This window comes from Erythrobacter sp., assembly GCF_036351135.1.
Lineage (GTDB): Bacteria > Pseudomonadota > Alphaproteobacteria > Sphingomonadales > Sphingomonadaceae > Erythrobacter.
This window is the reverse complement of sequence record NZ_JAZBON010000027.1, coordinates 168789-225741: the sequence shown is the minus strand read 5'-3', so window position 1 is coordinate 225741 and position 56953 is coordinate 168789. Positions and strand designations below refer to the sequence as shown.

The 56953-nt window shown below is 64.7% G+C and carries 54 protein-coding genes and 2 tRNA genes (2 of these 56 only partly in view); 27 read left to right on the top strand and 29 right to left on the bottom strand.

Translation table 11 applies throughout. The features are described 5' to 3' along the window. From V2I30_RS10695 to V2I30_RS10680, 4 genes are all read right to left on the bottom strand, one after another. Nucleotides 1-543: the 5' portion of an NAD-dependent epimerase/dehydratase family protein gene (locus tag V2I30_RS10695; protein ID WP_330662147.1), read on the bottom strand. Its footprint begins 471 nt before the window's first position; 543 of the gene's 1014 nt are visible here — the first part of the coding sequence; its start codon is at nt 541-543; the stop codon falls past the left edge of the window. Between the two features lie 87 nt (nt 544-630). Beyond that, nucleotides 631-1467: an enoyl-ACP reductase FabI gene (gene fabI, locus V2I30_RS10690; protein WP_330662146.1), complete on the bottom strand. Its 837-nt coding sequence runs from the start codon at nt 1465-1467 to the stop codon at nt 631-633. Continuing rightward, nucleotides 1464-2591 carry a YihY/virulence factor BrkB family protein gene (locus V2I30_RS10685; RefSeq protein WP_330662145.1) on the bottom strand — a complete coding sequence of 376 codons (1128 nt, stop codon included), beginning with the start codon at nt 2589-2591 and terminating at the stop codon, nt 1464-1466. Before V2I30_RS10685 ends, fabI begins: the two co-directional genes overlap by 4 nt. 25 nt (nt 2592-2616) lie before the next feature. Then, on the bottom strand, nt 2617-3675 hold the full coding sequence (locus tag V2I30_RS10680) for a DnaJ C-terminal domain-containing protein (protein ID WP_330662144.1): 1059 nt from the start codon (nt 3673-3675) through the stop codon (nt 2617-2619). A 378-nt stretch (nt 3676-4053) separates the two neighbouring features. On the opposite strand from V2I30_RS10680, the gene pdxH reads away from it, so the two are divergent. Both pdxH and V2I30_RS10670 read left to right on the top strand, forming a co-directional pair. Beyond that, a complete protein-coding gene (gene pdxH / locus V2I30_RS10675; protein WP_330662143.1) occupies nt 4054-4728 on the top strand; it encodes a pyridoxamine 5'-phosphate oxidase in 675 nt (224 codons plus the stop codon). A 10-nt stretch (nt 4729-4738) separates the two neighbouring features. Further along, nucleotides 4739-5557: a PhzF family phenazine biosynthesis protein gene (locus tag V2I30_RS10670; RefSeq protein ID WP_330662142.1), complete on the top strand. Its 819-nt coding sequence runs from the start codon at nt 4739-4741 to the stop codon at nt 5555-5557. 84 nt (nt 5558-5641) lie between these two features. Here the strand turns inward: V2I30_RS10670 and V2I30_RS10665 are convergent, their stop codons facing one another. Further along, the gene (locus V2I30_RS10665; protein WP_330662141.1) at nt 5642-6778 is read right to left on the bottom strand and encodes a serine hydrolase domain-containing protein; all 1137 of its coding nucleotides are present in this window, start codon (nt 6776-6778) and stop codon (nt 5642-5644) included. Between the two features lie 109 nt (nt 6779-6887). Between V2I30_RS10665 and V2I30_RS10660 the strand changes: the two genes are divergently transcribed. Further along, on the top strand, nt 6888-7193 hold the full coding sequence (locus tag V2I30_RS10660) for a hypothetical protein (protein ID WP_330662140.1): 306 nt from the start codon (nt 6888-6890) through the stop codon (nt 7191-7193). Here V2I30_RS10660 and mnmA read toward each other — a convergent pair. After that, a complete protein-coding gene (gene mnmA, locus V2I30_RS10655; protein WP_442896929.1) occupies nt 7190-8356 on the bottom strand; it encodes a tRNA 2-thiouridine(34) synthase MnmA in 1167 nt (388 codons plus the stop codon). The two genes, V2I30_RS10660 and mnmA, sit on opposite strands and share 4 nt — an antisense overlap. A gap of 534 nt (nt 8357-8890) precedes the next feature. On the opposite strand from mnmA, the gene sciP reads away from it, so the two are divergent. From sciP to V2I30_RS10625, 6 genes are all read left to right on the top strand, one after another. Continuing rightward, on the top strand, nt 8891-9190 hold the full coding sequence (gene sciP, locus V2I30_RS10650) for a CtrA inhibitor SciP (protein WP_330662138.1): 300 nt from the start codon (nt 8891-8893) through the stop codon (nt 9188-9190). A gap of 129 nt (nt 9191-9319) precedes the next feature. After that, nucleotides 9320-9589 (top strand): GlsB/YeaQ/YmgE family stress response membrane protein, encoded by a 270-nt coding sequence (locus tag V2I30_RS10645; RefSeq protein WP_330662137.1) that lies wholly within the window; start codon nt 9320-9322, stop codon nt 9587-9589. A 348-nt stretch (nt 9590-9937) separates the two neighbouring features. Continuing rightward, a complete protein-coding gene (locus tag V2I30_RS10640) occupies nt 9938-11131 on the top strand; it encodes an efflux RND transporter periplasmic adaptor subunit (RefSeq protein ID WP_330662136.1) in 1194 nt (397 codons plus the stop codon). Between the two features lie 109 nt (nt 11132-11240). Further along, nucleotides 11241-14774, top strand: coding sequence for an efflux RND transporter permease subunit (locus V2I30_RS10635; protein ID WP_330662135.1), 3534 nt, complete (start codon nt 11241-11243; stop codon nt 14772-14774). Nucleotides 14775-14840: 66 nt separating this feature from the next. Then, a complete protein-coding gene (locus V2I30_RS10630; RefSeq protein ID WP_330662134.1) occupies nt 14841-16136 on the top strand; it encodes a DUF445 domain-containing protein in 1296 nt (431 codons plus the stop codon). A gap of 111 nt (nt 16137-16247) precedes the next feature. After that, nucleotides 16248-16745, top strand: coding sequence for a hypothetical protein (locus V2I30_RS10625; RefSeq protein WP_330662133.1), 498 nt, complete (start codon nt 16248-16250; stop codon nt 16743-16745). A gap of 21 nt (nt 16746-16766) precedes the next feature. Here the strand turns inward: V2I30_RS10625 and V2I30_RS10620 are convergent, their stop codons facing one another. The 4 genes from V2I30_RS10620 to sucC form a co-directional block, all read right to left on the bottom strand. Further along, nucleotides 16767-17675, bottom strand: a complete 909-nt coding sequence (locus V2I30_RS10620) for an energy transducer TonB (RefSeq protein WP_330662132.1) — start codon at nt 17673-17675, stop codon at nt 16767-16769. Between the two features lie 74 nt (nt 17676-17749). Then, nucleotides 17750-18682 (bottom strand): electron transfer flavoprotein subunit alpha/FixB family protein, encoded by a 933-nt coding sequence (locus V2I30_RS10615; protein WP_330662131.1) that lies wholly within the window; start codon nt 18680-18682, stop codon nt 17750-17752. Nucleotides 18683-18714: 32 nt separating this feature from the next. Then, a complete protein-coding gene (locus tag V2I30_RS10610) occupies nt 18715-19461 on the bottom strand; it encodes an electron transfer flavoprotein subunit beta/FixA family protein (protein WP_330662130.1) in 747 nt (248 codons plus the stop codon). A gap of 324 nt (nt 19462-19785) precedes the next feature. Further along, nucleotides 19786-20985 carry an ADP-forming succinate--CoA ligase subunit beta gene (sucC, locus tag V2I30_RS10605; protein WP_330662129.1) on the bottom strand — a complete coding sequence of 400 codons (1200 nt, stop codon included), beginning with the start codon at nt 20983-20985 and terminating at the stop codon, nt 19786-19788. Nucleotides 20986-21133: 148 nt separating this feature from the next. Here sucC and V2I30_RS10600 point away from each other — a divergent pair, with 148 nt between their 5' ends. Further along, the gene (locus tag V2I30_RS10600) at nt 21134-21919 is read left to right on the top strand and encodes a 3'(2'),5'-bisphosphate nucleotidase CysQ (RefSeq protein WP_330662128.1); all 786 of its coding nucleotides are present in this window, start codon (nt 21134-21136) and stop codon (nt 21917-21919) included. 53 nt (nt 21920-21972) lie between these two features. Here V2I30_RS10600 and V2I30_RS10595 read toward each other — a convergent pair whose 3' ends face one another. Continuing rightward, complete coding sequence (locus V2I30_RS10595; protein ID WP_330662127.1) at nt 21973-22671, bottom strand: OmpA family protein; 699 nt, start codon at nt 22669-22671, stop codon at nt 21973-21975. A gap of 251 nt (nt 22672-22922) precedes the next feature. Here V2I30_RS10595 and V2I30_RS10590 point away from each other — a divergent pair, with 251 nt between their 5' ends. Together V2I30_RS10590 and V2I30_RS10585 are read left to right on the top strand one after the other, a co-directional pair. Then, nucleotides 22923-24227, top strand: a complete 1305-nt coding sequence (locus V2I30_RS10590) for a hemolysin family protein (RefSeq protein ID WP_330662126.1) — start codon at nt 22923-22925, stop codon at nt 24225-24227. A 72-nt stretch (nt 24228-24299) separates the two neighbouring features. After that, complete coding sequence (locus V2I30_RS10585; protein WP_330662125.1) at nt 24300-24770, top strand: SET domain-containing protein; 471 nt, start codon at nt 24300-24302, stop codon at nt 24768-24770. 4 nt (nt 24771-24774) lie between these two features. On the opposite strand, the gene V2I30_RS10580 is transcribed toward V2I30_RS10585, so the two are convergent. The 10 genes from V2I30_RS10580 to V2I30_RS10535 form a co-directional block, all read right to left on the bottom strand. After that, a complete protein-coding gene (locus V2I30_RS10580; protein WP_330662124.1) occupies nt 24775-25185 on the bottom strand; it encodes a DUF3035 domain-containing protein in 411 nt (136 codons plus the stop codon). After that, a complete protein-coding gene (gene lspA, locus V2I30_RS10575) occupies nt 25178-25714 on the bottom strand; it encodes a signal peptidase II (RefSeq protein WP_330662123.1) in 537 nt (178 codons plus the stop codon). Before lspA ends, V2I30_RS10580 begins: the two co-directional genes overlap by 8 nt. Continuing rightward, nucleotides 25711-28569 carry an isoleucine--tRNA ligase gene (gene ileS, locus V2I30_RS10570; RefSeq protein ID WP_330662122.1) on the bottom strand — a complete coding sequence of 953 codons (2859 nt, stop codon included), beginning with the start codon at nt 28567-28569 and terminating at the stop codon, nt 25711-25713. The genes lspA and ileS overlap by 4 nt, the downstream gene beginning before the upstream one ends. A 68-nt stretch (nt 28570-28637) precedes the next feature. After that, complete coding sequence (locus V2I30_RS10565) at nt 28638-29372, bottom strand: EcsC family protein (protein WP_330662121.1); 735 nt, start codon at nt 29370-29372, stop codon at nt 28638-28640. 74 nt (nt 29373-29446) lie between these two features. Continuing rightward, nucleotides 29447-30379, bottom strand: coding sequence for a bifunctional riboflavin kinase/FAD synthetase (locus tag V2I30_RS10560; RefSeq protein ID WP_330662120.1), 933 nt, complete (start codon nt 30377-30379; stop codon nt 29447-29449). Further along, nucleotides 30379-30903 carry a dihydrofolate reductase gene (locus V2I30_RS10555; RefSeq protein WP_330662119.1) on the bottom strand — a complete coding sequence of 175 codons (525 nt, stop codon included), beginning with the start codon at nt 30901-30903 and terminating at the stop codon, nt 30379-30381. The genes V2I30_RS10560 and V2I30_RS10555 overlap by 1 nt, the downstream gene beginning before the upstream one ends. Nucleotides 30904-30910: 7 nt before the next feature. Next, a complete protein-coding gene (locus V2I30_RS10550) occupies nt 30911-31993 on the bottom strand; it encodes a 5-(carboxyamino)imidazole ribonucleotide synthase (protein ID WP_330662118.1) in 1083 nt (360 codons plus the stop codon). Continuing rightward, a complete protein-coding gene (purE, locus tag V2I30_RS10545; RefSeq protein ID WP_330662117.1) occupies nt 31993-32475 on the bottom strand; it encodes a 5-(carboxyamino)imidazole ribonucleotide mutase in 483 nt (160 codons plus the stop codon). Before purE ends, V2I30_RS10550 begins: the two co-directional genes overlap by 1 nt. 10 nt (nt 32476-32485) lie before the next feature. Next, nucleotides 32486-33184, bottom strand: a complete 699-nt coding sequence (gpmA, locus tag V2I30_RS10540; RefSeq protein ID WP_330662116.1) for a 2,3-diphosphoglycerate-dependent phosphoglycerate mutase — start codon at nt 33182-33184, stop codon at nt 32486-32488. A 125-nt stretch (nt 33185-33309) separates the two neighbouring features. Continuing rightward, nucleotides 33310-33459, bottom strand: a complete 150-nt coding sequence (locus V2I30_RS10535; RefSeq protein ID WP_330662115.1) for a hypothetical protein — start codon at nt 33457-33459, stop codon at nt 33310-33312. Between the two features lie 88 nt (nt 33460-33547). Here V2I30_RS10535 and V2I30_RS10530 point away from each other — a divergent pair. From V2I30_RS10530 to V2I30_RS10515, 4 genes are all read left to right on the top strand, one after another. Further along, nucleotides 33548-33622 (top strand) — tRNA-Thr (locus tag V2I30_RS10530). A gap of 156 nt (nt 33623-33778) precedes the next feature. Further along, nucleotides 33779-34972 (top strand): acyl-CoA dehydrogenase family protein, encoded by a 1194-nt coding sequence (locus tag V2I30_RS10525; RefSeq protein ID WP_330662114.1) that lies wholly within the window; start codon nt 33779-33781, stop codon nt 34970-34972. A 41-nt stretch (nt 34973-35013) separates the two neighbouring features. Then, nucleotides 35014-35811 (top strand): PH domain-containing protein, encoded by a 798-nt coding sequence (locus tag V2I30_RS10520; protein WP_330662113.1) that lies wholly within the window; start codon nt 35014-35016, stop codon nt 35809-35811. Next, nucleotides 35808-37400 carry a PH domain-containing protein gene (locus V2I30_RS10515; protein WP_330662112.1) on the top strand — a complete coding sequence of 531 codons (1593 nt, stop codon included), beginning with the start codon at nt 35808-35810 and terminating at the stop codon, nt 37398-37400. Before V2I30_RS10520 ends, V2I30_RS10515 begins: the two co-directional genes overlap by 4 nt. Here the strand turns inward: V2I30_RS10515 and V2I30_RS10510 are convergent. Further along, entirely contained in the window at nt 37390-37722 is a 333-nt protein-coding gene (locus V2I30_RS10510) for a GNAT family N-acetyltransferase (RefSeq protein WP_330662110.1), read from the bottom strand. The two genes, V2I30_RS10515 and V2I30_RS10510, sit on opposite strands and share 11 nt — an antisense overlap. A gap of 49 nt (nt 37723-37771) precedes the next feature. Here V2I30_RS10510 and V2I30_RS10505 point away from each other — a divergent pair, with 49 nt between their 5' ends. Further along, nucleotides 37772-38791: a threonine aldolase family protein gene (locus V2I30_RS10505; RefSeq protein ID WP_330662109.1), complete on the top strand. Its 1020-nt coding sequence runs from the start codon at nt 37772-37774 to the stop codon at nt 38789-38791. Continuing rightward, nucleotides 38788-39720 carry a DMT family transporter gene (locus V2I30_RS10500; protein ID WP_330662108.1) on the top strand — a complete coding sequence of 311 codons (933 nt, stop codon included), beginning with the start codon at nt 38788-38790 and terminating at the stop codon, nt 39718-39720. Before V2I30_RS10505 ends, V2I30_RS10500 begins: the two co-directional genes overlap by 4 nt. On the opposite strand, the gene V2I30_RS10495 is transcribed toward V2I30_RS10500, so the two are convergent. Beyond that, nucleotides 39703-40485, bottom strand: coding sequence for an SDR family NAD(P)-dependent oxidoreductase (locus tag V2I30_RS10495; protein ID WP_330662107.1), 783 nt, complete (start codon nt 40483-40485; stop codon nt 39703-39705). The genes V2I30_RS10500 and V2I30_RS10495 overlap by 18 nt on opposite strands. Nucleotides 40486-40538: 53 nt before the next feature. On the opposite strand from V2I30_RS10495, the gene pepN reads away from it, so the two are divergent. The 8 genes from pepN (at nt 40539) to V2I30_RS10455 (ending at nt 50402) form a co-directional block, all read left to right on the top strand. Beyond that, entirely contained in the window at nt 40539-43193 is a 2655-nt protein-coding gene (gene pepN / locus V2I30_RS10490) for an aminopeptidase N (RefSeq protein ID WP_330662106.1), read from the top strand. Continuing rightward, nucleotides 43186-43971: a polyphenol oxidase family protein gene (locus tag V2I30_RS10485; RefSeq protein WP_330662105.1), complete on the top strand. Its 786-nt coding sequence runs from the start codon at nt 43186-43188 to the stop codon at nt 43969-43971. Before pepN ends, V2I30_RS10485 begins: the two co-directional genes overlap by 8 nt. Nucleotides 43972-44201: 230 nt before the next feature. Beyond that, complete coding sequence (petA, locus tag V2I30_RS10480; RefSeq protein ID WP_330662104.1) at nt 44202-44795, top strand: ubiquinol-cytochrome c reductase iron-sulfur subunit; 594 nt, start codon at nt 44202-44204, stop codon at nt 44793-44795. A 58-nt stretch (nt 44796-44853) separates the two neighbouring features. After that, nucleotides 44854-46239: a cytochrome b gene (locus V2I30_RS10475; RefSeq protein ID WP_330662103.1), complete on the top strand. Its 1386-nt coding sequence runs from the start codon at nt 44854-44856 to the stop codon at nt 46237-46239. An 83-nt stretch (nt 46240-46322) separates the two neighbouring features. Further along, nucleotides 46323-47171 carry a cytochrome c1 gene (locus V2I30_RS10470; protein ID WP_330662102.1) on the top strand — a complete coding sequence of 283 codons (849 nt, stop codon included), beginning with the start codon at nt 46323-46325 and terminating at the stop codon, nt 47169-47171. Nucleotides 47172-47261: 90 nt separating this feature from the next. Beyond that, the gene (locus V2I30_RS10465; protein ID WP_330662101.1) at nt 47262-47813 is read left to right on the top strand and encodes an adenine phosphoribosyltransferase; all 552 of its coding nucleotides are present in this window, start codon (nt 47262-47264) and stop codon (nt 47811-47813) included. A gap of 70 nt (nt 47814-47883) precedes the next feature. After that, entirely contained in the window at nt 47884-49737 is a 1854-nt protein-coding gene (locus V2I30_RS10460) for a cation:proton antiporter (protein WP_330662100.1), read from the top strand. A gap of 53 nt (nt 49738-49790) precedes the next feature. Continuing rightward, complete coding sequence (locus V2I30_RS10455; protein ID WP_330662099.1) at nt 49791-50402, top strand: OmpA family protein; 612 nt, start codon at nt 49791-49793, stop codon at nt 50400-50402. Between the two features lie 11 nt (nt 50403-50413). On the opposite strand, the gene V2I30_RS10450 is transcribed toward V2I30_RS10455, so the two are convergent. From V2I30_RS10450 to panC, 6 genes are all read right to left on the bottom strand, one after another. Next, a complete protein-coding gene (locus tag V2I30_RS10450; RefSeq protein WP_330662098.1) occupies nt 50414-51151 on the bottom strand; it encodes a 3'(2'),5'-bisphosphate nucleotidase CysQ in 738 nt (245 codons plus the stop codon). Between the two features lie 11 nt (nt 51152-51162). After that, entirely contained in the window at nt 51163-53079 is a 1917-nt protein-coding gene (gene cysN, locus V2I30_RS10445; protein WP_330662097.1) for a sulfate adenylyltransferase subunit CysN, read from the bottom strand. Nucleotides 53080-53190: 111 nt separating this feature from the next. Continuing rightward, entirely contained in the window at nt 53191-54123 is a 933-nt protein-coding gene (gene cysD / locus V2I30_RS10440) for a sulfate adenylyltransferase subunit CysD (protein ID WP_330662096.1), read from the bottom strand. A 132-nt stretch (nt 54124-54255) separates the two neighbouring features. Next, nucleotides 54256-54329 (bottom strand) — tRNA-Gly (locus V2I30_RS10435). Nucleotides 54330-54405: 76 nt separating this feature from the next. Further along, entirely contained in the window at nt 54406-55470 is a 1065-nt protein-coding gene (locus tag V2I30_RS10430; protein WP_330662095.1) for a DUF475 domain-containing protein, read from the bottom strand. Nucleotides 55471-55488: 18 nt separating this feature from the next. Beyond that, on the bottom strand, nt 55489-56358 hold the full coding sequence (gene panC / locus V2I30_RS10425; protein WP_330662094.1) for a pantoate--beta-alanine ligase: 870 nt from the start codon (nt 56356-56358) through the stop codon (nt 55489-55491). Nucleotides 56359-56493: 135 nt separating this feature from the next. Here panC and V2I30_RS10420 point away from each other — a divergent pair, with 135 nt between their 5' ends. After that, nucleotides 56494-56953, top strand: partial view of a division plane positioning ATPase MipZ gene (locus V2I30_RS10420; protein ID WP_330662093.1) — the 5' portion only. 365 nt of this gene lie beyond the right edge of the window; 460 of the gene's 825 nt are visible here — the first part of the coding sequence; its start codon is at nt 56494-56496; the stop codon falls past the right edge of the window.

Genomic DNA, 56953 nt, shown 5'->3' with positions numbered 1-56953 from the left:
GAAGAAGCGAAACATCGTCGTCGGCAGGTTCCACAGATGGGCATAGGAATGCGCCATCGCCTCGTTCGCCTTCTTGCTCGCGGCATAGAGCGTGAGCGGGGTGTCGGCTGTCTGATGCTCGGTGAAGGGCATCGCGGTGTTCGCGCCGTAGACCGAGCTGGTCGAGGCCATCAGCAGGTGATCGACGCCGAGCTCGCGCGCACATTCCATGAGGTTGAAGGTGCCGACGAGGTTCGCCTCGACATAGGCGCGCGGGTTTTCGAGGCTGTAGCGCACCCCGGCCTGCGCGGCGAGATGAACGATCGCGTCGGGCCGGACCTCGAGCGCAAAATCGCGTAATGCATCGGCATCTTCGAGCATGCCGATACGGGCCGAGAACTGCGCATGTTCGCCGAGCATCTCATGGCGCTTTTCCTTGAGCGCGACGTCGTAATAGTCGGTGAGCCCGTCATAACCGGCGACCCGGAAGCCTTCGCCCAGCAGCGTGTCGGCGAGGTGATAGCCGATAAAACCCGCCGAACCCGTGATCAGAACCGTTCGCATTGCATTGCCCCCCCTTTTGGCCTGTCCGCCCTCCGTCCTACCCGAATGTGCTCTCCCCGTAGATACTCAGCCCGCCGGCAGCCGTCTTCAGACCAGCGAAATGTCGGGCGCGTCTTCCTGTTTCATGCCGACCAGGTGATAGCCGGCATCGACGTGGTGCACTTCGCCGGTCACGCCCGAGGAGAGGTCGGAGAGGAGGTAAAGCCCCGCCCCGCCGACATCGTCCAGCGTGATGTTGCGCCGCAGCGGCGAGTTCAGCTCGTTCCATTTGAGGATATAGCGAAAGTCGCCGATCCCGCTCGCCGCGAGGGTCTTGACCGGGCCGGCGCTCAGCGCGTTGACGCGGATATTGTCGGGGCCGAGATCGTTGGCGAGGTAGCGCACGCTCGCCTCGAGCGCTGCTTTGGCGACGCCCATCACGTTGTAGTGCGGCATGACCTTTTCCGCACCGTAATAGGTCAGCGTCAGGATGCTCCCGCCCCCACTGGTGCCCCCGCTGCCATCTTCGCCTTTGGGCGGCATCATCGCGGCCGCGCGCCGGGTTACCGCAACCAGCGAATAGGCCGAGATGTTCATCGTCTTCAGAAAATTGTCGAGGCTGGTGTCGAGATACTTCCCGCGCAGCTCGCGCTTGTCGGAAAAGCCGATCGCGTGGAGCACGAAATCGAGCGTCTCCCAGCGCTGTTTCAGCGTATCGAAACCGGCATCGAGCGAGGCTTCGTCGCCGACGTCGCATTCGAAGGTGACATCGCTGCCCAGCTGCTCGGCGAGCGGCTTGACCCGCTTGGCCAGCGCCTCGCCCTGGTAGGAAAAGGCGAGCTTGGCGCCCTGCTGGGAGAGCTGCTTCGCAATGCCCCAGGCGAGCGACTTTTCGTTGGCAAGCCCCATGATCAGCCCGCGCTTGCCCTGCATCAATCCGCTCATGGCGTCTCCTCCCTCGCATCGGCTGAATTCGGTCCCGATTCCGGCCCCGCTGCCGGTGCGCCGATCTGCGCACCTGCTGTCGGACCTCCCACGCCCACCATGGCCGGATCCTCCGCGCCTTCCGCCTCGGGTTCGGCGAGTGCGGCATTCAGCTCCGCCCCGATAACGAGGCCGAGCCCAACGAGCCAGAAAAAGAACAGCGCGACGATGATCCCCGCCATCGAGCCGTAGGTGAGATCGTAGGTGAAGAAGCCGCGCAGGATCGGCGGCATGGCCGCGGTCACGCCGAGCCACCACAGGGCGGTGAACAGCGCGCCCGGCCATTTGGGATAGACCCCGCGCCGATATTCGCTCGGCGTCAGGGTGTAGAACAGCAGGTAGAGCGACAGGCCCAGGCCCATTGCGGGCACGATGCGGGTAAGGCGCAGAATGTCGATCGCGCCGGACAGCTGTGGCAGGATCGCCAGAATCACCTGCTGCGCGGCGCCGATCAGTACGGTGGCGAACAGCGAAACCATCAGCAGGATCACCGCCCCGAGAATGAGCCCGCCGGAAAGCAGGCGGTATTTCCAGAAGGCGAGCCGCGCCTCGGTGCCATAGGCGCGGCGCAATATGTCGCGGATGGTCTCGACCAAGCTGGAGACGGTCCACAGCGCGACCGCCGCACCGAACCACAACAGCCAGCCATCGCGCGCATAAATGATCTCTTCCGCCACCGGTCCGATCGAGCGGCTCACGGTCGAGGGCATCGCGATCAGCACCGTAGTGATCAGTTCGACCGCCCGGTCGCGCCCGCCGATCAGTTCGAACAGCGCCGCGCCTATGATGAAGAAGGGGAAGATGGCCAGCATCGCAAGATAGGCGAGGTTGCCGGCATGGATGAAGCCGTCCTCGTAGGTGCCGATCGCGGTGCGGCGCAGAATTTCCCAGGTTCGCGTGCCCGGCCCGGCCTTGTCCATCACCCGGTCGATCAGCCCGTCATGATGCGCCTCCGACGCGGCGTCGGGCACCTTGACGAATTGCGAACGGGCACGCAGCCGCCGCGCCTCGGGAGTGAGCGAGCCGAAAGCCGACGCGTTCTGCGCTGCCGCGATCTCATCGGGAGGAAGGCTGGGTCGAACCAAACGCGCGTCTCGCCTCAGCCGCCCGTCACAGCCCGAACTTGGCGCGCGGGCGGGCGGGGTCGGTCCAGTCGCCCAGCCGCTGTTTCAGCGCGTCGAGATCCTCGGGCATCTGGATCTCCAGCGTCACCAGCTGATCGCCGCGCGCCGGTTTGCCGTCCTTGCCCGCATCTGCGCCCGCACCCTTGCCTTTCTTCCTCGTCCAGCCCTTGCCCGACAGGCGCATCACCGTCCCGCCATCCGAGCCAGGCTTGATCGTCAGCATGACCGGCCCGTCGACCGTGGGGCATTTGACCTTGCCGCCATTCACCGCCTCGTCGAGCGTGATCGGCAAGTCCATGCGGATATTGTCGCCGTCGCGGCGGAAGAAGGGATGGGGCGCGATCTCGATCATGACGATGCCGTCGCCATTGCCGCCGGGGCCCGCATGCCCCTTGTCCTTGAGCCGCATCTGCGTGCCGTCCTCGACGCCGGCGGGCAGCTTCAGGCTGATCGCCTTGCCGTCGGCGAGCGTGATGCGCTGGTCGCGGCCTGATGCGGCATCGACGAAGGGCACGGCGAGGCGATATTGAATGTCGGCGCCGCGTTTGGGCGGAGGGGAGGGGCGCTGGCCGAAGCCACCCATGCCGCCGCCCATACCGCCCATTCCCCCGCGCCGGGGTGGCGGTTCGGGACGGCCGCGGCCGCCGCCGAACAGCCCTTCGAACAGATCGCCCAGATCCATGTCCTCGGCGCCGAAGCCCTGAAATTCCTGATCGCGATAACCATGCGCACGCGGCCCGCCCGGCCCTCCGCGGCCGAAGCCCCGGCCGCCCATCCCGCCCCCTCCCATCCCAGCGCCCATGCCGGCGAAGGGATTGAGCGGATTGCCGTCGGCGTCGATCTCGCCGCGGTCGAACTGGGCGCGCTTATCCTTGTCCGACAACAGATCGTAGGCGCGCGTCACGTCGGAAAACCGCTCCGCCGCCTTGGGATTGTCCTTGTTCTTGTCAGGATGCAGCTGTTTGGCGAGCTTGCGATAGGCGCTTTTGATCTCCTTTTCGGAAGCGGTGCGCGCGACGCCAAGGGCGGAATAGGGATCGGCCATGGTGTGTTAGCTAGGTCGCTCGGCGAGGCGAGGCAAGCCGTTGTGCGCGATAGGGGGCGACGGATGGCGCGAGGGTCGCACGCTTTCCTACGCCGCGGCGCGTGTCCTATGGCTTTCGATATGCGCATTTCCGCCAGCCGATCGACGCCCTTCGGGATGGGCAAAGGTGACACTTCGCCGTTGTCACAGCGACACTGCCCGCGCCGTAAAGAGACACTCTGCAATGCAAAGAGTGTCACTTTGCGCGCGGCGAGTGACACTTCGGCAGCTAGAGTGACGCTTTTGCCGCGTAAGGTGACACTTCAGGCTCTTTTCCGCTTGAACCCTGTTCCACATGTTCCATCCTGTAGGACACCAAGCCTGCAGGAAAGCCCGCCCATGAGCCAATCCGACGCCCTACACGATGCCCTCCACGATGCCCAACTCGCCGACAGCGTGATCCCCGCGGGCGCCGATCCCTTCGCGCTGTTCGAGGAGTGGTTCGCACTCGCGCGAGGAGCCGAGCCCAACGATCCCAACGCGATGGCGCTGGCGACCGCGACGCCGGACGGTCGGCCTTCGGTGCGCATGGTGCTGCTGAAGGGGCATGGCGCACAGGAAGGGCCGGCAGGGGGCTTCACCTTCTTCACCAATGCGCAGAGCCGCAAGGGCGAGGAGATCCGGGCGAACATGCACGCGAGCCTGCTGTTCCACTGGAAGAGCCTGCGTCGCCAGATCCGCATCGAGGGGCCGCTGGTCGAGGTGACGCCCGAGCGCGCCGATGCCTACTTCCACTCGCGCCCTTACAAGAGCCAGGTCGGCAGTGCCGCCAGCGACCAGTCGCGCGCCCTGGCCGATCGGCAGGACTACCTTGACCGCGTACAGGCGCTGTGGGGCGAGCACGAGCAGGAGGGCGAAGTGCCGCGCCCCGATCACTGGACCGGCTTCACCCTGCGCCCGGAACGCATCGAGTTCTGGATCGACCGCGACAACCGCCTGCATGACCGCCGCCTGTTCACGCTGGAGGGCGCAGGCGACGCGCTGGGCTGGACCGACACGCTGCTCTATCCGTGAGGCCGATGCGATGACGCAATCCATCCCCTACTGGCATGTCGATGCCTTCAGCGCGAAGCCCTTCGGCGGCAATCAGGCCGCGGTCATGGTGCTGGACGAGTGGCTGCCCGACGACGTGCTGGTGAAGATCGGGGCGGAGAACCTGTTCGCCGAGACCGCCTTCGTGGTCCGCGACGAAACCGGCGAGGCCGACTGGGAGCTGCGCTGGTGCACGCCGACCTACGAGATCGCGCTGTGCGGCCATGCGACATTGGCGAGCGGGCATGTGCTGCTGAGCCACCACGATTGGGGCGAGGGGCGCGATTCCGTGAGGTTCCGCACACGCAAGTCGGGCGTACTCGAAGTGCGCCGCGATGGGGAGGGATATGCCCTAGCGCTGCCGGCGATCGCTACCGAGCCTGGTGACTATCCCGAGGCGGTCGCGCTGCTCGGGGCGGAGCCGATCGAAGTGTATCGCAACGCGGATCGCTACAACGTCTTCCTGTTCGAGAACGAAGCTGCGGTGCGCGCGCTCGATCCCGACATTCGCGGGCTCGGCAAACTGGGGACGGACCAGTTCATCTGCACGGCGCCGGGCAATGGGAGCGACATCGTCAGCCGCGTCTTCGTGCCCGGAGGCGGCGTCGATGAGGACAGCGTCACCGGGTCCGCACATGCGGTGCTGACGCCCTATTGGGCGAGGCGCCTCGACCGCGACAGCTTCACCGCGCATCAGGCAAGCGAGCGCGGCGGGCATCTGACGCTACGGCTCGCCAAGGACGAGGAGGGCCAGCGCGCATGGCTCGGCGGCCCTTGTGTGACGGTGGTCGAGGGGAGGTTCCACCTGTGACTAGCGCGAGTCCCTGCGAAGGCAGGGACCTCGTCGAACCAGGCGCTTCGTCGAAGCAGGCCCCCGCCTTCGCGGGGGCTCGTCCTATCGGCGAGGGTAAAGCTCCAGCACATCGGCTGCCTGCTGCAGCATCGCGGGACGCTCCTCGCCATCCGAATGGCCCAGCCGCACCAGCGTTACGCGCTGCTCAGGCGAGACGAGGACATACTGGCCCATATGCCCGATCATCGCGAACAGGCTCTCGGGCGCGCGGTCGGGGAACAGCGGGTGGGGCCGCTCCGCATCGGGCACGGGGCGGTTGAGCCAGGTCTGGTAGCCATATTGCGGCGACACCGGGCTTGGGCTCACCATTGCCTCGATCCAGCGCCGCGGGACCAGCTGCTCGCCCCCCGGGGCGCGGCCGCCGGCGCGCAGGAACTCGCCGAACCGGGCATAGTCGCGCGCGGTGGCGTGCATCAGGCTGCCGCCGATCAGCGTGCCCGATGCGTCGTATTCAGGCACGATCGAAGTCATGCCGAGCGGTGCGAACAGCCGCTCCTCGAGATAGTCGGCGACCGCGCGCCGGCGCGTCTCGGGGTCGTCGCTGGAGGTCAGCGCGCGCGCGGCGATGTCGGCGAGAATGACGGTGGTGTTGGAGGAGTATTCGAACCGCTCGCCCGGCTCCGCCTCCAGCGGCTGCTCCCTCGCCCACTTCGCCATGTCGCCGCGCCCGTCGAGAAACAGCATGCGCACCTCCGAGCTCTCATGTGGCGGATCGCCCGCTTCGGTATGGCGCAACCCGGCGCGCATTTGCAGGAGGTGCCTGAGCGTGATGTCCGCGCGCGGATCGCCGCTCCGCTGCCAAAGCGGGACGGGGGCGGGCGCATCGACGCTAAGGAGGCCGTCGGCGACCAGCATGCCGATCAGCACCGCTGTGATCGTCTTGGCCATCGACCAGCTGACGAAGCGCGTCTCGCCGTCATAGCCCGCGCCATAGCGTTCCGCGGCGACCTTGCCGTCATGCAGCAGGACGAGCGCGCGGGTTTCGCCCAGGCCCTCAAGTCGGAACAGGTCGTCCACCTCGCGCGCCAGCTGGTCGCGCGGCGCGCCGGCATCCTGCGACACCGCGGCAAGCGCGGCCTCGGACAGCGGCGGCGGGGGAGGAGGAGGGGCCTCGCCGCACGCGACAAGGGCTGGCAGCAAGGCGATAGCGGCGATAGGGAGGGCGAGACGGCCGTTCATGGCGCTTCAATCACGCATGCAAATCGGGAAGGCAATGGCAAACACAGCGGCACCGGCACGATCGGCGAAAAGGGCGCCCGCGAGGCGTGGAGGATGGGCCGGCAAGGCGGTGCTCGCATTGATCGTGCTCGCCCTCGTGGCGCTGGCAGCGTTGCTCTTTGCCAACCGCACGCTCGTCCAGGGCTACGCCGACACCGGCACCGCATATGCAGCGCGGGTTGCCTGTTCGTGCCGGTTCGTGGCGGGCCGCGACCTTGCCGATTGCGAGAAGGACAAGCTCGCCGGCATGGAGCTGGTCTCGCTTTCGGGCGACGCCGAAGCGCGCAGCGTCACCGCGAGCTTTCCGCTGATCGCCTCCTCCACCGCGACCTATCGCGAAGGCTATGGCTGCGTGCTCGAGGAGTGGGAAGGCTAGGACGCGGCCGAAGTCGTCGCGTCGATCCAGCCGCCGCCGACCACGCGCTCGCCGGCATAGATCACCGCCGCCTGGCCCGGCGCGACGCCATATTCGGGCGCGGCGAAGCGGATGGTGGTCGCGGCACCTTCGCCGAGCGGCCCTTCGAGCGTTACCGGCACCGGCTTTGCGAGGCTGCGCACCTTGGCGGTGAGCGGAGCAGTGCGCGGCACATCCCCGATCGCATTGGTTTCGATCACCCGCGCGCTCTCGACGCCGAGCATCCTCTTGGGCCCGACCCGGACTTCGCGCGTCTGCGGATCGACGCCGACCACGTAAAGCGGTTCCGCCTGTCCGCCGATGGCAAGGCCCTTGCGCTGACCGACGGTGAAATGGACGATGCCCTGGTGTTCGCCGAGCCTCTCGCCAGTGGCGGCATGGACGATGGCGCCGGGCGTGCCGCCTTCGGGGCGCAGCTTTTTGACGATACCGGCGTAATTGCCATCGGGCACGAAGCAGATGTCCTGACTGTCGGGCTTGGCCGCATTGCGCAGATGCGCTTCTGCCGCGAGATCCCGAACCTGCGACTTGGGCAGGCCGCCCAGGGGAAAGCGGATGTAGTCAAGCTGGTCCTGCGTCGTCCCATAGAGGAAATAGGACTGGTCGCGCGCGGGATCGAGCGCACGGTGGAGGTGCGGACCGCCCGGCGTCTCGACCCGGCGGACATAATGCCCGGTCGCGAGACAGTCCGCGCCAAGCTCGCGCGCCATGCGAAACAGGTCCGTGAACTTGGGCCCCATATTGCAGCGGATGCAGGGTACAGGTGTGCGCCCGGCGAGATATTCGTCGGCGAACTGTTCGACCACGTCTTCGCGAAAGGCGCTTTCATGGTCGAACACGTAATGGGCAATGCCCAGCCGATCGGCGACGGCGCGCGCATCGGCGATATCGTCGCCGGCACAGCATGCGCCCTTGCGCCCGGTCGCCGCGCCGTAATCGTACAGCTGGAGCGTGATGCCGATCACTTCGGCCCCGGTGCGCGCGGCGAGGGCGGCGACGACCGAGGAATCCACGCCGCCGCTCATCGCGACGACGATCCGGCACTGCGCGCCCGCGCGAGGCAGGTCGAACAGGTCGGCGGCGTCCTGCCCTGCTAGCGGGCCGGCATCGAGAGGCGCAGTCATGGTCATGATCGGGCGCGCATATAGGCGGCGCGAGGCGGTTTGACCAGTCGGCGGGAGGAGCGGCCATCCCTGCTTTGCTGTTGCAGGCGGGCTCGGCGCTTTTCCTAACTAGCGGTGAATCGCGGTTTTACCCGATCTTGACAACCGAGGGCTACAGCCGGCGCCCATGTTCGCAAAACATCCCCCCCTCCCGGACGACGCCGAGGCCGCGCCTCAAGGCGATGCAAAGCAGCTCCGGCGCCTCGAATGGAGCGAGCTCGCCGCGCGGCTCGATGCGGCGCGCGATCTTCGCCGGGTGCTCGCGAGCGAAGCCGCGCGTCGGCAAACCGGCACGACGAGCTTTGCGGGGGCGGCGAGCCGCTTCTTCGGATCGTCCCAGCACCGCGAACCCAAATTTAACCCTGGTGATTTAGAGCGCTCTAAAGGCCCCACATACATGGTGGACGCCCTGACGGATCGAGGCGCGCAAATGCAAGGCGCGGTGGGCGATGCACCGGCGAAGTCGGGGCGGCCTATGGATGCGAGAAGTGATCGATGATTGAGAACCAGGATATTCGCCCTGCGCAGGTGATCGGCCCCTTGGGCGAGCCGCTGACGCTCGACGATCTGCCCTCGCCCGAAACCAAGCGCTGGGTGGTGCGGCGCAAGGCGGAAGTGGTCGCCGCGGTGAATGGCGGGCTGCTGACGATCGACGAAGTGCTCGAACGCTACAGCCTGACGCTCGAGGAATTCGCTTCCTGGCAGCGCGCGGTCGACCGTTCGGGCATGCAGGGTCTGCGCGTCACCCGCATCCAGCACTACCGCGACCTTTACGAGCGGCAGCTGAAATACTGAATACCGCACCGACCGGCGCGCTGTCGCGGCTTTGTTGCATTCTTTCGAAGATTCCGACCGTTTTCCGGAACCAGGCGCCAACCCGCCCGTTGCCCCGGGTAACATCATCGATCCTTTGGAGGAATTGCAATGCTCGGGTGGATTATCGCTCTTGTCGTAGGCGGTATTGCCGGCTGGCTGGCAAGTATCGTCATGAACAGGGATGCCTCGATGGGCATCTTCTGGAATATCGTCGTCGGCTGTGTCGGCTCGTTGATCGGCAACGCCATTGCGGGGCCGCTCCTCGGCCTGTCGGGCAGCGTGCAGGAATTTTCGCTGGTTGGTCTGCTCGTCGCCCTGTTCGGCGCCATCGTGTTGCTTGCCATCGTCAATCTCATCCAGCGCGGCCGAGTTCGGTAAAGCAACTTAAACGCGGTTTGGGGCTCGTCCCCAGACAAGGAGGGCGGCGCTGACCATGGGGTCTGCGCCGCCTTCGACGTTTTTGCGGCCCCTCGGCACATTTACGCACATACCGCTCGGATCCGGACCAGCCTCCGCTTTCTGCACCTCCGTTCGCCGCACCTGACGTTCGTCAGCCTCTCACGTCATCGAACGATCCGCACATTGCCCGAAGGCGGCGAGGCGATTAAGAGGGATTGCGGAAGGTGACTTATGCCTATAACACACTTCGCGTGCTCCGGTCCTGATACGAATGAATGCGGAGACCGGGCAGAAAGGCGATCAGTCGTCCGCTAAAGGGTAACGTGAATGAATTACGCAACGACGATCACCGCCGAAGCGCAGGATGATATCCACGCCGAGACGGTGGGCGACACGGATGGTGAGCGCAAATCCGGGACCGGCCGCAAATTGCTGTTTGCGGGCGCCGGCCTGTTCGCGCTGCTTCTGGCGATCGGCGCCTATTTCGCGCTTGCGGGCGGCGAACCCATGGCCGCGGGCGACGACAATTCGCAGGCCCCGGTCGTCACGGTGATCGCGCCGGGCCGGACCACGGTCAGCGGCGAGATCGAGGCGCCCGGCACGCTTGCCGCGCGGCGCCCGATGCCGGTCGGCGTCGTGGGCGAAGGCGGACAGGTTCTCTCGGTCCGCGTCGATGCCGGCGACTGGGTGCGTCAGGGACAGGTACTCGCTGTGATCGATCGCTCGGTCCAGACCCAGCAGGCCGCTGCGCAGGAAGCGCAGATCGCGGTCGCGCGCGCCGATGCCGAGCTTGCTCAAGCCAATCTCGATCGCGCGCTGCAGCTCGTCGATCGCGGTTTCGTGTCGAAAGCCGATGTCGACCGCTTGACCGCAACGCGCGACAGCGCCGTCGCCCGCGTGCGGGTGGCGGAGGCGCAGCTTTCCGAACGCCGCGCGCGCAATGCCCAGCTCAACGTCCTCGCGCCCGCTTCGGGCTATGTGCTCGAGCGCAATGTCGAACCCGGCCAGACGGTCGGCGCGGGCAGCCCGGCGCTGTTCACGATCGCGCGCGGGGGCGAAATGGAAATGCTGGCGCAGCTGAGCGAAAACCAGCTGGCGACGCTCTCGACCGGCATGTCGGCGAGCGTCACTCCGACCGGGACGTCGAAAAGTTTCGATGGGCAGATCTGGCAGCTGGCGCCCACTATCGATCAGCAGAGCCGGCAAGGCACGGCGCGCATCGCGCTGCCTTACGCGCCCGAGCTGCGGCCCGGCGGTTTCGCCACCGCGCGGATCGCCAGCGGCACAATGAGTGCGACCGTGCTGCCCGAAAGCGCGGTGCTCGCCGATGACGAGGGCAGCTTCGTCTATGTCGTGGGCGAGGACAACAAGGCCAACCGCACACCCGTCACTACCGGTGCCGTGACGTCGGAAGGCATTGCGATAACAGAGGGACTGACGGGAAGAGAACTCGTCGTCCTTCGCGCGGGCGGCTTTCTCAATCCGGACGAGATCGTGAGCCCGCGGCGCCAGGACAGCTGATCGTCATCCCGATGCGCCGGACGAACGTAATTTATGATAGGGAAGCGCGCGGCGCGGCGTGCGGCGCAGGAACAGGTGCAGGAAGAGACGCAGGAACAGACGAGGCCTCATGAACTTTCGTAATCTTTCCGCCTGGTCGATCCGCAATCCGGTCATTCCTCTGGTGCTGTTCACCGCGCTCCTGCTCGCCGGCGTCGTCAGCTTCTCGCGCATGGACGTTACCAACAATCCGGATGTCGAATTTCCCGGGGTGAATGTCTCCATCGCCCAGCCCGGCGCCGCCCCTACCGAGATCGAGAACCAGATCACCCAGCGGGTCGAGGCCGCGGTGCGTTCCATTAACGGCGTCAATTCGATCCAGAGCTCGGCCCGCGAAGGGTCGTCGAGCACCTTCGTCGAATTCGAGATCGGCACCGACATCACCGAGGCGCTGAGCGAGGTGACCACCGCGGTCGATGGCGTCAGGGGCAATTTGCCCGACGGCATCCTCGAGCCGCAGATCAGCAAGGCCGACATCGCCGGCGGACCGATCGGCTACGTCGCCGTCGAAGCCGACGACATGACCATCGGTGAGCTCAGCTATTTCATCGACGACGTCGTCATCAAGCGCCTGCTCAATATCGAAGGGATGGCCGAAGTCGGCCGCTTCGGCGGTGTAGACCGGGAGATCGAAGTCGTCGTCGACCCGGTGAAGATGCAGGCGCTCGGGGTCACGGCGGCGCAGATCAACGCCATTTTGCGGCAGGATAACCTCAACGCGGCCGGCGGTCTCGCCGAGGTCGGGGGCACCCGCCAGTCGCTGCGCGTGCTCGGCAATGCCGATACAGCATTCGAACTGTCCCAGCGCCAGATACAGCTGGGCGGCGACCGCACGATTCGCCTCGCCGATGTAGCGACGGTGCGCGATGGCTTCGGCGAGCGCACCTCGATCAGCGAGGTCGGCGACCGCGAAGTCGTCAATTTCTACATGAACCGGGCGCGCAACTTCTCGGATCTGACGGTCTATGAAGAAGCGCTGGCGGCAATGGAGGAAATCGAGGCCGAGAATGACGGCGTGCGCTTCATCCAGCTGGGCACCAGCACCGAGTATACCGAAAACCAATATACGAGCTCGATGTCCGCACTGATCGAGGGCGCGGTGCTGGCGATCGTCGTGGTGTTTCTGTTCCTGCGCGACTGGCGCGCGACCTTCATCAGCGCGGTCGCCATCCCGCTCTCGGCGATCCCGACCTTCTTCTTCATGGACCTGCTGGGGTTCAACCTCAATTTCCTCTCGCTTCTCGCGCTGGCGCTGGTCGCGGGCGTCTTGGTTGACGACGCAATCGTCGAGATCGAGAATATCGTGCGCCACATGCGGATGGGGAAGACCGCCTATCAGGCCTCGATCGATGCCGCCGACGAGATCGGCCTTCCGGTGGTCGCCACCAGCTTCTGTATCGTCGCGGTGTTCCTGCCGGTCGGTCTGATGCCGGGCATTTCGGGGCAGTTCTTCCAGAATTTCGGCCTCACCGTCGTGGTTGCGGTGCTGATGTCGCTGGCTGTCGCGCGCATGGTCACGCCACTGATGGCGGCCTATTTCCTGTCGGCGAAGGGCGCGGGCGCGCATGGCGAAGGCCCATGGATGGATCGCTATATGGCGCTGCTCGGCTGGACGCTCGACCGCGGCAAGATGCGCGACCGCCGCCGGAAAACGACACCGCCGCGCCGCCGCTTTCTCTACACGCTTGCGCTTCTGTTCGTGACGCTGCTCCTGCTGGCCGTGACGGCGTTTGCGCTGTTCGCGAGCTATGGGGCTATCAGCGGCCTCGGCATACCGGATGCGGTCGCCCGGGTGGTCAGCGACGACAGCAATTCCTGGCCGTATTTCCTCGTCTCGAAACTGTTTGAGCTGGTTACCCTGGCGCTGGTGTCGGTGATCGCGCTGGCGGCCGGCGTCGCCGTGCTCAAAGGGATCGAGCTCTTCGGCGGACTCTGGAGCCGCTCCGGGAGTTTCACGCGCTACCTCACCGCGCGCTTCTACGATCACCGCATCTGGATGCTCGGCATGGGCTGGTTCTCGCTGCTGGTCACGCTGCTTCTATTCATGAACATTCCGGCGCAATTTCAGCCCGATATCGATGACAAGAATTCGACCATCGAGATCGAGATGGTGCCCGGCACAACGCTCGAAACCACGATGGGCGTGGTCGATCAGGTTGTCGAGATACTCGAGCGGCAGCAGGAATACGATTACGCTATCCAGCGCAATCGCATCGGGTCGGCCAGCATCTACCTGACGCTCAAGGAGGATCGCGAACGCACCCTCCAGCAATTCGAGCGGCAGCTCACGCCCGAGCTCAACAAGATCCCCGACGCCCGCATCCGGTTCCAGTCTCAGGGCGGGGGTTTCGGAACCGGCCGCGACATCACCCTGATGCTCGCCGGATCGAACCCGGATACGTTGAACGAAGCGGCGAACACGCTGGTCGAACAGATGCGTGGCCTCGATTCGCTGGTCGCGCCGCGCATCAGCGGCGACCTGAATCGCCCCGAAATCGTCATCACCCCCAAAGAGGCGATAGCGGCGGAACTGGGCGTCAGCACGATCGCATTGAGCCAGACGATCCGGATCGCGACCCTCGGCGAGATCGACCAGAATGCAGCGCAATTCTCGCTGTCGGATCGGCAGATCCCTATCAGGGTCAGGCTGAGCGACGAAGCGCGCACCGATCTCACGACTATAGAGAACCTGCCGGTGCCGACTGCGACTGGCGGAACGGTGCCGCTGTCGCGCGTTGCGGACATCTCCTTCGGCGCGGGGCCGACGGTGATCCAGCGCTACAATCAGAGCCGCCGCGTGCTCGTGGGTGCTGATCTTGCCGACGGCGTGTTGCAGGGCGAAGCGCAGGCCGAAGTCGAGGCCCTCCCGATCCTGCAGAATCTGCCGACCGGCGTCATCCGGGACAAGGTGGGACAGGACGAATTCCTGGAGGAACTGCAGACCAACCTCTCGATCGCCATCGTCGCGGGCGTCCTGCTCGTATTCGCCTGTCTGGTGCTGCTCTACAAGCGCCTGATGAGCCCGCTGGTCAACATGACCTCGCTCGCGCTCGCGCCGCTCGGCGGAATTTTTCTCGTCTGGCTGCTCGGCATGCCGCAATCGATGCCGGTCTATATCGGCATACTGCTGCTGCTCGGCATCGTCTCGAAGAACTCGATCCTGCTGATCGACTTCGCGATCGAGGAGATGGACCGCGGCACCGCAAAGACCGAGGCGATCATGGAGGCGGGCCACAAGCGCGCGCAGCCGATCGTCATGACCACCGTTGCAATGACGGCGGGGATGGTGCCGGTGGCGCTCTCGCTTTCTGGCGATGGCGCATGGCGTCAGCCGATGGGCGTGGTCGTGATCGGCGGCCTCATCATGTCGACCCTGCTGACGCTGGTGATCGTGCCGGCAGGCTTCAGCCTCGCCGATGGCTTCGAGCGGCGCGTGGGCCCGTGGTTGCGCCGCAATCTCCTGACCTACAAGCCGGGCGACGATGGGCGGCCCGTGCGGCCGGAACCTGCGCCCGACATGCCGTTCCCGAGCGAGGATAGCGGCCTGGCGCGTGGCTCTTCGCGAGGACCGGGCAGCGAACCCGGTGCCCAGCCCGCCGAATAGGCGCGGGCGCGCTCCCTCGCGACAGGGCGTGACGCAGCCGGATAATTCGGGCAGATAGAGCGGCTTATGGCGACCGGTGCGCGCAACATGCCCCTGACCTTCGGCGGCGAACCGCTGAGCGTGGACCGCGCGCGGCGCATGCGCTGGACCGCGAGCGGTTTGCTTGCGGCGATGGCGGTGCTGTTCTTCTCGACCCATGCCGCCGCCGAAACCGGTCATGCCGCCTGGGGCTATGTCAATGCTTTTGCCGAGGCCGCGATGGTCGGCGGGCTCGCCGACTGGTTCGCAGTCACCGCCCTGTTCCGCCACCCGCTGTCGCTGCCGATCCCGCACACGGCGATCATTCCGTCCAACAAGGACCGGATCGCCGACACGATGGCGCAGTTCCTCCGAGAAAACTTCCTCACCCCCGCCGTCGTCGCGCGGCGCATGTCGAACATGAATGTCGCGCGCGCGGTCGGCGATTTTCTGGTCGAAAGCCCTACCCGCGGCCAGGTCGATACCCGTTCGCGGATCACCGGCGGGGCGGCGGAGCTGCTCGCGGAAGTGCTCGAATCGCTCGATCCCGATCGGCTCGGCAATCAGGTGCGCAGCGGCCTCGGCGGACAGCTCGCGAAGATCGATGTCTCGCCGCTTGCCGGGCGCATGCTCGAAAGCGCGATGGTCGATCGCCGGCACCTGCCGCTGATCGACGGTATCATCCGCTGGGCTGGACTGACGCTGGAGGACAACGAAGAAACCATCCGCGACATTATCCATCGCCGGGTCGCGGGCGTGCTGCGCTGGGCGGGGCTCGACAAGACGATTTCGAGCAACGTCCTCGACGGGCTCTACAAGCTGCTGGCCGAAGTGCTGGTCGATCCCAATCATCCCTTGCGCGGCAAGATCGAACAGGGGCTATCCAAGCTCGCGCACGACCTTCAGCATGACGAGGCCACGCGCGCACGGATCGAGGAGATGAAGCGCGACCTTCTCGAAAACCCGGCGGTCGCCGAATGGTGGATGGGCGTTTGGGAGCGGATCCGGCGCTCGATGATCCGCCGCGCGCGCGATCCGGAAAGCGGGCTGGGCGAAGAGATGCGCGGGACGCTGGCCGATCTCGGCGCGGCGCTGAAGCAGGACGAGCGGCTGCAGATCCAGATCAACCGTTTCGCCCGGCGCACCGCGGTCGGCGTCGCGACGCGCTACGGCTCGGAAATCGTCACGCTGGTGTCGGAAACGGTAAAGCGCTGGGACGCGACGACGATCACCGGGCGGATCGAAAGCGCGGTCGGGCGCGATCTGCAGTTCATCCGCATCAACGGGACGCTGGTCGGCGGTCTCGTCGGCATGACGCTGCATTTCCTCACCTCGCTCATGTGAGGGAAATGGAGGCCTCGGGCCTCTCAACACCTTGTGATCGGGCGACATAGGGGTAACCCGCTGCGTAGTAATCCGGGCGAACCAAAGCGACTAGCGCGCGTTCTTCCTATCATGATCGAACAGCCCGACGCGCCTCCCCCTTCGCAAAGCATCGTCCTTGCCGCCGGCAGCCAGGCGGTGATCAACGGTGCGCTCGTCACCGCGAGCGACGCCTGCACGCTCGAGGTCGGATCGGGCGCCTATGTCTTCACCGGCCGGCGCCTGTGGCGCGGCGACGTGCGCAATCCGCATGAAGAGCTCTATTTTTCCGTGCTCGAAGCCTCGCGCGACGAGGATTATTTCGGCGAGCAGCGCTTTCGCCTGTTCGCGCTGCTCGCGCAGGTCGTGGCTCAGGATCGCTCGCACGAGGCGCAGAAGGAATGCGCGCTGTGCGCCTCCGAACTGCTGACCGGGAACAGCGAAGGCGCCACCCGCAGCGCTGCGCGGCTGGCGGCAATGCGCCTTGGCGCGCAGCCGGGCCGGCGCAGTCCGGGCTTGCCGGGCAGGCGGGCCGAAAGGCGGGAGCGTGTCGTTCCGCCCGAGCCACTGGCGAAAGCATGCGAGCGGTGAGCGTCCGCCCGGTTTGCTGGCCTAACTTACCCTGTAGGTGATCATCGTTACGTAGAACGATCGGATAGGTTGGCCATCCACCCCGAGTGCCGGGACGAACTTCGACCTGAGCATTTCCTTGCACACCGCCGGGCGGAGGTCATCGACCTTAGTGGCCTCTTCGACGAAACAATCCGAAATGCTGCCGTCCTTCTCCACGATGAGCCGCACGCGAAAGCTGCCCTGCTCACCTGCCTCAAGCGCATCGGGTGGATAGGTTTCGAAGAGTTTGCGAGCGACAGCGTTCTCATTGGTCAAGGCCGGGGGCGTGTAATGCGCATGCTCTGCGGCATCGAGCCCCCAACTCGTCAGCAGATTCGTGAGGCAATCGTGCATGACGACGAACGGCTCTTTGAGATTGCCCGTCTCGTAGGAAAGGATCTTCGATCCGCGGCGGATGACGATCCGGTCGACGCCTGCGGCGGCTTCCTGCGCTTTCGACGGCTGCACCCGCGCGCCGGGCTCCCATTCACCTTCGCGCATAAAGATGCTGAGCATCACGGCAGGTCCGTAGAGCTCGAGATCGCCGTAGGAGGGGTTCTTGACCAGTTCCAACGGCTTGTCAGCGAATGTCCCTAGATGAATGCGGCCAGTGCGCTGGAACGGCTTCACCGCGCTTCCCGCCATTCCCATCAGGATCGAACTATCCGGCGCGCCTTGGTCCAGCATGAGGATGTGCTTGTCCTCTTCGCTCCCGAATGTGCGCAGGAGCGAGCATTTGTTGTCGTCGTAATCGACGACCCAGGGCGAAATGGGGGCAAGGCGCACCGCCTTCGCGTCCGCGGCCGCCTGTGCCGGCAGCAATTTCTCGGCATGAACGACGGTGGTCCCCGCAGCTGCGATCAATACGGCGAGCGCGCCCGCCATCGCGCGTTTCACGGTACAAGGCATATGCAAAAAGCCTCCGCCGCGCGTGATGCGGGCGGAGGCTTTTGATCGTTCCCGGATGAACGGGAGCTTACAGCTTACAGCGCTTCGGTCATCTCCGGGACGGCGTTGAAGAGGTCTGCGACGAGGCCGATATCGGCGACCTGAAAGATTGGCGCATCTTCGTCCTTGTTGATGGCGATGATGACCTTGGAATCCTTCATGCCGGCAAGGTGCTGGATCGCGCCGGAAATGCCGATCGCGATGTAGACCTCAGGAGCCACGATCTTGCCGGTCTGACCGACCTGGTAATCGTTGGGCACATAACCTGCATCGACCGCGGCGCGCGATGCGCCGATCGCCGCGCCGAGCTTGTCGGCGAGCGGGTTGATGATCTTCTCGAAGGTTTCGCCGTCCTTGAGCGCTCGGCCACCCGAGACGATGACCTTGGCGCTGGTGAGTTCGGGACGGTCGCCACCATCAGCCACTTCGCGGCTGACGAAGCTGGAGATGCCCGCATCGGCCGGACCAGAAACATCTTCAACCGAAGCCGAACCGCCCTCCGCAGCCGCCTTTTCGAACGCGGTGCCGCGCACGGTGATGACGAGCTTTTCATCGCTCGACTGGACGGTGGCGATCGCGTTTCCGGCATAGATTGGACGGGTGAAGGTCTTGTTGCCTTCGACCGAAAGGATGTCGGAAATCTGCATCACGTCGAGCAGCGCGGCAACGCGCGGGGCGATGTTCTTGCCCGATGTGGTCGCGGGTGCGAGGAAAGCGTCGTAGTTGCCCATGATGTCGGCGACGAGCGGCGCGACATTTTCGGCGAGCCCTTCGCCATAGGCCGCGTCATCGGCCTTCAGCACCTTCGAAACGCCAGCGATCTTAGCCGCCGCTTCGGCAGCGCCGCTGCAATCGTGACCGGCGACCAGCGCGGTGACATCGCCCATCTTGCCCGCGGCGGTGACCACGGCGAGCGTCGCATCGTTCACCGATGTGTTATCGTGTTCGACCAGAACCAGAGTGTTCATGTGTGTGTCCTTTTCCTTGCCGGGCCGCGTTGTTACGCGATCCCCAGCGACTTGATCTTTTCGACGAGCGCGTCGACGTCTTCGACCTTCTCGCCGGCCTGGCGAACCGGCGGTTCGCTTACATTGGTGGTGGTGAGGCGCGGGGCGATATCGACACCGAAATCGCTCGGGCTCTTCGTGTCGAGCGGCTTCTTCTTGGCCTTCATGATGTTGGGCAGCGACGCATAGCGCGGCTCGTTCAGGCGCAGGTCGGTGGTGACGATGGCCGGAAGCGTCAGCTTCACGGTTTCGAGACCGCCATCGATCTCGCGCTTCACCGATACGCTGTCGCCGTCGACGTCGACCGTATTGGCGAAAGTGCCCTGCGGACGGCCCATGAGGGCGGCGAGCATCTGTCCGGTCTGGTTCGAATCGTCGCTGATCGACTGCTTGCCGAGCAGGACGAGGCCTGGCTGTTCCTCGTCTGCAATCGCCTTGAGAATTTTGGCGACAGCGAGCGGTTCGACGTCTTCGTCGGTTTCGACGAGGATCGCGCGGTCGGCACCCATGGCGAGTGCGGTGCGCAGCGTTTCCTGCGCCTTGGCCGGGCCGATCGAGACCGCAACGATCTCTTCCGCCTTGCCCGCTTCCTTGATGCGAATCGCTTCCTCGACCGCGATCTCGTCGAACGGGTTCATGCTCATCTTGACGTTGGCGAGATCGACGCCGGAACCGTCCGCTTTCACGCGCGGCTTCACATTGTAATCGATCACCCGCTTGACGGGGACGAGGATTTTCATGCGGCAGCTTCCTTCCTGAAATATGTCTCGTTTTCGCCGCCCGACCTAGCTTGCGTTTACGTAAACGTCAAGTTGGGCGGCGGCGTGTCATTCTATCAATGCAGCGGCTACGCTCGCGTTCCGGCGTGCCGGTTCGGCAAGCTGGCGTCCATGGGCTTTAATGGGAAGATAGTCCCGACCCGAACGGTCTCGCCCGCGACTCTAAGCGCGACCGCGCGCCCCCTTTCGGCTGGCTGACAAGCCAGCCACTCAGGACAGGCTACGCGCGTGCGGCTTGCCGCACGTCTCGCGAGGACGATCGTCCGGAGGGGCGATCGCAAGGAATTACGCCGCCTGCTTGACCTCGGCAACGATCTTCTTCGCCGCATCGCCGAGATCGTCGGCGCTGACGATCGGCAGGCCTGAATTCTCCAGGATTTCCTTGCCCTTCGCGACGTTAGTGCCCTCGAGGCGAACGACGAGCGGAACCGAAAGGTTCACGTCCTTCGCCGCTTGGACGATGCCGTTGGCGATGACGTCGCATTTCATGATGCCGCCAAAGATGTTGACGAGGATGCCCTCGACCGCCGGGTCCTTGAGGATGATCTTGAACGCCGCCGTCACCTTCTCGGTGGTCGCGCCGCCGCCGACGTCGAGAAAATTCGCCGGGAAGGCGCCGTTCAACTTGATGATGTCCATCGTCGCCATCGCGAGCCCGGCGCCGTTGACCATGCAGCCGATATTGCCGTCGAGCTTGATATAGGCGAGATCGTATTCGCTCGCTTCGACCTCGGCGGGGTCTTCCTCGGTCTCGTCGCGCAGTTCCTCGATGTCCGGATGGCGGAAGAGCGCATTGGAATCGAAACTCATCTTCGCGTCGAGGACCAGCAGCTTGCCGTCTTCGGTTTCGACCAGGGGGTTGATCTCGAGCATCGAACTGTCGGTCGCGACGAAGGCGTCGTAAAGCTTCTTCGCGAGCTTCTGTGCCTGCTTGTTGAGATCGCCTTCGAGGTCCAGGCCGAAGGCGAGCGAACGCGCGTGATGCGGCATGAAACCCTGCGCGGGGTCGATCGTGATGGTGGTGATCTTCTCCGGGGTTTCGTGGGCGACGGTCTCGATATCCATGCCGCCCTCGGTCGAGGCGACCATCGCGACCTGGCCGCTCGCCCGGTCGACCAGCAGCGAGAAATAATATTCCTTCGCGATGTCCACGCCGTCGGTGACGTAGAGGCGATTGACCTGCTTGCCCTCGTCGCCGGTCTGCGCCGTCACCAACGTGTTGCCGAGCATTTCCTTCGCGCTCGCCTCGACGTCCTCGACGCTCTTCGCCAGGCGCACGCCGCCCTTCGAGCCTTCGGGCAGTTCCTTGAACGTCCCCTTGCCGCGCCCGCCCGCATGGATTTGCGCCTTGACGACGTAGAGCGGCCCAGGGAGTTTTTTCGCGGCCTCGACCGCTTCCTCGACGCTCATGGCAGCATGTCCGTCGGGAACGGCGATGCCGTGCTGCTTGAGGAGTTCCTTGGCCTGATATTCATGGACGTTCATGCGCTCGGGATCCCTTATTGTCGCTTGGTCGCCTCGGCACGGGGTTCGTGGCGGGCTGTGGTTCGCGGTGCGCCTAAGCATGGATTGCGGCACTTGAAAAGTGCGTAAGCCGGGGCCACCAAAATGCTGTCGCGAAGGAACCAGCCGCATGATCGACCAGAGCCGTTTCAAGGAGATCGTCCGCGAGGCCGGGCGCATCGCTTTCGGGCGCTGGCCGGGGGCGGGGCACGAGTGCGAGACCTGGGAGAAATCGCCCGGCAATCCCGTCAGCGAAGCCGATCTCGCGGTCGACACCTTCCTGCGGCGTGAGCTGGGCGCGCTCTTGCCCGCGGCCGCATGGCTCTCCGAAGAATCGGTCGATCATCCGAAGAGGGTCGAGCGCGATCTGATCTGGCTGGTCGATCCGATCGACGGCACGCGCGATTTCGTACGCGGCCGCAGCGGATGGTCGGTGTCGGTGGCGCTGGTCTCTGGCGGGAAGCCGCTGATCGGCATGCTTGCCGCCCCTGCGCGCGGGGAGGAATGGTTCGCCTTTGCCGGACGCGGCGCGACTTTGAACGGGCGGGGCCTCGTCGCCAGCAGCTGCCGCGAATTCGACGGCGCACGCGTGCCGGTCGATCAGCTGCCACGCGCCGACGGTGACCTGACCAAGGTCGAAAAGCCCAATTCGATCGCGCTGCGCATCGCGATGGTCGCCGATGACCGGGCGGACCTCGTCGCGACCCTGCGCTGGGGTTATGAATGGGATGTCGCCGCCGCCACGCTGATTGCGCGCGAAGCGGGCGCGCGCGTGTCGGACGCCTCGGGCCGCCCGCTCGCCTACAACAAACGCGACCCTCGCGATTTCGGCGTTCTGGTATGTGCTCCGGCGATCCACGCTCAGGCTGTCGCGCGCCTGGCGGAGCGAGCGGCCGGGGTGCGCGCTACCAAATAAAAGGGGCGGCCCGTGCCCGGACCGCCCCTTCTTCGACAGATTGCGATGGGCCCTTACTGGCCGGTGCGCGCGGCGCTAACGTCGTCCTGACTGACCGGGATGATCTTGATCTCGACCCGGCGATTGAGCGGTTCGGCCACGCCGTCGCCGGTCTTCACACGCAGGTAATCGTAGCTTTCGCCATAGCCGCGCGTTGCCAGGCGGCCGCGGGCGACGCCGCGCGAGGCGAGATAGTCGGCGACCGCCTGCGCGCGCTGTTCGGAGAGACGCTGATTGAGCGAATCGGAGCCGGTCGTGTCGGTGAAGCCGTAAATGTCGACCAGGCTGTTGGGATATTCGATCAGACTGTTCGCCACCGCGTCGAGCGAGTTCTGGAATCCGGGATTGATCGTCGCCGATCCGCTTGCGAAGGTGACGCCGTCGGGAAGGCGTACAAGGATCGCGTCCTGATCGCCTACTTCCTCGACGTCGACGCCGGTGCCTTCGAGCTCTTCGTCGAGTTCGCGGATCTGGTCGTCGAACTGCTTGCCGATGACTGCGCCTGCCGAACCGCCGAGCCCCGCGCCGATAATCCGTGCGGTGGTGCCGCCGATCGCGCCGCCCAGGAGATAGCCGAGCGTGCCGCCGACCGCGGCGCCGATGCCGGTGCGCGAGATCTTCTGTTCGCCGGTATTGGGATCGGTGACGCAGGCGCTGGTGCCGAGCAGGGCGAGAGCAGCGGTGCCCGAAAGCAGAATGCGGGATGTCTTCATGGATCGTCCTCCGTAAGTAAACTTCAGTGGGGCCGCTGAGATCGGGCCCTTCTCGTGATTGCATGCAAAAATGCGACGTCCCCGCAAAAAGCGCAGGCCATCATCCACCAATGCTGCAATCCTGCCCCCGCGCTTTTGTTCCGCATTCCTGCCCTCCCGCGCTTGACGCCGCCCCTCGCCCTGCGCTGAGCGGCGTCGCGGAGAAACCGGAAGGACTGGAAGTGCGCGCGGTTTCTGCTAGCGCACGCGGCGTGACACCGTTTCCCTGGCCCGACCTTTTCATAATTCTCGGCCTCATCCTGCTGAACGGCGTCTTCGCGATGTCGGAACTCGCAATCGTCTCAGCCAAGACCAACCGCTTGCGCGCGCGGGCGGAGGAAGGCTCGGCCAGCGCGGCTACCGCCATACGGCTGGCCGCGGAGCCCGGACGCTTCCTTTCGACTGTGCAGATCGGCATCACGCTGATCGCGATCATCACGGGGGCGTTTTCAGGCGCTAGCCTGGAACGGCCGGTGGGCGAGCGGCTGGCGCTACTGGGCGTTCCGGCGGACATGTCGGGCGAAATCGCCTTCGTGCTTGTGATCGCGATTACCACCTATCTCAGCGTCGTCGTCGGCGAACTCGTGCCCAAACAGCTCGCCCTGCGCGCGGCCGTTCCGGTGTCGCTCGTCATGGCGCGGCCGATGGCGAAGCTGGCGCGGATCGCGGCGCCGCTGGTCTGGCTCCTGGACGCGTCTTCGGCGGCCATAATCCGGGCGTTCGGCATTCGCTCGAAGGGGCAGCCCTCGGTCACGGCGGAGGAATTGCAGATGATTTTCGCCGATGCGACGCGGTCGGGCGTGATCGAGGCCGAGCAGCACCAGATCCTGACCGGGGTGGTGCGCCTCGCCGATCGCCCGGTGCGCGAGTTGATGACGCCGCGCACCGAGCTCGACTGGATCGAGGCCGATGCCGACCGTGCCGAGCTGCTTGCCGCAATCGAGGAAACCCCGCATTCGCTGCTGCCGGTGGCGGACGGGTCGCCCGACACGATCCTGGGCATCATCAAGGTGCGTGAAGTGCTCGCGAGGATGGTCGAAGGGGACACGGTTTCGATCCGCGACATGGCGAAGAAGGCCGAAGTCCTGCCCGATCAGCTCGACGCGCTTGATGCGCTGCGCATGTTGCAATCCTCCGAGGTCGCGATGGCCGTCGTGCATGACGAATACGGCCATTTCGAAGGCATCGTTACGCCCGCGGACCTGCTGACCGCGATCGCTGGCAATTTTGCGAGCGACCTCGATCTCGGCGATACGCCGGAGATCATCGAATGCGCGGACGGCTCATTGCTGGTGTCGGGGGCGCTATCGGCGAACGACCTCTCCGATCATCTCGGCATCGCTTTCGAAGAGCCGCGCGAATTCAGTACCGCGGCGGGCTATGCGCTGTCGGTTCTCAAGCGGCTTCCGGTCGAGGGCGAAATGTTTGTCGACCAGGGCTGGGAATTCACCATCGCCGACATGGACAATCGCCGCATCGACAAGATTCTGGTGAGGAAGGGACGCGAGCAAATCTAAGCCCGCACGTTTGAGGATTGCCCGCCGAATTGAAAAGGCGCATTCGACATTCATCGCCGGACGAGTCGGGCGATGCGCGAGCGCCCGCCCTCTGTGCGCTTGGACATGCAACCGATGATGATTGTTCCTGCCTATGTGGGGCCAAGCGCGATCGAGGGTGTCGGCATTTTCGCGACAGACCCGATAGTTGCCGGAACCGCGATTTGGACCCTAGATGAGCGCTTCGATCAGCTGTTTCATCCCAGTGATCTGGACGCGATGAACGACCTTCAGCGATCCTTTATCGAGCGCTATGGATACCCCCATATGACCCGCGCAGGGCTTACGGTTGTGGAATTCGACAATGGTCGGTTCATGAACCACGCCGAGGAGCCGAACACGGACTTTACCGACCCCAATATCGGCTGGGCAATTCGCGACATAGCGGCAGGCGACGAAATAACCTGCGACTACCGCGAATTCGACCCCAGCTTCGTCATCCAACCCGGACGGCGATTCCTGACGCAGGATGCCTCGATTTCGAGCAGCGTCAGCGTCGCCTGACCGCTCAACCCGGAATGACGGTGCTTGCCGCCGCGCCGTCGCCCTCGGGCGCGGCGATGATGTCACGCGTCACCCGGCCCTTGGCGACCGTATTGGTGTCCTCGTCGCCGACCTGAGAGCGAATGCTGGGCGCGGCCTGGCCCGCACGGTCGAGCGCGCTCGTCTCGATCGCGCTGCGCGGTGCCGGTCCGCCGAACAGAGCGTCGAGCGCCTGCTCCTGCGCGGTTCCTTCGGCCGGGCGCGGCGCGCCGGGGGCGGGCGGGGTGAGCGAGAAATCGGGCGGCACGACCAGCGGCGCCTGCCGCTGAACCGCGAATTCGTCGGGCCGATCGCGATTGAACAGCCCGCCGCTGCCGCAGCCTGCGAGCATGGCGCCGGCACCGGCGAGACAAAGGGCGGCTCTAAGATTACGCATTGGAATTCTCCGCGAGTGGTTTCGCTTCATCCGCATCGCCCTCATTGTCGCGCACGAACAGGCTGCGCGCAAGGATGATGACGACGCCGATAGTGATGGCCGCATCGGCGATATTGAAGACGAGAAAGGGACGGAATGTGCCGATGTGCAAATCGGCATAGTCGATCACGTAGCCCAGCACGTAGCGATCGTAGATATTACCGATCGCGCCGCCCAGGATCAGCGCAAGACCCAGGATATCGGCAAGGATCCGCTCGCGCATCATCCACACCAGCACGATCAACGCGATCCCCGCGGTCAGCGCGACCAGCAGCCATCGCATCTCCAGCGTCGTCGCCTGCAACATGCCGAGCGAGATACCGCGGTTTTCGGTATAGGTGAGGTCGAAGAAGGGCAGCAGCTCAATATTGCGCACAGATCGCAAGTTGAGGGGGCCGATCACGTACCATTTTACCAGCTGATCCATCGCGGCGATGAGTGCGGCAAAAGCGAGGCCGACCAGGCGGTTGCGAGTGAAGATGTCGCTCACGCCGTAGCCACATCCATCGCATCGATGACGCTCTCACATCGTCCGCAAAGCGCGCCATCTTCCTCGACGTCGGGCAGCAGGCGCCAGCAGCGCCCGCATTTGCAGTCGGAGGATTTGGCGACGCGCACCTCCTGCCCCTGGCCGCGCGTCACTGTCCCGGTGATGAACAATTCGGCGAGCTGCGCGTCGCTCACGCCATCGGGGACCGCGTCGGCGGAGACGGTTACGGTGGCCTCGTTGCTCGAGCGGATGACCTTGTCGCGGCGCAATGGCTCGATCGCCTCAGTCACGCGTTCGCGAAGCGTGCGCAGCGCGTCCCACTTGGCGCGGTCGGCGGTGACGGCGGGAATTTTCGGCCATTCAAGCAGGTGGACGCTGCCGCCCTGCGCGTCGTCCTCGGGATAGCGCGTCTTCCACACTTCCTCGGCGGTGAAGACCAGCACCGGCGCGGCGTAGCGGACGAGCGCGTGGAACAAGAGGTCGAGCACGGTGCGATAGGCGTTGCGGGTGGTCGAGCCCGGCCCATCGCAATAGAGCGTGTCCTTGCGGATATCGAAGAAGAAGGCGGACAGGTCCTCGTTGCAGAAATCGACCAGCAAGCGCGTGTAGGTGTTGAAGTCGTACTCGGTCGCGGCTGTGCGCAGCTTGCCGTCCAGCTCACTCAGCAGCGAGAGGACGTAGAGTTCCAGCTCCGGGATTTCGCCCGTGTCGGACATATCGCCCACGAACCCGTCGAGCGCGCCAAGCAGGTAGCGGAAGGTGTTGCGCAGGCGACGATATTGGTCGGAGACGCCCTTGACGATCTCGTCGCCGATCCGGTGGTCTTCGGTGAAATCGACGGAGAGCGCCCACAGGCGGATGATATCCGCGCCGGTTTGCTCCATCATCTTGACCGGATCGGTCGTATTGCCGAGCGACTTCGACTGCTTGCGACCCTTGGCGTCCATCGTGAAGCCGTGGGTCAGCACTTGATCGTAGGGCGCGCGGCGCCGCGTCGCGCAGCTTTGCAATAGCGAGGACTGGAACCAGCCGCGATGCTGGTCGGAGCCTTCGCTATAGAGGTCTGCGGGCCAGCGTAAGTCCGGCCAGCGCCCGCTTTCGAGGACGAAGGCGTGGGTGCAACCCGAATCGAACCAGACATCGAGAATGTCGGTGACCATTTCGTAGTCGACGGGATCGTGCGCGTTTCCGAGGAATTCGGCCTTGCGGCTTTCCTCCCACGCATCGACGCCATCCTCGCGGATCGCGGCGACGACGCGGGCGTTCACATCGGGATCCTGAAGATAGCTGCCGTCGGGCCTCACGAAGAGCGTGATCGGCACGCCCCAAGCGCGCTGGCGGCTGAGCACCCAGTCGGGCCGACCCTCAACCATCGAGCCGATCCGGCGCTCGCCTTTGGGCGGGACGAAGTCGACGCGCTCGATTTCGGCGAGGGCGCGGCTGCGAAGCGTCCCGCCGCCGTCGAGATCGCTGTCCATCGGCACGAACCATTGCGCGGTCGCGCGGTAGATCACCTTGGCTTTGGAGCGCCAGGAATGCGGGTAGGAATGCTCATAATCAGCGGAGGCGCTGAGCAGCGCACCCGCTTCGCGCAGGTCCGAGCAGATCGGCCCGTCGGGCGCATTGAAGGGCTTGTTGATGACGCTGCGGCGGCGCTCATCCGCTCCGCCGAGCCACGCCCAGTCGTCGCGATAGCGCCCATCGTCCATCACCGCGAAGACGGGGTTGATGCCATGCGCCTTGCAGAGCTCGAAATCGTCCTCGCCGTGATCGGGCGCCATGTGTACGATGCCGGTGCCGCTGTCGGTGGTGACGAAGTCTCCCGAAAGCATCGGGCGGGGCGTTTCGTAGAACCCGCCCAGACGGTGCATCGGGTGACGGACCTTGGTTCCGGCTAGGTCGGAGCCTTTTCCACTCCACAGCACATCAAACTTAGTTCCGCTAACGCTCATTCGAGAGAAGAGGTATTGAAATAGCTCTTTGGCTACTAAAACCCCTCGACCGAATAGCAATTCTCCCCAGTCTCCCGCGGCACTCGATGTTTGCATACCGCCGGTTAGACGAAGAGCTATATACTCAACATCCCGCCCATAAGCCAAAGCCTGGTTCACCGGGATCGTCCACGGCGTTGTCGTCCAGATCACCGCGTGCGAACCGACCAGTTCTTCGATCGGGCTCTCGACGATCTCGAACGCCACGTCGATCTGCGGCGAATCCGTCAGGTCCTCGTACTCGACCTCGGCCTCGGCCAGAGCGGTCTTCTCCACCGGCGACCACATCACGGGCTTCGACCCGCGGTACAGATTGCCGCTTTCCGCAAACTTCATCAGCTCGGCAACGATCGTTGCCTCCGCCTGGAAGTCCATCGTCAGATACGGGTTGTCCCAGTCGCCCATGATGCCGAGGCGCTTTAGCTGTTCGCGCTGAACGTCGACCCATTTCTGCGCATAGGCGCGGCATTCGGCGCGGAATTCCTTTGCCGGAACCTCGTCCTTGTTCTTCTTTTTCTTGCGGTACTGCTCCTCGACCTTCCACTCGATCGGCAGGCCATGACAGTCCCAGCCCGGCACATAGGGCGCATCCTTGCCCATCAGGTTCTGCGTGCGGCAGACCATGTCTTTCAGTATGTGGTTGAGCGCGTGCCCGATATGCATGTCGCCATTGGCATAAGGTGGGCCATCATGGAGAATGAATTTCTCGCGGCCCCGACGCGCCTCGCGCAGTTTCTCGTACAGCCCGATCTCGCGCCAGCGCGCCTCGATGCCCGGCTCCTTTGCGGGAAGGCCGGCTTTCATCGGGAAATCCGTCTTGGGCAGGAAGACGGTGTCGTGGTAATCTCGCTTGGTATCGGACATAAGGCGCTGCCGTTAGGATATCTGGCGCGCGCGATAAAGCCCGAAAGAAAGCGCGAGGAGCGCTGCGCCTATTCCTCGAGCGCTTTCAGCCGCCGCGCTTCGAAGGCAAAGCGCGCCGCCTTGGCAACGTCGCCCTGGAACTGCGCGTTGACGATACCCCCGACGGCCGAGCCGACCAGCGGCACGACCATGCCCAGCCGCGAACGGAAGGCGGCGAAGGCGACCGCGCGCGAGACGCGTTCGACCACCTGATCGACGATCGGCTCGATATTCTTGTCGGTGAAGGGCATGAGCGCGCCGCCGGTCTCGATCCCCGCCATAAGCTGATCGATGAGCGGCTGGCGGCTGTCGCGGTCGGGCGTGGCAGCAAGTTCGAGGATCTGCAGCCGGAACAGGCGTTCGCGATCGCCGATCCCGTCGAAGCCATAGGCGCGGCCCGTGTCGCGGATATTGGCGAGCGCCAAGCCGATGGTTGTCGGGATATCGGCGCTGGCGGTAATGGCGCCGAAAAAGCCCGCACCCGCGCCTGAAGCGGCGTTGAGGCGCTTGGCAGTGCTTTCGACCTCCTCGGCGGCGTCGATACAGGCGGCAAGATCGTCGCGATCATGGGTGAAGGTGCCGAGCGGTGCCCGCGCCGATGCGCGATCGATGCCGTTCAACACCTTCTCGACGATCCAGTTGGGCACCATTCCGGCAAGCGTCGCGCCGACGGGGTTGGTCAGCCGGTCGATCCCGCGCCCGAGAAAAGCGGGCTTGGATTGGCGATAACGGTTCTGGCGTTTTTCGAGTAGCGCTGCGTTCATGATCGGCAAGCCTCCGGTTTGTTGGGTAGGTTCGTCACCCCCTCAACGCCCGGTTCGCATCCGGCGTTCCGATCTTAGTGTTCGGCAAGTAAGCGCCTGGCCCGCTCGCAATCCTTCTTCATCTGGGCGGTCAGTTCGTCGAGATCGTCGAACTTCGCCTCGCCGCGCAGGAAATAGTGGAAGGCGACCTCGATTTCCTGACCGTAGAGATCGCCATCGAAATTGAAGAAATGCGGTTCGAGCAACTCCTTGGGCGGCTCGAATTGCGGGCGGATGCCGACATTGGCCGCACCATTCAATTCTTCACCGGTGGCCAGGATGCGGCCGGTCACCGCGTAGATGCCGTATTTCGGGCGCAGATATTTGTCGATCGCGAGGTTAGCCGTGGGATAGCCGAGCTTGCGCCCATTCTTGTCGCCATGTTCGACGATCCCGCGAATGGCGAAGGGGCGGGTGAGGAGCTGTGCGGCGAGTTGCGGGTCGCCTTCGCGCAGGGCCTCGCGGATGCGGCTGGAAGAGACGACCTCGCCGCCGCCTTCCACCGCCTCGACCACGCGCGACTTGAGGCCGTGCTCCCCCCCGAAGTCGCGCAACAACTCGACATCGCCCTTCGCGCCCTGTCCGAAGGTGAAGTCGCCGCCGGTGACGACGCCATGCGCGCCGAAGCGTTCGATGAGGATTTCGGTGATGAAATCTTCCGCGCTGGTACCCGCAAGCTCCTTGTCGAAGTGGAACACCAGCATCGCCGTCGCTCCGGCGGCGAGATAAAGCTCCTGGCGCTGTTCGAGCGTCGTCAGGCGAAAGGGCGGCACGTTTGGCTTGAAGAAACGCACCGGATGCGGGTCGAAGGTCGCGATGATCGAGGGGCGGCCCTCTTCATGCGCCCAGCGGATCGCCTCGCCCGCCACCGCCTGATGGCCTTTGTGGAACCCGTCGAAATTGCCGAGCGCGATGATGGCGCCGCGTAGGGGCTGGGCGACCGGTTCGCGGTGATCGAGCCAGCGCATCAGTTGCCATTCTCGCGTGGGCGAACATAGCTGAGGAAGGAGAAGGAGGGCTTGTCGCCCTCGCTCTCATGGTCCTCGCGTGCGACTTCGCGCCAGTCGCTGCCGGGCGCGCGCATAAAGGTGTCGCCGGGATAGTCGGCGTGGATCTGGGTCATCTCGATCCGGTCGGCATATGGCCAGAAGACGTCGTAAATTGCCGCGCCGCCGACTACGGCGATATCGGTGTCGAGATCGTCCCGGCGGGCGAGCGCGATGGCTTCGTCCACGCTATGCGCGATTTCCGCGCCGGTGCTGTCCCAGCGTTCGCGCCGGGTGAGGACAATGTGCCGACGATCGGGCAGTAGGCCGGGAAGGCCCTCGAACGTCTTGCGCCCCATGATCATGGGTAGGCCTTCGCCGCTCTCGCCCATCGTCAGCTCTTTGAAATGCTTGAGATCGGCGGAAACGTGCCAGGGCAGGTGGCCGTCCTTGCCGATCGCGCCATTGGCGGCGCGCGCATAGATCAGAATGATTTCGCCGCTCACCGCGTTATCAAGCCCTGCTTCCCGAAACGCGCGTCACATGGCCCATCTTGCGCCCCTCGCGCGCCTCCAGCTTGCCGTAGAGGTGGAGATGTGGCTCGCCGTCTTCGGCCAGGATGGCATGGGCGGAAAGCGCGTCTTCGCCGACGATATTGCGCATGTCGATGCTGGCGAAGCGGGTTTCTGTGCCGCCCAGCGGCAGTCCGCAGATTGCGCGGATGTGGTTTTCGAACTGGCTCGTCGCCGCGCCTTCGATCGTCCAGTGGCCCGAATTGTGGACGCGCGGGGCCATCTCGTTGAACAGCGGTCCATTCGCAGTGGCAAAGAATTCGAGTGTCAACACCCCGACATAGGCGAGCTCATCGGCGGTCTGCTTGGCGATGTCTCGGGCGGCCTCGACCTGTCCCTCAACAGCAGTTCCGGCGGGTATGACCGACTGGACCAGCATCCCGCCTTCATGCGTGTTGGCCGAGGAATCCCAGAAGCGCACCGTTCCATCCGCGGCCCGCACGAGGATTACCGAGAACTCCGCCTGGAAATCCACGAGCCCTTCGTAGATGCACTGGCGGCCGGGAAAGCGGACGCCGGTGGCTTCGTGCGCGCTGGCGATGCGCCACTGGCCCTTGCCGTCATAGCCATCGCGGGCGGTCTTGAGGATGCCGGGCGTGCCGATCCGCTCGAGCGCGCGCTTGAGGTCCTCGTCGCTGTCGATCCGCATATAGGGCGCGCATGTCGCGCCCAACTCTTCGACGAAGCGCTTCTCCTTGAGGCGATCCTGCGCCACTTCGAGCGCGCGGCGTTCCGGTGCGAGAAGGCGGGGCGGTATGGCCTCGACCGCGGCGAGCGGGACGTTCTCGAATTCCCAGGTGATGACGTCGCATTGCGAGGCGAAAGCGGCGAGTGCGGGTTTGTTGCCCCAGCCATTCTCGAAGAAGTCGCCGCAGATCGGCGCAGCCACATTATCGCCTTCGGGCGCGTAACCGATCGAGCGATAGCCGAGCTGCGCTGCCGATATGGCGAGCATGCGGCCAAGCTGGCCGCCGCCGAGAATGCCGATGGTCGATCCGGGAGGAAGAGGGGTGTCGTTTGCCATCAGTCGACCGGTGTCTCGCCTACATCGCCGCTGCGCGCCGCGCGCCAATCCTGCAGCCGCTGGGAGAGGTCTTCATCGCCGAGCGCGAGGATCGCGGCGGCCAACAGTCCTGCATTCTTCGCGCCCGCCTCGCCGATGGCGAGCGTGCCCACCGGAACCCCGGCGGGCATCTGCACGATGGAGAGAAGGCTATCCATGCCCGAAAGCGCCTTCGACTGGACCGGTACGCCGAGCACCGGAAGATGCGTCATTGCTGCGATCATGCCGGGCAGATGCGCAGCGCCCCCTGCGCCCGCGATAATGACGTCGAAGCCGTCGCCCTTCGCGCCCTTGGCAAAGGCGCTCATCCGGTCGGGCGTGCGGTGCGCGGAGACGATCCGCGCCTCGTACGCGACGTCAAGCTCGTCCAGCACCTCGGCGGCGCAGGTCATCGTCGGCCAGTCCGACTGGCTTCCCATTACGATGGCAACTTTCCCTCCCAAAATACGCCCCTCAGCTGTCCTTCAGATAATACCGTTCGCCCGGCACCATGCGTCCATCATCTCTGGCGTCAAAGTCGTAAATGATCGGTTGGCCGGTGGGAATCTCCAGCCCCGTAATGTCCTCATCCGAAATGTTCGATAGGTGCTTGACCAGCGCCCGCAAGGAATTGCCATGGGCGGAAATGATTACCGTCTCGCCGCTGGCCAGCACTGAGAGGATATCGCTTTCCCAATAGGGCAACACACGCTCGATTGTCAGCTTGAGGCTCTCGGTATTGGGTACATCGATCCCATCATAGCGCGGATCGGCGCCCGGATCGTATTCGCTTCCAGGCTCCATCGGCGGAGGCGGCGTGTCGAAGCTGCGGCGCCAGATATGCACCTGCTCATCCCCGTGTTTCTCGCGCATCTCCTGCTTGTTGAGACCGGTGAGCCCGCCATAATGCCGCTCGTTGAGGCGCCAGTCCTTGGTAACGGGCAGCCACAGGCGATCCATCTCTTCGAGCGCGATGTTGAGCGTTTTGATTGCGCGGGTCTGGTACGATGTGAAACACATCGTCGGCCACACGCCCTTCTCGCGCATCAAGCGCCCGGCCTCCTTCGCTTCGGCGACGCCTTTCTCGGTGAGATCTACGTCCCACCACCCGGTGAACCGGTTTTCGAGGTTCCACTGGCTCTGGCCGTGACGCACGAGAATGAGTTTGGGCATGTCTTCTCCACGATGCCGGGGCCGCCCGCGCCCTCCACCTTTCCACCCGGATCGTACTCCGGAGTGATAATCCGGGTGGAAAGGTGGAGGGCGCGGGTGGCTTGGCCGCTACATAAAAACGCGCGTTAGCCCTGGTCCTTCGGCTTGGAAACCCCGTCGCCGCGCGATTCGCTGGCCATCGCGCGGGTCTGCGCCTTGCGCCGCCTCAGGTTCTCGCGCAATTTCGCCGCCAGCCGCTCCTCGCGGGACATATTGTTGCGGTCGGTATCGGCCATGCGAAACCCTTGGCTTTCCCCGCCGCCGCGCGCAAGCCCGTGCTTGACATTCGATAGGGAGCCGACAATAGCGCCTCGCCTCTGGCAAGCTGCTGTAGCTCAGTGGTAGAGCGCACCCTTGGTAAGGGTGAGGCCGAGAGTTCAATTCTCTCCAGCAGCACCATTTCCTTCGGAAATGATTTTTTGTTTGTGTTCGCCCCTCTGGGCGAACTCCTCGGCGCTATTCCCTACGCTCCGCTTCGGGGCGCCTGCGGGCGCGCGGTCGCGTATGCAACCGTTTGGGTTGCGCCTTTGGGCTTGTCGCGTCAGACCTTCCCTCATGCAATTCACTTTGACTGATCAGCAGCTCGAGCTTCGGGAGACCGCGCGTAAGTTTGCCCGCGCCGAACTGCCGGACCTTGCTCGCGAGATGGAGGAGAAGGACTTTCCCGTCCCTCCCGACATGCTGCGCACCTATGGCGAGATGGGCTTTCTCGGCGTCAATCTGCCGGAAGAGTATGGCGGGCTGGGACTTGGCCATATCGAGGCGCTGCTGGTGCTCGAGGAGTTCGCACAGGTCTCCAACGCGGTCGCCTTTCCGGTGTTCGAAGCGCTCACTGGCCCTGTGCGCACGATCGAGAAATTCGGGTCGGACGACATGAAGGCGCGGATCCTGCCGCAGGTAATCCGCGGCGAGGCGATCGTCGCGGTTTCGATGTCGGAGGCGAATGCGGGTACGGCGCTGACCGATCTCACCACGACCGCGCGCGCAGGGGACGGCCCCGGATCGGGGTCCGGGGCAGGCGCCTACGTCGTCAACGGCGCCAAGCGTTGGACCAGCGGGGGCGGGCATTCGGACTATTACGTCACCTATTGCCGGATGAGCGAGGAGGCGGGTGCGCGCGGGATTGGCGCGGTGCTGATCGAGAAAGACATGGACGGCGTCAGTTTCGGCAAGCGCGAGGAGCTGATGGGCTTTCGCGGCATTCCCACCGCCGACATCACCTTCGACGACGTGCACGTGCCGGCGGAGAACCTCATCATCGGGGCGGGCGGGTTCGGCCGGCTGATGAGCGCCTTCGGGCTCGAACGATGCGGCAATGCGACCCAGGCGCTGGGCGTCGCGGCCGCCGCGCTCGAACAGGTGCTCGAATACACGCAGGAACGCGAAGCCTTCGGCAAGCCGATCGTCGATTTCCAGGCGGTGCAGATGAAGCTTGCGGAAATGGCGATGAAGGTCGAGGCGGCGCGGCTGCTGATCCACCGCGCGGCAGCCAATGCCGACACCCAGCCAGACGGCCTGCCGACCGCCTATGAAAGCAGTCTCGCCAAATGCTTTGCCAACGAGATGGTGCGCGAGGTCGCGGCACTCGGCATGCAGGTGATGGGCGGATATGGCTATCACAAGGAATACGGCATGGAGCAGCGCCTGCGCGATGCCTATGCCTGGGGGATCGCTGGCGGGGCGATCGATGTGCAGAAGACCAACATCACCGCGGCAATGATCGGGCGGCGCTTCGACCAGCGGCGGTGAAGATGCGCGCTTTGAGCTTGCGCTGAGGCCGTCGGCTCCGCATGAAACGGGCCATGGACGAACAATCGCCAGGCGACGGGAAGGGCAGCGAAGGCGCTGGCAGTGAGGGCCGCGACGGAGAAGGCGCGCCGTCCGCCTCCCCCTCCTCGCGAGAGCCGGCGCAGAACCTCTTCGGTCAGATCGGCGGCTCGCGCTCGGGCTCGGCCCGCCCGGAACGGCGATCGGGCGAGCGGCGGATGAACCCAGAGGCCGTGTCGCCCGATGATCCGCGCCAGAGCGCGTCGGCACCTTATCCGCGCGATGCGTCCTACACGCCGCGGCCCGAAGTCTCGCAGCCGGACGCGCCATTGGACGCTGTCGACGATAACGGCGCGCTCACCCGGCTCGATCCCAATTACAAGCTGCTGATGCGGATCGGCGCGCTGTTCGTCGCCTTTTTCGTCCTGCTCGCGGGCCTCATCGCCGACGCCGCGATCCAGGCCGGAGGCGCGCCGATCCCGTTCGGCCTCGTCAGCGTGCCCGCTTTCATCGCCGCGCTCATCATCGCCATCCGTGTGCCGGTCGCGCGGTTCAATGCGCGCGGCTATCAGATGGGGGCCGACCGGCTGCGCGTGGTGCGCGGCGTGCTCACCCGGTCGGACACGGTCGTGCCGTTTGGCCGGGTTCAGCATATCGACGTCGATCAGGGGCCGATCGAACGCGCGCTTTCCATCGCTACGCTGACCTTGCACACGGCGGGCAGTCACAATGCTTCGGTCAAGTTGCCGGGGCTCGCCCACGCAGATGCGGTCGCCATGCGCGAGACGATCCGCGCGCATATCAAGCGCGAAAGCCTGTGACCGAGCCCGCCGCGGCTCTTTCGCCGCAAGCCTCCGTAGCCGAGCCGTCTTCGGCTCCGCAGCACACCGCGCCGACCAGCATCCTGCTCGGCCTGCTGACCTCGGTGCAGAACGCGGTCCTGCCCTTCGCGGCCATCACCTTCAGCACCGGGGGCACCGGTCTTCTCGGCGCCATATTGGTCGGCATTGCGATCGTCATCGTCGGCACCGTCTTCGCCTATTTCCACTGGAAGCGGCTGACCTACACCATTGGGGCGCAGGACATTCGCGTCGAGAGCGGGGTGCTCAGCCGCGCGGCACGCTCGGTCCCCTATGAACGCATTCAGGATGTGAGCCTCGAACAGAAGTTCCTCGCGCGGCTGCTAGGCCTGGTCGCGGTCAAGTTCGAAACGGGTGCAGGCGGCGGCGAGGACCTGAGCCTTGCCTTTCTCACCGAGGAGCGCGGCGAGGAATTGCGCCGCCTGGTGCGCGAGAGGCGCGACGAAGCCGAGCCGGCTGTTGCGCACAAGGCGGGCGTGGTTCAAGGCGGCGACACCACCGCCGAGGCGGATGGGGAGGTGCTCTTCGCGATGGGGCCGCGCCGGCTCTTCACCTTTGGCTTGTTCGAATTCTCGCTGGCGGTGTTCGCGGTGCTCGGCGGGCTGGCACAATATCTCGATATGTTCGGCGACTTCGAGGTATGGGATCCGGACAACTGGCAGGGCCTGATCGAACGCTACGGCCTCGACTTTCGCCAGCTCGACCGGACGATGCAGGGGATCGGCGCCGCGCTCGGCCTGATCGCCTTGCTCATCGTCGGCTCGCTCACCGGCATGGTGCGTGTGTTCCTGCGCGAATGGAATTTCCTGCTGGAGCGCACGGCGCGCGGTTTCCGGCGGCGGCGCGGCCTGCTGACCCGCACCGACGTGGTCATGCCGATCCACCGGGTGCAGGGTCTCTCGATCGGCACCCGCTTCATCCGCTACCGCTTCGGCTGGCACAATCTCAAATTCGTCAGCCTGGCGCGCGATGCGGGCTCGTCGAGCCATGTCGTCGTGCCCTTCGGCCAGATCGACGAGATCGAGCCGGTGGTCGAGGCGGCGGGCTTCTCCCTGCCGGCAGCCGACACCGACTGGCACCGCGCCTCCTCGCGCTATCGCGGAGATGCGATGATCATCGACAGCATCTTCTTCTTCCTCGCCGCCGCGGGCTTCTTCATCGCCCATATGATCGATCCGGCGACGTGGAAGCCTCTGGTTGGCGGGGCGCTGTTCGCTGTCGGCCTGTTCGCGATGTTCGCGGCCTATTATTCCTGGCGCTTCAAACGCCATGCGCTTGGTCGCGAGCAGATCATGGCGCGCGACGGCCTGCTTTCGCCCGAGACGCAGATCGCGACCCGGCTGAAGCTTCATTCGGTCGAGATCGCGCAGGGCCCGATCGCGCGGCTGCGCGGCTATGCGACGCTGCGGCTGGGCCAGGCGGGCGGGACTTTCGCCATTCCCGGCATTCCGATCGAGCGCGCACGCGAAGTCCGTCGCCAGGTCGTCGCGACCATCGCCGCTACCGATTTCTCCCGGCTCGAAAGCCAGCAGGCGAGCCTCAAGCCTTAAGGTCCGCCCAATCGGGATGTTCCTCGAATTTCTTTGCGACATAGGAGCATTGGGGCACGATCTTGAAGCCCTTCTCGCGCGCATCGGCGACGAGCCGTTCGACCAGCAGACCCGCGATCCCCTGCCCGCCGATCTCCGGCGGGACGATCGTATGGGTGGCGACCCGCGTATCGGCGGTGACGTCTTCCTTGGGCAGACCGGTGCGCGGCTCCCATTCGAGATGGCCCTGATGGCTTTCGCCCGCGACTTGCGCGACATATTTGCCGCCCTGGCCCAGCGCGTGGTGGGTGATCGTCACGCGATCTGCGATATCGTTCGTCATGGTGGCTCCTTCTTGCCAACTACGATCAAGCCACTAGACGCGTTCCGCGATGCACGATGCGGCCCCCTTTCTCTCCGACAATGCCGCCCCGGTTCACCCCGCGGTATGGGAGGCGATGTGCGCCGCCGACAGCGCCGACAGCCCTTATGACGGCGATAGGCTTTCCGCGCAGCTCGACGAGCGCTTTTCCGATCTGTTCGGCCGCGAATGCGCCGGCCTGTGGACCGCGACGGGGACTTCGGCGAACTGCCTAGCCTTGGCGACGATGTGCCCGCCGCATGGCGGCGTCATCTGTCACGAGGAAGCGCATATCGAGGTCGACGAAGGCGGCGCTCCCGGCTTCTACCTCCACGGCGCGAAGCTGATGTTGGCGAAGGGTGAGCACGCGAAGCTGTCGCCCGAAAGCATAGCTGCCCTGATCGATCCCATTCGCGACGATGTTCACCAGGTTCAGCCGCATGCGATCGCGCTCACGCAGGCGAGCGAATATGGGTGCACCTACAATGAAAGCGAACTCGCTTCCTTGCGCGCTTTCGCCGACGAGCGCGGTCTCGGCATCCATATGGACGGCGCGCGCTTCGCCAATGCCGCGGCGTTTCTGGGCGGCGATGCGCGGGCGGCGGCACGGCATGCCGCGCGCGGCGTCGACAGCCTCGCCTTCGGCTTCATCAAGAACGGCGCGATGAGCGCGGAAGCCATCGTCCTGTTCGACCCCGAGCAGGCTGCGCTGGTGCGCTATCGCCGCAAGCGCGCCGGGCATTTGCAGTGCAAGGGCCGCTATCTCGCGGCGCAAATTCTCGCCATGCTCGAGGACGATCTGTGGCTCGCCAACGCCGCCCACGCCAATGCCGCAGCGCGCGAAGTGGCCGGCGGATGCGGCGAGCGCCTGCTCCATCCAGTCGAGGCGAACGAGCTGTTCGTCGCATTGTCGCCTGCCGAGCGCGAGACCCTGCGCGAACAAGGCTTTGCGTTCTACGACTGGGGTGCACACGCCGCGCGCTTCGTCGCCGCTTGGGATACGAGGCAGGAAGACGCGACGGCGCTCGGCAAGGCAATCGCGGGGCTGTGAGCGGTCCGCACGGCTCGGAAGGCCCGGCGCTTCTGAGCGCGCGGGTGCTGATCCCCTTCGTGTTGACCGGCGCGATCTGGGGCTCGACCTGGTTCGTCATCACCGGCCAGATCGACGGCGTGCCCGCGGCCTGGTCGGTGTTCTATCGGTTCCTGCTGGCGACGCCCGCTCTGTTCGCGGTCGCCTTCGTCATGAAGCGCCGGCTGGCGTTGACCGCACCCGAACACAGGCTCGCGCTGATCGTCGGGCTGTTCCAGTTCTGCGGCAATTTCCTGTTCGTCTATCACGCCGAGCTCTACGTCACGTCGGGCATCGTCGCGATGATGTTCGGCCTGCTGATGGTCCCCAATGCCTGGCTCGCGCATCTGTTTCTGGGCGAACGGGTGTCGGGCGGCTTCGTGAGGGGCAGCGCCGTCGCGGTGATCGGCGTCGCGTTCCTGCTGTGGCACGAATGGCGAGCGAATCCCGATGCCGGCGTCGTCGGCGGCAATGTCGCGCTCGGCATCGTGCTGGCGCTGCTCGGTATCCTCGCCGCCTCGCTCGCCAATGTCGTGCAGGCGAACCGGGTCGGACGCGCGGTGCCGATGGTCAGCCTGCTCGCCTGGGCGATGCTCTACGGCACCGTCTTCGACCTCGCTTTCGCGCTGGCCACCGCCGGCCCGCCGCCGCTCCCCACCGGCGCCGGCTATTGGGGCGGGATCGTCTACCTCGCGCTGATCGGATCGGTCGTCACCTTTCCGCTGCATTACAATCTGGTGCGCGAGATCGGCGCGGGGCGGACGGCCTACAATTCGATCGTCACGATTTCGGTCGCGATGCTGCTCTCGACGATGTTCGAGGATTATCGCTGGACCTGGCTGACCGCGAGCGGGATGGTGCTCGCGGTGGTTGGGATGGTGTTCGCGCTCAGGTCAAAGCAGCGCCGCTAGACCTTCCACATAGGTTGGATAGGCTGGCCGCCATCCCAGCAACCTTTTAGCCTTGCCGTTCGCGACGCGCCGGTTCTCGGCATAGAAGCCGCGCGCCATTTCGGACAGGTTAGCTTCTTCGAGTGTCTCAAGCGGCGGTGGTTCGATGCCCAGGAGACGGCAGGCATGTTCGGTCACCGCATTGCCGCTCGCGGGCAGGTCGTCGCCCAGATTGTAGGCACCCGGGGCTGCGTCCTGCACGAGCGCGGCGGCGACACCGCTTGCAATATCCTCGACATGGACGCGGCTGAAGACCTGTCCGGGAAGGTCGATCCGCCGCGCCTTGCCCGCTCGCACCCGGTCGAGCGCGCTGCGTCCCGGGCCGTAGATCCCCGGCAGGCGAAAGACCCGTGCACCGCGCGCCATCCAGGCGGCATCGGCATCGCTTCGCGCATTGCGGCGGCCATGGCCGGTCGGCGATGCCTCGTCGACCCAGGCCCCGCCCGCATCGCCATAGACCCCGGTGGAAGACAGGTAGAACAGGGCATGCCTCTCGATCGCTTCGCCGTAATTTGCGAGCACCGGGTCTTCGTTCGCCTCGCGATCGGGCGGGACCGAGGAGAGGACATGGCTGGCTTTCGCAAGAGCCGCCGATACGGTCTTGCGGTCGTCGAAGGCGAGGTCGCCATGGCTCCCCGTCGCGCTCACGTCCCAGTCGCGCGCGCGCATCGTCGCGGCGATCCGTTTGGCGCTGTAGCCAAGGCCGAAGATGAATAAATGCGCCATTCCCGCAGCCTTTGTCGTTGGATGCGCGCCCAAAGCAACCTAAATCCACTGGCATGGATATCGCCAGGACCCCGACGAACCCCGACGGCAACCCCGAACTCGCCGACGCCGCGCCCACCCCGCACGAGCCGCCCGTCATCCGGCGCGAGGATTATCGGCCCTATCCCTGGCTCCTGCCCGAAATGCAGCTTCATTTCGATCTTGGCGCGGATAAAACCCGCGTCACCTCCACCCTGACGCTTGAACGCAATCCCGCTACCGAGAAAAGCGATGTGTTGCGCCTCGATGGCGACGGCCTTGCGGCGCACAGCGTCAAGGTCGACGGCGAGGCGGTGAACGATTGGGAGATGGACGGCTCCGACCTTGTCCTGACCCTTGCCGGCGATGCGCATTCGGTCGAAATCGTCACCGAGATCGATCCGGGCAGCAACACGCAGCTGATGGGGCTTTACGCCTCGGGCGGCATGCTCTGCACCCAATGCGAGGCCGAAGGATTCCGCCGCATCACCTTCTTCCCCGACCGGCCAGACGTCCTCTCGACCTACCGGGTGCGGATGGAAGCGGACAAGGCGCGCTTCCCGATCCTGCTGTGCAATGGCAACAAGGAGGAAGAGGGCGAGCTAGAAGACGGCCGCCACTTCGCCGAATGGCACGACCCGTGGCCCAAGCCCTCCTATCTCTTTGCTCTGGTCGCCGGCGATCTCGTCGCCAAGTCCGGCCCTTTCACCACCCGTTCGGGCCGCGAGGTCGAATGCAATATCTGGGTGCGCGATGCCGATCTAGAGCGCACCGATCACGCGTTGGCATCGCTGCACCGAGCCATGGAATGGGACGAGCAGACCTTCGGGCGCGAATACGATCTCGACCTCTACAACATCGTCGCCGTGTCGGACTTCAACATGGGGGCGATGGAGAACAAGGGCCTGAACGTCTTCAACACCAAATACGTCCTCGCCGATCACGACACCGCGACCGACGGCGATTTCGACGCGGTCGAGGGGGTGATCGCGCACGAATATTTTCACAACTGGTCGGGCAACCGCATCACCTGCCGCGACTGGTTCCAGCTGAGTCTCAAGGAGGGTTTCACCGTCCTGCGCGATCAGCTGTTCAGCCAGGATATGCGCGGGGAAGCGGTCAAGCGGATCGAGGATGTGCGCATTCTTCGCGCGGCGCAGTATCCCGAAGATGCCGGGCCGCTCGCCCATCCGATCCGCCCGGACAGCTACCGCGAGATCAGCAATTTCTACACCGCTACAGTCTACAACAAGGGCGCCGAGGTCATCCGCATGATGCGCAGCATGGCCGGGGAAGAACAGTTCCGCGCCGGAACAGACACCTATTTCGACCGGCACGACGGCGAGGCGGCGACCTGCGAGGACTTCATCCGGTCGATCGAGGACGGGGCGGGGCTCGACCTTGCGCAGTTTCGCCGCTGGTACGAACAGGCGGGCACGCCGCGCGTAAAGGTGGTGCAGGAAGAGATAGGCGATGGTCTCCGGCTGACCTTGTCGCAGAGCGTCCCGCCCACGCCCGGCCAGCCGAAAAAGCAGCCGATGGTCATCCCCTTGCGCCTCGCGGTGCATTCGCGCGGGACCGGCGCGACCGGGCCGGAGCAGCTGGCGATCTTGACCGACGCGGAGCAGGTCTTTGAATATCCGCTGGCCGGTCCTGATCCGGTGGTCTCGATCAATCGCGGCTTCACCGCGCCCGTCATCATCGAGCGCGATCTAAGCCGGCAAGACCTCGTCTTTCTCGCTGCGCATGACGACGATCCCTTCGCGCGATACGAAGCGATGCAGGAGCTCGCCGTCGGGCATCTGGTGAGCGTCGCGCGCGGGCAAGCCGATCCAGAGGGCGAGGAAGGCCTTGTCGAAGCGTTCCGCGCGGTCCTGACCGACGAGGCGATCGACGATGCGATGCGCGGCGAATTACTGATGCTGCCGAGCGAGACCTATCTGTTCGAGGCGATGGCAACAGGACACGCGAAGGCGGATCCGGGCACAATCCACCAAGCGCGTGAGGGGCTAAAGGCCGCCATCGGCCGCGCCTGTGCGAAGGAGTTTCACGCCCTCTACGATCGCGCCGAGAAGATCGCGTTCGACGATCCCGCCGGCCGCGGGGCGCGCAAGGTTAAGACGCAGGTGCTGGTCTACACCGCCGCAAGCGACCCGGCGAAAGCCGCCGAGCTCGCCGCGTATCAGTTCGACCGTGCCGACAACATGACCGATCGGCAGGGCGCGCTGATGGTCCTCGCCGGCCTCGATGCGCCTGAACGCGCGGCGAAGCTCGATGCGTTCTACGAGCGGTATCGCGGCAACGATCTCGTGATCGACAAGTGGTTCACGTTGCAGGCGCTTTCGCTCCATCCGGACGTGCTGGAGCAGGTCCGCGCGCTCGCAAAGCATCCCGATTTCACCATGAGCAATCCCAACCGCGTGCGCTCGCTCTACATGGCCTTTGCGGGCAATCCATTAGGCTTTCACGCGGCGGATGGGTCGGGCTATCGCCTGATCGCCGACGTCATTCTGGCGCTCGATCCGATCAATCCGCAGACCGCGGCGCGCTTCGTCCCTTCGCTCGGGCGCTGGCGGCGGATCGAGGCGGGGCGCGCGGCGCTGATGAAGGGCGAGCTCGAACGCATCGCCGCCGCCGGCAATCTGTCGCGCGACACATACGAACAGGTGTCGCGCAGCCTCGATGGCTGAACCCGCCGCTCCCGCCGCTTCGGTGCAATTCCCCTTCGACATCGCGCATTCGCCCCTGCTCGAAGGCACGGCGCACGGCTTCTTCGGTTCGGCGGGCGGCGCGCACCAGTTCGGCTTCGGCGGCGAGGGGGACGATGCGGCGATTGCCAAGCTGCGAGCCGCCGCGGCACATGAGCTGAACCCGGGCGCCCCTTTGTACACACCGCATCAGGTCCATTCGGCGGACGTGGTGACGATCGGAGACGGCTGGCCCGATCGCCCATCGGGGCGGCCGGTCGCTGACGCCGTCGTCACCGCTCGCAGCGACGTCGTCATCGGCATCGTCACAGCCGATTGCGGCCCTGTCCTGTTCGCCGACCCGCAGGCGCGGGTGATCGGCGCCGCACATACCGGCTGGCGCGGGGCGCATGGCGGGGTGCTCGAAAATACCCTTGCGGCGATGGAGGCGCTGGGGGCATGGCGCGCGGCTATCCGCGCGGTGCTTGGCCCGACCATCGCGCAAGCCAGCTACGAGGTGGATACCGCTTTCGCCGAGAAATTCGGTGAGGAACAGGCGCATCATTTCGCCCCCGCGCCCCGGCGTGAGGGGATCGAGCGCCGGCAATTCGACCTACCCGGCTACATTCTCGAACGTTTACGAAAAGCGGAGATCAGGGACGCGCAGGCGCTGCACCTCGACACTTACGCCCTGCCGGGGCGCTACCACTCCTATCGCCATGCGGTTCACCAAGGTGCGGCGACCTATGGTCGGCAGCTCAGCGCCATCGCCCTGGCGTAGCAGCCGGCCATCGCGAGTTGCGTAGGGGCGAACGCGCAGTGCCGAAAACACGGGTTTTCTTTGCGACGTTTTCAATTATATGCGCCATAGCCGCCCGTGGAACCAGCACGCGCTTCTTGCGTTTGCGGTCGACGGCGTAATTTCGGGGCTTCGACGTCGCACCCGAAAGTTGAAATGATTTGGCCGCGGAAGTTTCTCCTTCGCGGCAAGACGAGCAGGGTACGAGAACGATGGCTTCCACCGCGAACGATGCTGCCACCGCCGGCACCGTTTCACGAACCGACGATACGGTTCATACCGAGGACGGCGTGCGCCGCCGCGATTGGATTCACATCGCGGCCCTGAGCACGGCCGGCGTCGGTGCCGCATCGGTGCTCTATCCGCTCGTCAGCCAGATGGCTCCCACCGCCGATGTGCTCGCCGCGAGCACCACCGATGTCGACGTTTCCGCGATTGAGCCCGGCCAGTCAATTAAGGCGGTGTTCCGCGATCAGCCGCTCTTCGTAACGCGCCTCACCTCCGAAGCGCTGGCCGAAGCGCGCGATGTCGATCTGTCGGCACTGCGCGACCCCGCTTCCGTTGATGAGCGATTAGGCGAAGGCAATGAGGACATCCTCATCCAGCTCGGCGTGTGCACGCATTTGGGCTGTGTCCCGCTGGGTGCGGGCGAAGGCGAGGACAAGGGCGACTTCGACGGCTATTTCTGCCCCTGCCATGGCTCGCATTACGATTCCATCGGCCGCATCCGAAAGGGCCCGGCTCCGACCAATTTGGCAGTGCCCGAATTCGAATTTGCGTCCGAAACAGTCATCCGCGTCGGCTGATGCGGCGTAACTGTCACGAGACACTCTTTATCCAGCTGTAGATGAGCACGAGAGCATTATGAGCTTCGCCTGGGCCAAACAGTACGAACCCGAGAACGATTTCACGAAGTGGCTCGATCAGAAGCTGCCCGTGCCGCGGTTGATCTACAATGCGGTCGGCGGCGGCTACCCGGTTCCGCGCAATCTCAACTACATGTGGAATTTCGGCGTGCTCGCCGGGTTCTTCCTGATGTTCCAGATCATCACCGGCGTCGTCCTGGCAATGCACTACGCGGCGAACACCGCGGTCGCCTTCGGCCAGATCGAACACATCATGCGCAACGTGAACTACGGCTGGCTGATGAAATACGCGCATGCCAATGGCGCGAGCTTCTTCTTCATGGTGATCTACCTCCACATTTTCCGGGGGTTCTATTACTCATCCTACAAGGCGCCGCGCGAGATGATCTGGCTGCTGGGCGTCGTCATCTTCCTGTTGATGATGGCGACCGCCTTCATGGGCTACGTCCTGCCCTGGGGTCAGATGAGCTTCTGGGGCGCGAAGGTCATTACCGGCCTGTTCGGCGCCATTCCCTTCGTCGGTGAACCGCTGCAGGTGTGGCTGGTGGGCGGTTTCGCGCCCAACGATTCGACTCTCAACCGCTTCTTCTCGCTGCACTTCCTGCTGCCCTTCGTGATCGCGGGCACCGTGATCCTGCACATCTGGGCGCTGCACATCCCCGGCTCGTCCAATCCGACCGGGGTCGAGGTCAAGAAGGAGAGCGACACGGTTCCCTTCCACCCCTATTATACGGTCAAGGACGGCTGGTTCCTCGGCCTTATCCTGATCCTCTTCTCGCTGTTCGTGTTCTTCGCGCCCAACCTTCTCGGTCACCCGGACAACTGGATCGAGGCGAACCCGCTTTCGACGCCGGCGCTGATCGTGCCCGAATGGTATTTCTACCCGTTCTACGCGATCCTGCGCGCCTTTACCGGCGATCTCACCATCCCCTTCACCGGTATCGTGCTGATCGAGGCGAAGCTGCTGGGTGTGATCGCCATGTTCGGGTCGATCCTGGTGTGGTTCTTCCTGCCATGGCTCGACAAGAGCCCGGTGCGCTCGGGCGCCTATCGCCCGCTGTTCCGCATCTTCTTCTGGATCTTCGTCGTCGACATGGCGCTGCTGTTCTATCTCGGCGGCGCGAAGCCCGAAGAACCGTTCATCGTCATGAGCCAGATCGCGACCGCATGGTATTTCCTGCACTTCCTCGTGATCCTGCCGATCGTGAGCCAGATCGAAACGCCCAAGCCGTTGCCCTATTCGATTACCGCTGCGGTGCTCGGCGACGACGATCGGCACGGCACAACGTCCGGCGGCGGAGAGCATCCGGAGAAGCCAGTGAAGCCGCTGCCCGGAACCGACCGCGGCCGCGATCACGACGGTTCGCTCCAGCCGGCGGAATGATCGCCGTCCCCACGCATCGAATCTTCCCGCGCCGCGCCAGCGAGGCGCGCAAAACCGGACCGAAAGTGAGAAAGTTCTAGGTCATGACCATTCGCCTCGGAGGCATCATCTTCGGCCTCGTCCTCACGGCAATCCTCGTGCTCTGGTCGCTCATGCCGGGCCTGTTCAATTTCGCCCTGCCGGAAAAGCCGGACTATTACGCCTTCCAGGAAGAGAACATCGAGCCCGCCGGCGGATTCTCCTTCGAAGGTCCGCTCGGCACCTGGGACACGCAGCAGCTGCAGCGCGGATATCAGGTCTACAAGGAGGTCTGTTCGGCCTGCCACAGCCTGAAATACGTCGCCTTCCGCAACCTTCAGCAGATCGGCTACACCGAACCGGAAGTCCGCGCCGAAGCGGCGAGCTGGATGGTGCCTGGGATAGATCCCAAGGACGGTTCGGTGATCGAACGTCCGGGTCTGCCGACCGATCAGTTCCCCTCGCCCTATGCGAACGACGTCGAAGCCCGCGCTTTCAACAACAACGCGATCCCGCCCGACCTGTCGCTAATTACAAAGGCGAGAAAGGACGGGGTGCACTACGTCTATTCGCTTATGCAGGGCTATACCGAGCCCGATCCCGAGGACCTAGCCAAGTCGCCCGACTTCGAGACGCCGCCGGGCCTCTATTTCAACGAGCATTTCTACAACATCAACATCGCCATGCCGCCTCAACTGCTCGACGGAATCGTCACCTATTCGGACGGCACCGAGGCGACCACCGAACAGATGTCCGCCGACGTCACGGCCTTCCTCACCTGGGCGGGCGAACCTTCGCTGATCCAGCGCAAGCAGACCGGCTGGTTCGTGATCGGCTTCCTCGCCTTCATGACCGCGCTCGCTTTCCTGTCCTACAAGCAGATCTGGGCCGCCAAGAAGCGCAAGAAGGCCTGAGCGCATTTCGCATTATCGCGAGCTATCAAGCGTCCCGTTATCCCAGATGCGGATGACGGGGCGTTCGCCTTCTGCAGCGAAGGCCCGTCGATGATTGTGCCGTCTCTCGACATCGGCGAGCTGCGCACCCTCATCCGCACCGTCCCCGATTTCCCGGCGGCGGGCATCCAGTTCCGCGACATTTCGACCCTGATCGCCCACGGCGAGGGGCTGTCCTCGACCATTCACCACCTCGCCGATGCCGTGCGGACAACGGGAACCCAAGCGGTGGCCGGCATGGAGGCGCGGGGCTTCATCTTCGGCGCTGCGGTGGCCGTCGCGCTCGGCGTCGGCTTCATTCCCGTTCGAAAGCCCGGCAAGCTGCCGGTCGCGACGATCGGCGTCGATTACGCGCTCGAATACGGCGCGGACCGGCTCGAAATCGATCCCGGCGCGATCGGCGAGGGCGAGCGTATCGCCATCGTCGACGATCTTATCGCCACCGGCGGCACGGCCCTGGCGGCGACCGAATTGCTGCGCCGGGCGGGCGCAGTGGTCGAACACGCGATCTTCGTCATCGACCTGCCCGAATTGGGCGGCGCGGAACAGCTGCGCGGTGCGGGCGTTAAGGTTAGTTCACTGATGCAATTCGACGGCGCATGACCGGCCGCGCCATCGCCAAACGATCTCCGGTCCGGTTCTGAGCACACGCGAAGGATTTCCAGCCATCTCGATGGAATCGCAAGCCATTGTCATTGCCAGCATCGGCGCCCTGGGCGTCGGCGCGCAATGGGTCGCGTGGCGCACGGGGTGGCCCGCGATCGTGTTGATGTTGGCGGCGGGCTTCGTTGCCGGGCCGGTGCTGGGCCTGATCGATCCGGAGGCGGCGTTCGGCGAACTGCTCGATCCGATGATCGCGGTCGGAGTGGCGCTGATTTTGTTCGAGGGCGGGCTCAGCCTGGACCTTCGCGAATTGCGCCATTCAGGGGGCGCGGTGTGGCGGCTGGCGACGATCGGCGTGCTGATCGGCTGGGCCCTTGGCGCGCTCGCCGGGTTTTATATCGCCGGGCTCGTCTGGCCTGTCGCAATCCTGTTCGGCGGCATCCTGATCGTGACCGGTCCGACCGTCGTCATTCCCCTCCTGCGACAATCGAACATCCAGACCCGGCCCAATTCGATCCTCAAATGGGAAGGCATCGTCAACGATCCGACCGGCGCGCTGTGCGCGGTGATCGCCTACGAATATTTTTACAGGGTCAACCAGTTTCCCGAAGCCTCGGTGTTCGACGTCGTTCCGCCGCTCATTCTCTCGGCGATTATCGCCGGACTGATCGGATACGGGGCCGCCCGCGTCATCGCCTGGCTGTTCCCGCGCGGCGCGATCCCCGAATATCTCAAGGTCCCGGTGCTGGTCACCGCGGTTATCGCGGTCTTCGTTCTCACCAATCTGATCGAGCACGAGGCGGGGCTGGTCGCGGTCACCGTCATGGGCGTGACGCTCGCCAATCGGGACGTTTACAGCATGCGTTCGATCCACCCGTTCAAGGAGAACATCGCGGTCCTACTGGTTTCGGGCATTTTCATCCTGCTCGCCGCTTCGCTCGATTGGGACGATCTTGCCTATCTGCAGACGAGCATCCGCCCGCTGCTCTTCCTGCTCGCGCTGCTGTTCATCGTGCGCCCTGCGACTGTGCTGCTCAGCTTACTGGGGTCGAACGTCCCGTGGAACGAGCGGCTTTTCATCGCCTGGATCGCCCCGCGCGGCATCGTGCTGGTCGCGATCTCGGGCCTGTTCGCGCTCAGGCTCGGCGATCTCGGGATCGAAGGCGGACAGCTTGTGACCGGGCTCAGCTTCGCTGTGGTGGTCGTCACGGTGATCGCGCACGGTTTCACCATCGACATCGCCGCGCGCATGCTCGGCGTGAAGGGCGATTCGCAGCCCGGACTGCTGATTGTCGGCTCGACTCCCTGGACCATCGCGCTCGCCAAGGAGATGCAGGCGCTGAACACGCCGGTGATGATCACCGATCCCAGTTGGCAAAGCCTCGGCGCAGCGCGCCGCGAAGGGCTGCCCCATTATCACGGCGAGATCCTCAACGAGGCGACCGAACACAATCTCGACCTTTCGCCGTACCAGGTCCTGGTCGCGGCGACCGATAACGAGGCTTACAACACCCTTGTCTGCAACGAATTCGCGCATGAGATCGGCCGCGACAGCGTCTATCAGCTGGGCGAAAGCGCCGACGGCGACGACAAGCACGCGCTGCCGCTGGGGCTGCGCGGGCGGGCGCTTTTCGAAAAGGGCTATGGCGTCGATGAGGTCAACGAGAAGCAGAAGAAGGGCTGGCGGTTCACGCGGACCAAGCTGACTGAGGAATACGATTACGACGCGGCGCTTGCGGACATGCCGGAGCGGGCGACCATGCTGCTCATCGTGCGGCCGGAAGGGCGGCTGCGCTTCTTCACCCACGCCGCCCGCCCCGAACCGCGCGAGGGCGACACGATCATCACTTTCGTCCCGCCAAAGATGAAGACAACCCGGCCCGAATCGGTTGAACCGCAGGTTGCAAAGACGCAGGCGGGCTGACGCGAGGCGCCACAGGCGCTCGGAACCCAAGAGGAGGAGAGAACCGGATGCGGATGCGGGAGAGGGCGATCACGATCGTAGCAGTAATGCTCGCGGTCCTGTCCGCCTGCGATACGAACCGGGACGCCGACGATGCGACGGCGGCGGGCGAGGAGGAAGCGGCGGGCGCGCTCGGCGAAGAACCTTCCGCCGAACAGGGTGAAACCGTCTCGATCCTGCGCCCGGATATCGAACAGCCGGAGCTGCCCGAAGAGCCGCTTTCTCCGCTCGAGGTCACGATTGGATTTCCGGACGGCGGCGATGATCTGGACGACACGGCCCGCGCCGCGCTCGATAACGTGATCGCGTCCGAGCAGGTCGCGAGCGGTGGGCCGATCAGGCTCGGCGCGCATAGCGACACGGGCGGCAGCGACGCGGTCAACATGGGCGTCTCCGAGGATCGCGGCCTAGCTGTCGCGGGCTACCTGATCGAGCGCGGCGTGGAAGAGGATCGCATCGATATCGTCGTATTCGGCGAACAGAACCCGGCCGAGCCCAATGCGCTGCCCGACGGCTCTCCCAACGAGGAAGGGCGCCGCGCCAATCGCCGGGTGGAAATCACGGTCGCGCCGGCGGACGACGAGAACGGTACGGCGATCGAGGCGCTCGAAGAAGACGGACTGTAGGCGTCTCGGGGTCAGCCGGCCTGGCGGACCGCGCTCAGCACCTCCTCCGCCAGTTCGGGCCGACAGATCAGCAGATCGGGCAGATAGGGATCGGCTCGGTTGTAGCGCAGCGGCGCGCCGTCAATGCGCGAACAATGCAGGCCATGCGCCGCGGCGACCGCAACCGGAGCGCAGCTGTCCCATTCATATTGCCCGCCCGAATGCAGGTAGACCTCCGCTTGCCCACGCACCACGGCCATCGCCTTGGCGCCCGCGCTGCCCATGGGCACGAGTTCCCCATCCATCGCCTTGCACACATCTTCCGCCTCTTTGGCCGGCCGTGAGCGGCTGACGACGAAGCGCGGGCGCCGTGGAGCCTCCGGCATGGGCGCGGGGCGATCGCTGCGTAGCACTATGCCGCTTTCCAGACCCGGCAACGCCACAGCCCCCACCGCCGCCTTGCCGTCAACCGCGAGCGCGACATGCACCGCCCAGTCGCTACGCTGTTCGCCGAATTCGCGCGTGCCGTCGACCGGATCGATGATCCACACGCGCGACAACGCGCAGCGGACGGTGTCGTCGTTCTCCTCTTCGGATAGCAACCCGTCCTCGGGCCGGGCGTGGCGGATCGCGTGGCACAGGAAGGTGTTGGCGGTCGCATCGCCCGTATCGCCGAGCGCGCGCCCTTCGAACACCTGCGCCGCGCGGACTTCGATCAGCATGCGTCCGGCGATCTCGGCGAGATGCGCGGCGAGTTCGGCGTCGGTCATGTCGGCGCGCCTCATTTCAGCGGCATGATCTGCGCGATGATGTAATCAGCCGCCTCGGTCGGCGTCATGTCCACCGTGTTTACCCGGATTTCGGGGTTCTCCGGCGCTTCATAGGGGCTATCGATCCCGGTGAAGTTCGCGATCTCGCCGGCCCGCGCTTTCTTATAAAGTCCCTTCACGTCGCGGGCTTCGGCAACTTCGAGCGGGGTGTCGACGAACACCTCGACGAATTCGCCCTCGGGCAGCATGTCGCGCACCATCCGGCGCTCTGCGCGGAACGGGCTGATGAAGGCGGTGAGCACGATCAGTCCGGCATCCGCCATCAGCTTGGCGACCTCGCCGATGCGCCGGATATTCTCGATCCGGTCGGTCTCGGTAAAGCCGAGATCGCGGTTCAATCCCTGCCTGATATTGTCGCCGTCGAGCAGGAATGTGTGCCGGTTCATCAGCGCGAGCTTTGTCTCGACCTCGTTGGCGATGGTCGACTTGCCCGATCCCGAAAGCCCGGTGAACCACAGCACGCGCGGCATCTGGTTCTTCATCGCGGCGTGATCGGCGCGGGTGATTGTTGTCGGCTGCCAGTGCACGTTCTGCGCGCGGCGCAGGCTGAACTCGATCATCCCGGCGCCAACGGTCGCATTGGTGAACTTGTCGATCAGGATGAACCCGCCGAGCTCGCGCGATTTCGCATAGGGCTCGAAGGTGATCGGGCGGTCGACCGCGAATTCGGCGACACCGATGCTGTTCAGCTCCAGCGTCTTGGCCGCAAGCCGATCGAGCGAGCCCATGTCGATCTCGTATTTCGGCGGCTGGATATTGGCGGTCGCGGTCTGGCTGCCGAGCTTGATCCAGTAGCCGCGCCCCGGCTTCATCGCGGTCTCGTCCATCCATACGATGGTGGCGCAGAACTGATCGCTCGCTTCGGGCGGACCGTCCGCGCTCGCAATGACGTCGCCGCGCGAGCAATCGACCTCGTCCTCGAGAGTGAGCGTCACCGACTGGCCCGCCACGCCTTCGTCAAGATCGCCGTCGAGCGTGGTTACGGTTTTGACCGTGCTGGTTTTGCCCGCCGGCACGATGCGCACCGGATCGCCCGGCTTCACTGTCCCGCTCGCGATCAGTCCGGCAAAGCCGCGAAAGTCCTGTCCCGGGCGATTGACCCACTGCACCGGCATGCGAAAGCTGCGCTCCTGCGCGGCGGTAGTTCGGACTTCGATTCCCTCGAGATGTTCGATCAGCGCCGGTCCGTCATACCACGGCGTGTTGGCCGAAGGAGCTGCCGTGATGTTGTCGCCGCGAAAGCCCGAAATCGGGATCGCGGTGAAGTCCTCGATGCCGACCTCGCCTGCGAACTGCGCGTAATCCTGACGGATGTTCTCGAAAACCGCTTCGTCGTATTGCACGAGATCCATCTTGTTCACCGCGAGGACGATGTGCCGGATGCCGAGCAGGTGGACCAGATAGCTGTGCCGCCGCGTCTGCTGGAGCACCCCCTTGCGCGCGTCGACCAGGATCACCGCGCAGTCCGCGGTCGAGGCGCCGGTGACCATGTTGCGCGTATATTGCTCATGGCCGGGCGTGTCGGCGACGATGAACTTGCGCTTTTCGGTCGTGAAGAAGCGGTAGGCGACGTCGATCGTGATGCCCTGCTCGCGCTCCGCCGCAAGCCCGTCGACCAGCAGCGCGAAGTCGATTTCCGAGCCTTGCGTCCCATGCTTCGCGCTGTCGTTTTCGAGCGCGGTCAGCTGATCTTCGAAGATCATCTTGGAATCGTAGAGCAGCCGCCCGATCAGGGTGCTTTTACCGTCATCGACGCTGCCGCAGGTGATGAAGCGCAACAGGCTCTTATGCTGATGCGCTTCGAGATAGGCGTCGATATCCTCGGCGATGAGGGCGTCGGTCCGGAAGGTGGGTTTGGGTTCGGTCATATATTAAATTCGCTCGTGCTGAGCGTGTCGAAGCACTGCACTTTCTTGTTCCCGCAGTCTCAAAAAGAAAGACAGCCCTTCGACAAGCTCAGGGCGAGCGGGGCTTTAGGTCTAGAAATATCCTTCAGCCTTCTTCTCTTCCATGCTGGCCGATTGCCCTTTGTCGATCGCGCGGCCCTGACGTTCGGAGCCGGTGGCAAGCAGCATTTCCTGGATGACGGCATTCATGTCGGTGGCCCGGCTTTCGGTCGCGCCGGTCAGCGGATAGCAGCCCAGCGTGCGAAAGCGCACGGGTCGCAGGACCGGCTCCTCGCCCTCCTCCAGCCGAAAGCGTTCGTCGTCGACCACCAGCAGCATGCCGTCCCGCTCCACCGTCGGACGCTCGGCCGAAAGGTAGAGCGGGACGATGTCGATCTCTTCCAGCGCGATATATTGCCAGATATCGAGCTCGGTCCAGTTGGAGAGCGGAAAGACGCGAATGCTCTCGCCGTCCTGTTTCTTCGTGTTGTAAAGGTTCCAGAGCTCGGGCCGCTGGTTCTTCGGGTCCCAGCGATGGGCGGCATTGCGGAAGCTGAAGATGCGCTCCTTGGCGCGCGCCTTCTCCTCGTCACGCCGCCCGCCGCCGAATGCCGCATCGAAGCCGCGTTCGCCGAGCGCGCGTTTCAGCGGGTCGATCAGCTGCGCCTGACTGTAGAGCGCGCTGCCGGTGTCGAACGGGTTGATGCCCTGTTCCTCGGCCTCTTCGTTTTGCGCGACGATCAGTTCGAGCCCATATTCGCGCACCGTCCGATCGCGGTGGTCGATGAGCGCCTGGAAGTCCCAGCCGCTTGCGACGTGCAGCATCGGGAAGGGCGGCGGCGCGGGGTAGAACGCCTTGCGCGCCAGATGCAGCATGACCGAGCTGTCCTTGCCCACCGAATAGAGCATGACCGGCTTTTGCGCCTCGGCCACCACTTCGCGAAAGATATGGATACTTTCGGCTTCGAGCCGTTCGAGGTGGGTCAGCATGCGCATGGCATTCGAGCTAGACGCTGCGCCCCTCAAGACAACAGTAGATTTGCTTTGCCATCCCAAAGAGGACCGAAAGCCGGGCGTGGACCTACCGACCGGTGCACGAGTCTACTCCCAAAGGATGAGATGTGGTCGATCGCTGATGGCAATTGCCGAGGCGCGGTCTGGAGCGGGTAGGGGGAATCGAACCCCCCTAGCCAGCTTGGAAGGCTGGAGCATTACCACTATGCTATACCCGCTTGCGCAGCAGCGCCCTTGCCACCAAAGCCCGGCCGCGGTCAAGCAAGTGCGGCACCGCGAAAGCGCATCAGCGCTTCAATTCGTGCCCAGCGCTTCCCCCGTCGGCCCGCGTATGTCCGCCCGGTTCGCGCGCACCGATGACCAGAAGGCGAGGCCGATCAGACAGGCGCCGATCAGCCCGGTGATGACCTCGGGGATATGCGCGAAGGTGTTGATATACATGATCGTCGCCAGCGCCAGGATCGCGTAGAAGGCGCCATGTTCGAGATAGCGATATTCGCTCATCGTGCCCTTGCGCACGAGGAAGATTGTCATCGAGCGCACGAACATCGCCCCGATGCCAAGGCCGATGGCGATGATGATGAGGTTGTTGGTGAGCGCGAAGGCGCCAATCACCCCGTCGAAGGAAAAGCTCGCATCGAGCACTTCGAGATAGAGGAACGCGCCGAAACCCGCCTTGGCGACTTCGCCGGTAGAGGGGGTGGGCGGCTCGAGCACGTGGTTTACGATTTCGACCACGAGATAGGTCAAGAGCCCCCCGATCGCGGCGACGATAAAGGTCAAAGCATCATCATCGGCAAGCATCGAGGAGGTCGCCCAGGTGGCGAGCAGGACCAGACCGATCGAGATCGCCTCGATATCCGCAACCTTGGCGAGCGGGCGCTCGATCGCCGCGATCCAGTTCAGCTCCTTTTCGGAATCGAAGAAAAATTTGAGCCCGACCATGCCGAGAAACGCGCCGCCGAAACCCATCAGCCCGATATGCGCGTCGCTGACGATGCGTTGATATTCCGCCGGCTCACCCAGCGCCAAGCGGATCGCATCGACGGGCCCGAGGCTGGCGGCAACCATGACGATCACGAGCGGAAAAACGATCCGCATCCCGAAGACGGCGATCGCAATGCCCCAGGTGAGGAAGCGCTGTTGCCATTCGGGCGTCATGTCTTTCAAAATCGAGGCGTTGACCGCGGCATTGTCGAAGCTGAGCGATATCTCGAGCACGGCGAGCACGGCGCAGATCCACAGGATCGAGAGCATGCCCGAAAGCGTGCCCGTCGAGCTCCAGCCATACCAGCCGCCCAACGCGAGACAGGCCGCGGTAAACAGCAGCGAACCCCAGAAATGCTTGAAAAATCCCATAAGGGAGATGTCCTCGACCTATTCGCCGACCGCCATGTTGTCGATCAGCCGCGTGCCACCGATTCGCGCTGCGACGAGCAACCGCGCGGGGCCGCCCTTTAGGCCGTCCAGCGCGGCGAGGGAAGCGGCATCGGCGAGAACCGCATAGTCGATCGCGGCAAAACCCGCACCCAGCAGTGCATCTTCGAGTGCGGCGAGCGTGGGCGCGACCTCCTGTCCATCCTCGATACGCGCAATGGCTTCGCGCATCTCTCGTGGCAAGGTCGCGGCGGCCGCGCGCTGGCCGGGGGAGAGGTAGCGATTGCGGCTCGACAGCGCGAGCCCGTCCGCCTCGCGCACGGTCGGCACGCCGACGATCGCGTCGACATGCGGCCGGGTCAGGTCGAGATCGCGCGCCATCCGCCGGATTACCGCGAGCTGCTGGAAATCCTTCTCGCCGAAGAACGCCATGTCGGGCGCGACCTGGTTGAAGAGCTTGGCGACCACGGTCGCGACCCCGTCAAAATGGCCGGGCCGCGCCGCGCCGCACAGACCCTCGCTGACCCCGCCGACTGTGATGCTGGTCGCGAAGCCTGTGGGATACATCGCCGCGACCTCCGGGGCCCATAGCAGCGCGCATCCTTCGGCCTCGAGCATGGCGCTGTCTTCTTCCAACTGCCGCGGATAGGCGTCCAGATCCTCGCCTTCGCCGAATTGCGTCGGATTGACGAAGATCGACGCAACCACATGGTCGCATTCCGCGCGCGCGCGGCGTAGCAGCGTCAGATGGCCTTCATGCAGCGCGCCCATCGTCGGGACGAGGCCGATGCGCGCGGCCCCGCCCTCCTGCCGGCGGCGCAACTTCGCCACTTGCGTTCTCAACACTTCGAGTGTCCGCGCGGTTTGCACGGGGGGCCTCCCTTCTTATATTGCAGGCAAAGGCCCGATAGCGGAGCCCGCTCGGGGGCGGCAAGGCCCGGTCTTACTGCCTCCCGCAAACGCTTTGCGCCTACGCCGCCGCATAAGAAGGATCGCAACCCCGCAATGGCCTCCCCCGCTCCCAGTCGGCACGTCCACCGCATCGTCTTCGCCAACGAGAAGGGCGGGACGGGCAAGTCGACGACGGCGGTGCATGTCGGCGTAGCGCTCGCCTATCTCGGCGCGCGGGTGACGATGCTCGATCTCGACCCGCGCCAGCGCACCGCGCACCGCTACATGGAAAACCGCTATCACACGATGCAGCGGCGCGGGCTCGATCTGCCGACGCCGGCTTGCGAGGTGTTCAAGGGAGGCAACGAACAGGCGCTGCTGATCCGGATCGAAAAGCTGGAACAGGGTTGCGACGTGCTCATCATCGACAATCCGGGCCGCGACGATCCGCTGGCGCGCTGCGCGGTCGAGAATGCGGACACGCTCGTCACGCCGATGAACGACAGCTTCGTCGATTTCGACCTTATCGGACAGGTCGATGCTGAGAGCTTCAAGGTTAAAAAGCTCTCCTTCT

Coding starts and splice junctions, on each gene's coding strand:
- fabI (WP_330662146.1), bottom strand. CDS start 1,467: ATGAGCGGATTGATGCAGGGCAAGCGCGGGCTGATCATGGGGCTTGCC.
- V2I30_RS10680 (WP_330662144.1), bottom strand. CDS start 3,675: ATGGCCGATCCCTATTCCGCCCTTGGCGTCGCGCGCACCGCTTCCGAA.
- pdxH (WP_330662143.1), top strand. CDS start 4,054: ATGAGCCAATCCGACGCCCTACACGATGCCCTCCACGATGCCCAACTC.
- V2I30_RS10670 (WP_330662142.1), top strand. CDS start 4,739: ATGACGCAATCCATCCCCTACTGGCATGTCGATGCCTTCAGCGCGAAG.
- V2I30_RS10665 (WP_330662141.1), bottom strand. CDS start 6,778: ATGAACGGCCGTCTCGCCCTCCCTATCGCCGCTATCGCCTTGCTGCCA.
- mnmA (WP_442896929.1), bottom strand. CDS start 8,356: ATGACTGCGCCTCTCGATGCCGGCCCGCTAGCAGGGCAGGACGCCGCC.
- sciP (WP_330662138.1), top strand. CDS start 8,891: ATGATTGAGAACCAGGATATTCGCCCTGCGCAGGTGATCGGCCCCTTG.
- V2I30_RS10645 (WP_330662137.1), top strand. CDS start 9,320: ATGCTCGGGTGGATTATCGCTCTTGTCGTAGGCGGTATTGCCGGCTGG.
- V2I30_RS10640 (WP_330662136.1), top strand. CDS start 9,938: ATGAATTACGCAACGACGATCACCGCCGAAGCGCAGGATGATATCCAC.
- V2I30_RS10635 (WP_330662135.1), top strand. CDS start 11,241: ATGAACTTTCGTAATCTTTCCGCCTGGTCGATCCGCAATCCGGTCATT.
- V2I30_RS10630 (WP_330662134.1), top strand. CDS start 14,841: ATGGCGACCGGTGCGCGCAACATGCCCCTGACCTTCGGCGGCGAACCG.
- V2I30_RS10625 (WP_330662133.1), top strand. CDS start 16,248: ATGATCGAACAGCCCGACGCGCCTCCCCCTTCGCAAAGCATCGTCCTT.
- V2I30_RS10620 (WP_330662132.1), bottom strand. CDS start 17,675: ATGCCTTGTACCGTGAAACGCGCGATGGCGGGCGCGCTCGCCGTATTG.
- V2I30_RS10615 (WP_330662131.1), bottom strand. CDS start 18,682: ATGAACACTCTGGTTCTGGTCGAACACGATAACACATCGGTGAACGAT.
- V2I30_RS10610 (WP_330662130.1), bottom strand. CDS start 19,461: ATGAAAATCCTCGTCCCCGTCAAGCGGGTGATCGATTACAATGTGAAG.
- sucC (WP_330662129.1), bottom strand. CDS start 20,985: ATGAACGTCCATGAATATCAGGCCAAGGAACTCCTCAAGCAGCACGGC.
- V2I30_RS10600 (WP_330662128.1), top strand. CDS start 21,134: ATGATCGACCAGAGCCGTTTCAAGGAGATCGTCCGCGAGGCCGGGCGC.
- V2I30_RS10595 (WP_330662127.1), bottom strand. CDS start 22,671: ATGAAGACATCCCGCATTCTGCTTTCGGGCACCGCTGCTCTCGCCCTG.
- V2I30_RS10585 (WP_330662125.1), top strand. CDS start 24,300: ATGCGCGAGCGCCCGCCCTCTGTGCGCTTGGACATGCAACCGATGATG.
- V2I30_RS10580 (WP_330662124.1), bottom strand. CDS start 25,185: ATGCGTAATCTTAGAGCCGCCCTTTGTCTCGCCGGTGCCGGCGCCATG.
- ileS (WP_330662122.1), bottom strand. CDS start 28,569: ATGTCCGATACCAAGCGAGATTACCACGACACCGTCTTCCTGCCCAAG.
- V2I30_RS10565 (WP_330662121.1), bottom strand. CDS start 29,372: ATGAACGCAGCGCTACTCGAAAAACGCCAGAACCGTTATCGCCAATCC.
- V2I30_RS10560 (WP_330662120.1), bottom strand. CDS start 30,379: ATGCGCTGGCTCGATCACCGCGAACCGGTCGCCCAGCCCCTACGCGGC.
- V2I30_RS10550 (WP_330662118.1), bottom strand. CDS start 31,993: ATGGCAAACGACACCCCTCTTCCTCCCGGATCGACCATCGGCATTCTC.
- gpmA (WP_330662116.1), bottom strand. CDS start 33,184: ATGCCCAAACTCATTCTCGTGCGTCACGGCCAGAGCCAGTGGAACCTC.
- V2I30_RS10535 (WP_330662115.1), bottom strand. CDS start 33,459: ATGGCCGATACCGACCGCAACAATATGTCCCGCGAGGAGCGGCTGGCG.
- V2I30_RS10525 (WP_330662114.1), top strand. CDS start 33,779: ATGCAATTCACTTTGACTGATCAGCAGCTCGAGCTTCGGGAGACCGCG.
- V2I30_RS10520 (WP_330662113.1), top strand. CDS start 35,014: ATGAAACGGGCCATGGACGAACAATCGCCAGGCGACGGGAAGGGCAGC.
- V2I30_RS10510 (WP_330662110.1), bottom strand. CDS start 37,722: ATGACGAACGATATCGCAGATCGCGTGACGATCACCCACCACGCGCTG.
- V2I30_RS10505 (WP_330662109.1), top strand. CDS start 37,772: ATGCACGATGCGGCCCCCTTTCTCTCCGACAATGCCGCCCCGGTTCAC.
- V2I30_RS10495 (WP_330662107.1), bottom strand. CDS start 40,485: ATGGCGCATTTATTCATCTTCGGCCTTGGCTACAGCGCCAAACGGATC.
- pepN (WP_330662106.1), top strand. CDS start 40,539: ATGGATATCGCCAGGACCCCGACGAACCCCGACGGCAACCCCGAACTC.
- V2I30_RS10485 (WP_330662105.1), top strand. CDS start 43,186: ATGGCTGAACCCGCCGCTCCCGCCGCTTCGGTGCAATTCCCCTTCGAC.
- petA (WP_330662104.1), top strand. CDS start 44,202: ATGGCTTCCACCGCGAACGATGCTGCCACCGCCGGCACCGTTTCACGA.
- V2I30_RS10475 (WP_330662103.1), top strand. CDS start 44,854: ATGAGCTTCGCCTGGGCCAAACAGTACGAACCCGAGAACGATTTCACG.
- V2I30_RS10470 (WP_330662102.1), top strand. CDS start 46,323: ATGACCATTCGCCTCGGAGGCATCATCTTCGGCCTCGTCCTCACGGCA.
- V2I30_RS10465 (WP_330662101.1), top strand. CDS start 47,262: ATGATTGTGCCGTCTCTCGACATCGGCGAGCTGCGCACCCTCATCCGC.
- V2I30_RS10460 (WP_330662100.1), top strand. CDS start 47,884: ATGGAATCGCAAGCCATTGTCATTGCCAGCATCGGCGCCCTGGGCGTC.
- V2I30_RS10455 (WP_330662099.1), top strand. CDS start 49,791: ATGCGGGAGAGGGCGATCACGATCGTAGCAGTAATGCTCGCGGTCCTG.
- V2I30_RS10450 (WP_330662098.1), bottom strand. CDS start 51,151: ATGACCGACGCCGAACTCGCCGCGCATCTCGCCGAGATCGCCGGACGC.
- cysN (WP_330662097.1), bottom strand. CDS start 53,079: ATGACCGAACCCAAACCCACCTTCCGGACCGACGCCCTCATCGCCGAG.
- V2I30_RS10430 (WP_330662095.1), bottom strand. CDS start 55,470: ATGGGATTTTTCAAGCATTTCTGGGGTTCGCTGCTGTTTACCGCGGCC.